Origin of the sequence: Sulfolobus sp. E5-1-F, from assembly GCF_009601705.1 — an archaeon.
GTDB lineage: Archaea > Thermoproteota > Thermoprotei_A > Sulfolobales > Sulfolobaceae > Saccharolobus.
The window spans coordinates 1-57,671 of record NZ_CP045687.1; the positions used below are offsets into that span (position 1 = coordinate 1).

The 57,671-nt window shown below is 35.9% G+C and carries 47 protein-coding genes, 1 tRNA gene and 9 pseudogenes (1 of these 57 running past the window's edge); 30 read left to right on the top strand and 27 right to left on the bottom strand.

All coding sequences use genetic code 11. The features are described from left to right. The first annotated feature begins 65 nt into the window (after positions 1-65). From GFS03_RS00005 to GFS03_RS00015, 3 pseudogenes are all read left to right on the top strand, one after another. Positions 66-1,817, top strand: a pseudogene (locus GFS03_RS00005) (AAA family ATPase). Positions 1,818-2,023: 206 nt separating this feature from the next. Continuing rightward, positions 2,024-3,651: pseudogene (locus tag GFS03_RS00010) on the top strand (hypothetical protein). A gap of 328 nt (positions 3,652-3,979) precedes the next feature. After that, a pseudogene (locus GFS03_RS00015) lies at positions 3,980-4,686 on the top strand (mechanosensitive ion channel domain-containing protein); the annotation flags it as partial. A gap of 21 nt (positions 4,687-4,707) precedes the next feature. On the opposite strand, the gene GFS03_RS00020 reads toward GFS03_RS00015, so the two are convergent. Further along, positions 4,708-5,760, bottom strand: a complete 1,053-nt coding sequence (locus tag GFS03_RS00020) for an ISNCY family transposase (protein ID WP_153421922.1) — start codon at positions 5,758-5,760, stop codon at positions 4,708-4,710. 76 nt (positions 5,761-5,836) lie between these two features. Between GFS03_RS00020 and GFS03_RS00025 the strand changes: the two are divergent. Next, a pseudogene (locus GFS03_RS00025) lies at positions 5,837-6,007 on the top strand (mechanosensitive ion channel family protein); the annotation flags it as partial. 100 nt (positions 6,008-6,107) lie between these two features. After that, positions 6,108-6,521, top strand: a complete 414-nt coding sequence (locus tag GFS03_RS00030; RefSeq protein ID WP_153421923.1) for an STK_08120 family protein — start codon at positions 6,108-6,110, stop codon at positions 6,519-6,521. A gap of 7 nt (positions 6,522-6,528) precedes the next feature. Here GFS03_RS00030 and GFS03_RS00035 read toward each other — a convergent pair whose 3' ends face one another. Together GFS03_RS00035 and GFS03_RS00040 are read right to left on the bottom strand one after the other, a co-directional pair. After that, positions 6,529-6,849: a DUF4364 family protein gene (locus GFS03_RS00035; protein WP_153421924.1), complete on the bottom strand. Its 321-nt coding sequence runs from the start codon at positions 6,847-6,849 to the stop codon at positions 6,529-6,531. 178 nt (positions 6,850-7,027) lie between these two features. Further along, positions 7,028-8,047 (bottom strand): annotated as a pseudogene (locus GFS03_RS00040) (potassium channel family protein). Positions 8,048-8,130: 83 nt separating this feature from the next. Here GFS03_RS00040 and GFS03_RS00045 point away from each other — a divergent pair. The 6 genes from GFS03_RS00045 to GFS03_RS00070 all read left to right on the top strand — a co-directional run bounded on the left by GFS03_RS00045 (position 8,131) and on the right by GFS03_RS00070 (position 14,506). Then, positions 8,131-8,760 (top strand): molybdopterin-dependent oxidoreductase, encoded by a 630-nt coding sequence (locus GFS03_RS00045; protein WP_153421925.1) that lies wholly within the window; start codon positions 8,131-8,133, stop codon positions 8,758-8,760. Further along, complete coding sequence (locus tag GFS03_RS00050) at positions 8,747-9,223, top strand: hypothetical protein (protein WP_153421926.1); 477 nt, start codon at positions 8,747-8,749, stop codon at positions 9,221-9,223. The genes GFS03_RS00045 and GFS03_RS00050 overlap by 14 nt, the downstream gene beginning before the upstream one ends. 283 nt (positions 9,224-9,506) lie before the next feature. Further along, positions 9,507-12,437: a formate dehydrogenase subunit alpha gene (gene fdhF, locus GFS03_RS00055; protein WP_153421927.1), complete on the top strand. Its 2,931-nt coding sequence runs from the start codon at positions 9,507-9,509 to the stop codon at positions 12,435-12,437. Next, entirely contained in the window at positions 12,401-12,757 is a 357-nt protein-coding gene (locus tag GFS03_RS00060) for a DUF1641 domain-containing protein (protein WP_153421928.1), read from the top strand. Before fdhF ends, GFS03_RS00060 begins: the two co-directional genes overlap by 37 nt. Beyond that, positions 12,738-13,505, top strand: coding sequence for a formate dehydrogenase accessory sulfurtransferase FdhD (gene fdhD, locus GFS03_RS00065; protein ID WP_153421929.1), 768 nt, complete (start codon positions 12,738-12,740; stop codon positions 13,503-13,505). The genes GFS03_RS00060 and fdhD overlap by 20 nt, the downstream gene beginning before the upstream one ends. A 62-nt stretch (positions 13,506-13,567) precedes the next feature. Further along, positions 13,568-14,506 (top strand): PEP/pyruvate-binding domain-containing protein, encoded by a 939-nt coding sequence (locus GFS03_RS00070; protein WP_153421930.1) that lies wholly within the window; start codon positions 13,568-13,570, stop codon positions 14,504-14,506. On the opposite strand, the gene GFS03_RS00075 is transcribed toward GFS03_RS00070, so the two are convergent. The 5 genes from GFS03_RS00075 to GFS03_RS00095 all read right to left on the bottom strand — a co-directional run bounded on the left by GFS03_RS00075 (position 14,503) and on the right by GFS03_RS00095 (position 20,780). Further along, positions 14,503-14,790: a ferredoxin family protein gene (locus tag GFS03_RS00075; protein ID WP_153421931.1), complete on the bottom strand. Its 288-nt coding sequence runs from the start codon at positions 14,788-14,790 to the stop codon at positions 14,503-14,505. The two genes, GFS03_RS00070 and GFS03_RS00075, sit on opposite strands and share 4 nt — an antisense overlap. Further along, positions 14,787-15,974 (bottom strand): NAD(P)/FAD-dependent oxidoreductase, encoded by a 1,188-nt coding sequence (locus GFS03_RS00080; protein ID WP_153421932.1) that lies wholly within the window; start codon positions 15,972-15,974, stop codon positions 14,787-14,789. Before GFS03_RS00080 ends, GFS03_RS00075 begins: the two co-directional genes overlap by 4 nt. A gap of 2 nt (positions 15,975-15,976) precedes the next feature. Continuing rightward, complete coding sequence (locus GFS03_RS00085; protein ID WP_153421933.1) at positions 15,977-17,809, bottom strand: FAD-binding protein; 1,833 nt, start codon at positions 17,807-17,809, stop codon at positions 15,977-15,979. 168 nt (positions 17,810-17,977) lie between these two features. Beyond that, on the bottom strand, positions 17,978-18,895 hold the full coding sequence (locus GFS03_RS00090; protein ID WP_153421934.1) for a 2-oxoacid:ferredoxin oxidoreductase subunit beta: 918 nt from the start codon (positions 18,893-18,895) through the stop codon (positions 17,978-17,980). Next, positions 18,882-20,780, bottom strand: coding sequence for a 2-oxoacid:ferredoxin oxidoreductase subunit alpha (locus tag GFS03_RS00095; RefSeq protein WP_153421935.1), 1,899 nt, complete (start codon positions 20,778-20,780; stop codon positions 18,882-18,884). The genes GFS03_RS00090 and GFS03_RS00095 overlap by 14 nt, the downstream gene beginning before the upstream one ends. 381 nt (positions 20,781-21,161) lie before the next feature. Here GFS03_RS00095 and GFS03_RS00100 point away from each other — a divergent pair, with 381 nt between their 5' ends. The 3 genes from GFS03_RS00100 (at position 21,162) to GFS03_RS00110 (ending at position 23,199) form a co-directional block, all read left to right on the top strand. Further along, on the top strand, positions 21,162-21,425 hold the full coding sequence (locus tag GFS03_RS00100) for a hypothetical protein (RefSeq protein ID WP_153421936.1): 264 nt from the start codon (positions 21,162-21,164) through the stop codon (positions 21,423-21,425). Between the two features lie 123 nt (positions 21,426-21,548). Further along, positions 21,549-22,031 (top strand): GNAT family N-acetyltransferase, encoded by a 483-nt coding sequence (locus GFS03_RS00105; RefSeq protein ID WP_153421937.1) that lies wholly within the window; start codon positions 21,549-21,551, stop codon positions 22,029-22,031. Between the two features lie 373 nt (positions 22,032-22,404). Then, positions 22,405-23,199, top strand: a complete 795-nt coding sequence (locus tag GFS03_RS00110) for a hypothetical protein (protein ID WP_153421938.1) — start codon at positions 22,405-22,407, stop codon at positions 23,197-23,199. Between the two features lie 21 nt (positions 23,200-23,220). On the opposite strand, the gene GFS03_RS00115 is transcribed toward GFS03_RS00110, so the two are convergent. The 3 genes and pseudogenes from GFS03_RS00115 to GFS03_RS00125 all read right to left on the bottom strand — a co-directional run bounded on the left by GFS03_RS00115 (position 23,221) and on the right by GFS03_RS00125 (position 27,166). Then, entirely contained in the window at positions 23,221-24,558 is a 1,338-nt protein-coding gene (locus GFS03_RS00115; RefSeq protein WP_153421939.1) for an APC family permease, read from the bottom strand. An 88-nt stretch (positions 24,559-24,646) separates the two neighbouring features. Next, positions 24,647-25,603 (bottom strand): annotated as a pseudogene (locus GFS03_RS00120) (acetamidase/formamidase family protein). Between the two features lie 39 nt (positions 25,604-25,642). Then, a complete protein-coding gene (locus GFS03_RS00125; RefSeq protein WP_153421940.1) occupies positions 25,643-27,166 on the bottom strand; it encodes a long-chain fatty acid--CoA ligase in 1,524 nt (507 codons plus the stop codon). 221 nt (positions 27,167-27,387) lie between these two features. Between GFS03_RS00125 and GFS03_RS00130 the strand changes: the two genes are divergently transcribed. Then, positions 27,388-27,813, top strand: a complete 426-nt coding sequence (locus tag GFS03_RS00130) for a hypothetical protein (RefSeq protein ID WP_238699135.1) — start codon at positions 27,388-27,390, stop codon at positions 27,811-27,813. Here the strand turns inward: GFS03_RS00130 and GFS03_RS00135 are convergent. The 6 genes from GFS03_RS00135 to cbsA form a co-directional block, all read right to left on the bottom strand. Continuing rightward, a complete protein-coding gene (locus tag GFS03_RS00135) occupies positions 27,786-28,064 on the bottom strand; it encodes a heavy-metal-associated domain-containing protein (protein ID WP_153421941.1) in 279 nt (92 codons plus the stop codon). The genes GFS03_RS00130 and GFS03_RS00135 overlap by 28 nt on opposite strands. Positions 28,065-28,179: 115 nt before the next feature. After that, complete coding sequence (locus GFS03_RS00140) at positions 28,180-28,473, bottom strand: antibiotic biosynthesis monooxygenase family protein (protein WP_153421942.1); 294 nt, start codon at positions 28,471-28,473, stop codon at positions 28,180-28,182. A 10-nt stretch (positions 28,474-28,483) separates the two neighbouring features. Next, the gene (gene soxC / locus GFS03_RS00145; RefSeq protein ID WP_153421943.1) at positions 28,484-30,094 is read right to left on the bottom strand and encodes a proton pump complex cytochrome B SoxC; all 1,611 of its coding nucleotides are present in this window, start codon (positions 30,092-30,094) and stop codon (positions 28,484-28,486) included. A gap of 48 nt (positions 30,095-30,142) precedes the next feature. Further along, positions 30,143-31,114 (bottom strand): Rieske iron-sulfur protein SoxL2, encoded by a 972-nt coding sequence (gene soxL2 / locus GFS03_RS00150; RefSeq protein ID WP_153421944.1) that lies wholly within the window; start codon positions 31,112-31,114, stop codon positions 30,143-30,145. Positions 31,115-31,150: 36 nt separating this feature from the next. Next, positions 31,151-32,095: a cytochrome b558/566 subunit B gene (gene cbsB / locus GFS03_RS00155; protein ID WP_153421945.1), complete on the bottom strand. Its 945-nt coding sequence runs from the start codon at positions 32,093-32,095 to the stop codon at positions 31,151-31,153. Next, positions 32,092-33,507 (bottom strand): cytochrome b558/566 subunit A, encoded by a 1,416-nt coding sequence (cbsA, locus tag GFS03_RS00160; RefSeq protein ID WP_153421946.1) that lies wholly within the window; start codon positions 33,505-33,507, stop codon positions 32,092-32,094. Before cbsA ends, cbsB begins: the two co-directional genes overlap by 4 nt. Before the next feature lie 164 nt (positions 33,508-33,671). On the opposite strand from cbsA, the gene GFS03_RS00165 reads away from it, so the two are divergent. The 5 genes and pseudogenes from GFS03_RS00165 to GFS03_RS00185 all read left to right on the top strand — a co-directional run bounded on the left by GFS03_RS00165 (position 33,672) and on the right by GFS03_RS00185 (position 38,412). Then, the gene (locus tag GFS03_RS00165; RefSeq protein WP_153421947.1) at positions 33,672-34,664 is read left to right on the top strand and encodes an alcohol dehydrogenase catalytic domain-containing protein; all 993 of its coding nucleotides are present in this window, start codon (positions 33,672-33,674) and stop codon (positions 34,662-34,664) included. Between the two features lie 110 nt (positions 34,665-34,774). Continuing rightward, positions 34,775-34,975, top strand: a pseudogene (locus tag GFS03_RS00170) (DUF2299 family protein); the annotation flags it as partial. A 123-nt stretch (positions 34,976-35,098) separates the two neighbouring features. Continuing rightward, complete coding sequence (locus GFS03_RS00175) at positions 35,099-36,151, top strand: ISNCY family transposase (protein ID WP_153421922.1); 1,053 nt, start codon at positions 35,099-35,101, stop codon at positions 36,149-36,151. Between the two features lie 66 nt (positions 36,152-36,217). Continuing rightward, complete coding sequence (locus tag GFS03_RS00180; protein WP_153421948.1) at positions 36,218-37,747, top strand: phospholipase C; 1,530 nt, start codon at positions 36,218-36,220, stop codon at positions 37,745-37,747. Positions 37,748-38,337: 590 nt separating this feature from the next. Next, positions 38,338-38,412, top strand: a tRNA-Thr gene (locus tag GFS03_RS00185). 129 nt (positions 38,413-38,541) lie between these two features. Here the strand turns inward: GFS03_RS00185 and GFS03_RS00190 are convergent. The 4 genes from GFS03_RS00190 to GFS03_RS00205 all read right to left on the bottom strand — a co-directional run bounded on the left by GFS03_RS00190 (position 38,542) and on the right by GFS03_RS00205 (position 42,606). Then, positions 38,542-39,159, bottom strand: a complete 618-nt coding sequence (locus GFS03_RS00190) for a mechanosensitive ion channel domain-containing protein (RefSeq protein WP_153421949.1) — start codon at positions 39,157-39,159, stop codon at positions 38,542-38,544. Positions 39,160-39,252: 93 nt separating this feature from the next. Continuing rightward, the gene (locus tag GFS03_RS00195; protein WP_153421950.1) at positions 39,253-39,834 is read right to left on the bottom strand and encodes a DedA family protein; all 582 of its coding nucleotides are present in this window, start codon (positions 39,832-39,834) and stop codon (positions 39,253-39,255) included. A gap of 733 nt (positions 39,835-40,567) precedes the next feature. Continuing rightward, a complete protein-coding gene (locus GFS03_RS00200) occupies positions 40,568-41,572 on the bottom strand; it encodes an alpha-ketoacid dehydrogenase subunit beta (protein WP_153421951.1) in 1,005 nt (334 codons plus the stop codon). After that, positions 41,569-42,606 carry a thiamine pyrophosphate-dependent dehydrogenase E1 component subunit alpha gene (locus GFS03_RS00205; protein ID WP_153421952.1) on the bottom strand — a complete coding sequence of 346 codons (1,038 nt, stop codon included), beginning with the start codon at positions 42,604-42,606 and terminating at the stop codon, positions 41,569-41,571. The genes GFS03_RS00200 and GFS03_RS00205 overlap by 4 nt, the downstream gene beginning before the upstream one ends. A gap of 102 nt (positions 42,607-42,708) precedes the next feature. On the opposite strand from GFS03_RS00205, the gene GFS03_RS00210 reads away from it, so the two are divergent. From GFS03_RS00210 to GFS03_RS00245, 8 genes and pseudogenes are all read left to right on the top strand, one after another. Beyond that, positions 42,709-43,581 (top strand): aldo/keto reductase, encoded by an 873-nt coding sequence (locus GFS03_RS00210; protein WP_153421953.1) that lies wholly within the window; start codon positions 42,709-42,711, stop codon positions 43,579-43,581. A 41-nt stretch (positions 43,582-43,622) separates the two neighbouring features. Then, positions 43,623-44,042 carry a universal stress protein gene (locus tag GFS03_RS00215; RefSeq protein ID WP_153421954.1) on the top strand — a complete coding sequence of 140 codons (420 nt, stop codon included), beginning with the start codon at positions 43,623-43,625 and terminating at the stop codon, positions 44,040-44,042. Positions 44,043-44,069: 27 nt separating this feature from the next. After that, the gene (locus GFS03_RS00220) at positions 44,070-44,426 is read left to right on the top strand and encodes a hypothetical protein (protein WP_153421955.1); all 357 of its coding nucleotides are present in this window, start codon (positions 44,070-44,072) and stop codon (positions 44,424-44,426) included. 20 nt (positions 44,427-44,446) lie between these two features. Then, positions 44,447-45,669, top strand: a pseudogene (locus tag GFS03_RS00225) (FAD-dependent oxidoreductase). Next, positions 45,666-45,935: a ferredoxin family protein gene (locus tag GFS03_RS00230; RefSeq protein ID WP_153421956.1), complete on the top strand. Its 270-nt coding sequence runs from the start codon at positions 45,666-45,668 to the stop codon at positions 45,933-45,935. The pseudogene GFS03_RS00225 and the gene GFS03_RS00230 overlap by 4 nt, the downstream one beginning before the upstream one ends. Positions 45,936-45,952: 17 nt before the next feature. Continuing rightward, positions 45,953-47,002 (top strand): glycosyltransferase family 4 protein, encoded by a 1,050-nt coding sequence (locus GFS03_RS00235; RefSeq protein WP_153421957.1) that lies wholly within the window; start codon positions 45,953-45,955, stop codon positions 47,000-47,002. Between the two features lie 25 nt (positions 47,003-47,027). After that, on the top strand, positions 47,028-48,626 hold the full coding sequence (locus GFS03_RS00240) for a thiamine pyrophosphate-binding protein (RefSeq protein ID WP_153421958.1): 1,599 nt from the start codon (positions 47,028-47,030) through the stop codon (positions 48,624-48,626). A 30-nt stretch (positions 48,627-48,656) separates the two neighbouring features. Continuing rightward, positions 48,657-49,571 (top strand): fumarylacetoacetate hydrolase family protein, encoded by a 915-nt coding sequence (locus GFS03_RS00245; protein ID WP_153421959.1) that lies wholly within the window; start codon positions 48,657-48,659, stop codon positions 49,569-49,571. A gap of 2 nt (positions 49,572-49,573) precedes the next feature. On the opposite strand, the gene GFS03_RS00250 is transcribed toward GFS03_RS00245, so the two are convergent. The 3 genes from GFS03_RS00250 to GFS03_RS00260 are packed head-to-tail and all read right to left on the bottom strand — an operon-like array spanning position 49,574 to position 52,424. Next, entirely contained in the window at positions 49,574-50,200 is a 627-nt protein-coding gene (locus GFS03_RS00250) for a hypothetical protein (protein WP_153421960.1), read from the bottom strand. A 38-nt stretch (positions 50,201-50,238) separates the two neighbouring features. Further along, the gene (locus GFS03_RS00255; RefSeq protein ID WP_153421961.1) at positions 50,239-51,471 is read right to left on the bottom strand and encodes an amidohydrolase family protein; all 1,233 of its coding nucleotides are present in this window, start codon (positions 51,469-51,471) and stop codon (positions 50,239-50,241) included. A gap of 26 nt (positions 51,472-51,497) precedes the next feature. Next, positions 51,498-52,424 (bottom strand): mechanosensitive ion channel family protein, encoded by a 927-nt coding sequence (locus GFS03_RS00260; protein ID WP_153421962.1) that lies wholly within the window; start codon positions 52,422-52,424, stop codon positions 51,498-51,500. A 261-nt stretch (positions 52,425-52,685) separates the two neighbouring features. Between GFS03_RS00260 and GFS03_RS00265 the strand changes: the two are divergent. Together GFS03_RS00265 and GFS03_RS00270 are read left to right on the top strand one after the other, a co-directional pair. Then, a pseudogene (locus tag GFS03_RS00265) lies at positions 52,686-53,610 on the top strand (IS1 family transposase). A gap of 240 nt (positions 53,611-53,850) precedes the next feature. Next, on the top strand, positions 53,851-54,447 hold the full coding sequence (locus GFS03_RS00270) for a hypothetical protein (RefSeq protein ID WP_153421963.1): 597 nt from the start codon (positions 53,851-53,853) through the stop codon (positions 54,445-54,447). Here GFS03_RS00270 and GFS03_RS00275 read toward each other — a convergent pair. From GFS03_RS00275 to GFS03_RS00285, 3 genes are all read right to left on the bottom strand, one after another. Next, the gene (locus tag GFS03_RS00275; RefSeq protein WP_153421964.1) at positions 54,438-55,793 is read right to left on the bottom strand and encodes a hypothetical protein; all 1,356 of its coding nucleotides are present in this window, start codon (positions 55,791-55,793) and stop codon (positions 54,438-54,440) included. The genes GFS03_RS00270 and GFS03_RS00275 overlap by 10 nt on opposite strands. A 30-nt stretch (positions 55,794-55,823) precedes the next feature. Beyond that, the gene (locus GFS03_RS00280; protein WP_153421965.1) at positions 55,824-56,801 is read right to left on the bottom strand and encodes an NAD(P)/FAD-dependent oxidoreductase; all 978 of its coding nucleotides are present in this window, start codon (positions 56,799-56,801) and stop codon (positions 55,824-55,826) included. A gap of 83 nt (positions 56,802-56,884) precedes the next feature. Further along, positions 56,885-57,671 carry the end of a 4Fe-4S binding protein gene (locus GFS03_RS00285; protein WP_153421966.1) on the bottom strand. 1,097 nt of this gene lie beyond the right edge of the window, so 787 of the gene's 1,884 nt are visible here — the last part of the coding sequence; the start codon falls outside the window, past its right edge; its stop codon occupies positions 56,885-56,887.

Consider the following 57,671-nt stretch of genomic DNA (forward strand, 5'->3'; position numbering starts at 1 on the left):
TTTTATAATGTGAGAAAATCTTGGATCATATAAAGATAAAAGGTTTGAGAGGAAAAAAAAAATGTATGTCGACAGTGTCTTCTAATAACTCTAGTATACTGATAGGATTGAGCAGTAATACTATTCAGTTGATCTTGGAGATAATACTAACAATACTATTTTTCCTTGTTCCACTAATTTTCTGGTTATTTCTCTAGGAGGATGATGATAGGAAATACTACTAAAAATAGAAGACCTAAAGTTTATATATTCCTAATATTAGATGGGATGAAATATATGATTTAAAAGATGTTAAAATAAGATTGGAAGAATTAGCTAAAATGGTTCAAGAGGGAAGGGCATACGGAGTAATACTCTTTGGTCCACCTGGAACTGGTAAAACAACAATTGCGAAGGCTCTAGCAAATAAATTAGGCTGGGCTTTCTTTGAGTTGAGACCAAGCAAAATATTAAGTAAGTGGTATGGTGAGAGTGAACTATTGTTAGATAGTTTCTTCGATCAAGTAGAAATGAACACACCAGCTGTTGTGTTTATAGACGAATTGGATAGCCTAGCTATGAGTAGGCAGAGTGATCTGCATGAAGTTACTCATAGGTTAGTAAATATAATGTTAATGAGACTTCAAGATTTACACGATAAGAGCTTAAGGGTGTTAATAATCGGAGCGACAAATGTACCTCAAGAAATTGATGAAGCGTTTTTAAGACCAGGGAGATTTGACGAAGTAATCTACGTGGCTTTACCAGATGAGAAAAGTAGAGAGGAAATATGGAGGGGTTACATAAAGAGGGAAGACGTAAATTATTCCCTATTGGCTAAAAAGAGTGAAAGATTTTCTCCTGCAGATATTAAGAACGTTGTTGATAAGGTTATGAGTAAGAATAATAGTCCAAAAACTGAAGACTTTCTAAGAGAAATTGAGAATTACAAACCATCTATTCAACTTTCAACTATAATTAAATTTGAAAATATTGCTAGAAAATATGAAAGGATAAAACTAATAATAAAGACGTATGGTGTTCCTAACATTTCTTGGAATGATTTAGGAGATTTAGAGGAGGTTAAGAGGATAATAAGGGAGTCAATAGTATTACCCATAACCAATAAGGAGTTTGCCGAGAAATGGAATATATCCGGTTAAAGGCATACTCCTATATGGCCCACCTGGGACTGGAAAACTAGTATTGCTAAGGCCCTAGCTAATGACTTGAGGTTTAATTTCATAGAACTGTCTGGAGAGGAGGTAAGTAGTGCTGGTCCTCTAGATGCCCCAAAGATTATAGCTGAGAAATTCTATATTGCCCTAGATAACGCACCGGCAATTATATTCATTGATGAGATAGATATGATAGCGAGGAATAGAATGGCTAATGAATGGAGAAATGCCTTAACGGAATTATTAAGGCAAATGGATGGTTTAAGGGAAATCCATAACGTAATAGTGGTTGGTGCTACTAACAGACCTTGGGACTTAGACCCAGCAATATTGAGGCTGGCAGATTCGATAAGATAATTTACATCCCTCCACCAAATAAGGAAGGAAGGGAAAAGTATTAGAGGTGCTTATAAGAGATCTAACTGTAAGTAGAGATGTTATTTCAAAGGTTGCTGAACTTACCGAGAATTATACTCCAGCAGATTTAAAACTAGTTGTGGAGGAAGTAAAGAGGAATTTACTAAGAGAGGCGTCAATTAACGGTAATTTAAGACTGAAGTAAAGTTAGAGGATTTCATGGATGTGTTAAAGAGAGTAAAGGCGAGCTTAGATAGACAGACATTAATGATGTATGAGAAGTTTGGATTTGAAAGAAGATAAGCTTGGGGAAAAAGTTTAATCCTAATGCGATTAAGATAATAGCGTGCAGAACTGGATCAAAGGACTTATTGGTTTCTCTCTATTTTTACTTATACTCGAGGCTATGCTTCTGTATAGTATTAAATTGGTCTCATATCCTTTTCTTCTCTACTCGTCCCTTGTATATTTCTTCGTTTTACTATTAGCTCTGTATCTCGGTGATTTCAATGCACCTAAAAGGACTAATAAAAAGAGATGATATAATTTACGTATCAGTTTTTGTAATAATATTTTTAATAGCGCTGAGGAATTATATACTATCTCCTCCTTACACACTGGGAGATACTACAATACTTCCACCTACAAATCCTGGTTATATACGCCATCAGCTACGATAGAATACTATTTATCCCTCTTGATGGGTAACAACAACCTCATAAAAACGTTGAACTTCCTCGCTTTCATAATAGGGCCAATTTCTATTTACTTTACGTTAGGAAAGAAAGGCGATTTATTTAAAAGACTAATCTTACCTTTGATCTTTACATTAAACCCTATTGCAATTTCAATATTTTATGCTGGAGATGGTGAAAGTATACTTTTAGTCTACTCGTTACAACCACTAGTGTACTATCTTACATACAAAATTCTAAACGACGCAAAGGATAGATTGAAATATTTCATTTATTTGAGTATTGTAGAGGTAATTGGCCAGATCTTCTTCTTTCAAATGTTTCTCTTCTCCTTCTTTTTTCAATTACCCTTTATCTTACTATCAATTAGAGAGAAAAAATATTCGTTTTTAATCTACCCTATTCTGGCTGATCTACTGGGATTTCTATCAGAACTATCTTGGGAAATTTACTTATACATAGGCGTTGTCCCTAGCGTATTAGTTTCCCCATCAAATACTCTAGTAAGATTAGGATTAGCCTATTATTCTACAATAGTGTCAGCTCTTCTATTCGCTATTGTAATAATTACCGCTTTTACATATAAAAATAAATACGCTTTGGCCACAATTTCCTCACTAGGATTTCTACTTGTAATTTATTCTATTTTGCAGAACTTTCAATTCAATATTCCAATCATTTCTGCATTGCTTGCTGCTATAACAACATTCCAAACTAAGGTATACCTACTAAGTTTCGGTCTTCTGGATATAAGTTTGTTTTATCTAAAAAGAACTAAGGAGCTCATAATACCTTTACTCTCGTTGATATTAATAGTTCTTCTTACAAATACTGGAGGTTTGCAAGCAACAACTTATTCGATCTTCTCCTTTAGCCCACAAGCAGTACCTACTTGGTATTATCAACTTTATGATTACTTAGCTCAAAATAATCCGAGTAATGTTTACTCTTTAGCAACTCAGTATCAATACTTACAATATTTGCCGGGATTTAGTGGCTTCGTTTATGATCCTAGCTTTATCCATAATCTAACTAGCCCGTTTTATGGAATGAAATATCTTCTTTCAACATCGCAGATAAATTACACCGGAATAAGACTGGTGAAAACATTTGGTCCAATTCTAGTATACTACAACGAGAATTATACCGGGTTAGTACATTACTTAAATGGAAGTCCAGTTAGCAATTACAGTATTTCCAGTGACGAGATCAGAATCTTTGGTGATAAGTCACCTTACGTAGTCTCATTACCGTATTCAAGATATTGGAGTAATGCTGAAAATTACAGTGGTTTTCTTGAACTTATTAGTAATATTTCCCAGAATTCTCTTATAACTTTAATACACAAATTGTTCTTTGTTAGCTTATTTTTCCTTATCTTACCTTTCATTCTGTTGATTTTTGAAAAAGGTCCCATGAAGAGTCTCATAGTCGGTCGCTGACACGACCTTCATTCTCAATCTTCATGGGATTCTATATATAGTATGGGGTTATGCTATTTTATTTTTGTCCTAAATCTATTGTTGTAGTCCTTACAAACTATATGCAGAAAACTTCATGTGGGTGAGGTTATCAATTCATTATGTTTTTCCTTTAATGTCCTATCTTTAGGTGCCTACTCATAAATAAAACGACTGCTTACTGTACTTGGCGAGATATGGGGCTGTGAAGCAAAACTCTCTATCCTCTGAGAGTAGTTAGCTCACGTTCAATAAATCAGTTAAAATAATTCTCGCAACGCTTATTACCCATGGTTTAAAGTTTTATAGTATGGATTATAGGCCCTTCATAAAAATTCTTCTCACTCTAGTAATTTTTGCCCTTGTGGACTATGTAGTCAGTGTAATTTTGAAAGCACTAACGTTTTACTTTCCTCAAATATCCACGTATACCTCTGATGCCTTTACAGCATTAACGGTTATTATAATAGCCATAGGTGGTTTTTACATTATAAGAATTTTACAAGGTGTAATTTACAATCAATTACTAATAAAATTAGAGAAAAGTACTGCATCTAGTATAAAAGTCGCCCTCGATATCATATTTTATACAATTTTAGTTCTTGTAATACTAGCAGCATTAAAAGTAAACTTAACTGGAGTATTAGTTGGTGGGGCCGTAGGTGGTATTATAATTGGTTTAGCAGTCCAAACTATTGCGCAAAATACTATCTGGAATATTAGTGACTTCTAGTAGAACCATAAGGCTGAACGATTCCGTTTCATTAATATCATGGATATGGGGAGGCCCAATTATCGGAGAAGTAAGTAAGTAAGATATCACTACTCTTTACAGAAATTAAGACAATTAATGGAAACACTATCAAGATACCTAATTCAGCGTTTCTAGTAAATACTGTATTTCAAAAATTGGAATCTGAACACTCCTTAATATATCCTTATCAATTATTGATTAATGCAGACGTTCCAGCTAACGATCTACTTAATTTAGCTAAGGCTTATATTAATGACTCTTTTCCTAATAGTACTTTATAGATTTTATCGTAGTCTGAATAGTTTCTTATAGTCAAGGAAGTATCCATAAACGTTTTTCAAGTACCTTGAGAGAGCCTTTACACCAAGGTGGGAACCGAGCTCATACTTCAAGATGTGGAGGAAGTTCACAACTAGGCCAACAAGCTTCATGTATCCGAGGATCTTGACTACGCTCTTGAACGAACTGCTCCTAAGGCCTAGGACCTTCAAATCCCTTATCACAGTTTCAACATCCCACCTATTCTCCCAAGTCGTTATTACCTCCTCAGAGGTCATGGTTAGGTCGGTCGTGAAGAAGTACCTCCTCCCGCAACCTTTATAATTATTAACTACAATTAATTTAATAGGAACGCCGAGGTACGTGACGGAGAACTCTCCCTCGGGGAACTCGGCGACCGGCACGGATCTACCTCCCTCGGTAACCCGCGCGCTCGCCTTAAGTTCCGAAACAACACCGGGCAGAAGAGTTCTCCTGTTCACGTACCACGAATCGAACGCTATTGAACTAACGTTAAGCCTCCTCCTCACTTTCTCTATCAGCTCAATTGCGATTTCGATCTTCGTTCTGAACTGGACTGGCTTCCCTTCTTGTTTCAAGATATTCACGACTTTTTGTGGTAGGTAGATCTCGAGGTGGATCAAGTAGACCTCGTTGGTTTCCAAGTCCCTTATTGTGGCTACAAGGATTTGGTGTGCTGGGATGTAGGTTTTATCCTTCCTGGAGTAGAAGAATTGGGTCATGTGAGCTGAGACCCACGCGGCTTCAGCGTAGTATTTCTCGTTTAGTGTGTCGTCTATTGAGAGCTGGACCTTGTGTTCCCCTACTAATTCCTTCACTACTTCGATTAGATCGACCTTAGCGACCTCCTCTAACTTCCTCAAGGCGTATTCGTAGTCAATTCCAGCCGTGGTGCACTTGGTCCTCATTGATCCATCTTCGATCAGAGATGCGCCCAGTAACTTCACTAGGGATTTACTGCCTAGCGTCTTCTTCACTTTCTCTAGGTACTTCCTTACCCTTGCAAATCGTCTGTTGAAGAGACTCGTTATTTTCATTGTTTAGTCTTGGTATTATCATCCTAAAAAGTTTTTAAGGTATTTCAAATTGACGTCATTTTCAGGAAACTACTATCCTAAAATGAAAATCAGATTACCAGAAATTTACTTCACGGGAAAAAATGGAGGTACAAACGCTTTTACTATTATTTTACATTTCGATGATATAAATCAACTCAATGACATATTAAGTTTAGTAAATGAGGCATTCGATAAGGTTTACTGGGAACTTAAGAAAAAGAGTTAAATTATAGATCAAGTCTAATACTAAAATAGAAATGTATTAAAAGATTATATTATATGTTATAGTTTAAACTTTATTATACACAAAGCCACACTAATATATAATGGAATGGACAAAGATAATAAAAACCAAGCACGATATCGATATAGTAGTCAAAATAATAGCTAATCCAGAATTTTTCATACCTTTAGTTTTGCCGGTTAGGAAATTTATTCTGAGTTCTGATAAATTATATAGATGTGAAGGGGATATAGGAGGATTACCCGTTATTTTCCATGGCAGAGAATATGTTGGATCTTATACAATTACTCACGTAATTGAATTTTATAAACAACCAAACATCTCTGGAAAAATAAATATTCAAGGTATCGAGGATAAAGTAAATATTACCGTATTACTTCAGAATTTATATATTATATATTTACCGTTAAGAGTATACATATCCAATAAATTAAATGAGCTAGAGAAAATATTTGATGAGAAAATTCGACTAGAGAGAATAAAGAGAAAACTTTGACTACTTATTATTGTTTATCCACGTTGGGTTTTAAAAGTTCGATGACTTTCTCCCTAGCATAATACAAATTCTCTCTTATCTTTATAAACTCCTCAATATGTGCCCTCAACAATTTACCCTTTTCAGTTATTTCATAGAGCCTCTTTCCATTTTCAGTTTTAATGCTTAAAGCACCTGTTTTTATTAATTGATCTAAATATTTCTGAGCTACTGCATAATTTATGCCAGCGCCATATATAACCCTTGTAACACCGCATTCAGGATCGCAACTTTTCAATATATCAAGTATTATTTCCATTTCTCCTCTTTTACGCCGTTGAAGTTGCATATGATAATATATAAGTAGAAGGTTATAAATATTATCGGAAAATTTAATAACAGCGAAAATATTATAGGAATAGATTGAAATTTAGAACTCAATATTAAAACCTAACAAGAAATTATCATGATAAAAATTTTTCCGATAAGTTAATGGTACTTCGATGTAAGTTTTTGGAGGAACTCTTTTAATCAGACAACTCTAGGAGTTCCCTAACCTTTTGAAAAGTCGATGGATTTCCTAGGACTATTAACTGATCTCCGGGGTTCAGTTCTGTATCCTTATTAAAATAAGGATCTATTTTGTGGTTTCTAATAATAGCTAACGGAATAACTTCATTAGGCAAATCACTAATTTTCTTCACCTTCCTAACTTCAAAGATTCCAATTATCATATCTCCAGTTCTTTCTGGAAATATTAAGCTTGCAATATTTGTTGAGAGAGCAGCACTAGCTGCTATTCTGCCTATAATGTCTTCACTCGGTATTACCAAATCTGCTCCAGCAGTCTTAAAGAGATCAGTTAATGAGTAATCATTAATTGCAACTATTACTTTTAGGGGAGGGTTAAGTTTTTGTAGCTTAAGTGTTATTAACAGAGCTTCCATATCGTTATCCATTATAACTATAGCATTTTTTGCATAACTGATACCAGCTGAAATTAAGTTATTATCGTCCTTAGGATCACCTAGGATTACTGCATCTCCTCTGATACCGTTAGCAATGTCTTTAGAACTGGTCAGCACAATGTAGTCTACACCAAATCTGTTTAGTCTCCTAACCGCGCTAAGTATTTCAGTACCGTTACCTATTAAAATAGGATGACCTTTCATATGTCTGCCTCTCCATCTGGCTTTTGCGTCATTCCATGTAGCTCTACTTATTAAGGTAGCTACAATATTCTGTATTATGCTAGTATATAACCCTACCGCAAGAATAATAGTTAACGTTAATGCTATCTTTTCGGTAGATGACATTTGGTAAATGTTAGGTGATTATAATCCTACTGTAGTTACTACATTCACTCCAGTGTATATAGCGGAAATCCAGTCTAAATGCTGATAGTTTACAAAAACTATTGCGTTAATGAGTACTGCTACACCTAACAATATAATTTGAATATAGATCCTCTTAAATACTGAATATGGTGCAACTAGATTTTCTAAGATCGGTATAACTATCCTATTCCAAACTTTATCCTTATTCACAAGTAGGATTTAATGTTATAATATTTTAAATAACCGCTTGGATTTGGGAAAATCCTTAATAGCATTGCCTCATTATTTCAGTCGTGAGGCTAACAAATAGAAGGAATTTCTTAAAATTACTCCTCATTTCCTCATCATTGTCGGTCTTGGGTAGGTTATCAATTAGTGAAATGCAACATGCTCAAAATGGTTTAACACCATTTGGTTCTTGGTATGTGGCTCAATATAGTCAAATTGTACCCGATATACTACTGAGTAACTACGTTTTAACAGTAGATGGTGAAGTCGAGAACCCAGTGCAATTAACTTATCAAGATCTACTTAACATGCCTTCAATTGAGGTTAAGGATACGCTTCAATGCGTTTCAGACCCCTACTTTCTCAGAGCAAATATCGTCTGGAAAGGAGTACCATTAAGTTATATAATCGACATGGTTAAACCTCACTCTAATGTGATAAAAATAGTTGGATATAGTGCTGATGGCTACACTGCAGATTTGCCTATAGTGAAGGCAAAGGAACCAAATGTACTAGTAGCTTACATGGCTGATGGTAAACCATTGCCACAAGTGCATGGATATCCAGTTAGGCTTGCAGTACCGGGATGGTGGGGATATACTTATATTAAATGGTTAGTTAGGCTTCACTTCACATCTAAAAACGTTTTAGGCTACTGGGAATCTCTGGGGTACCCCGATTATGCGAAAAAGTAACATTGGAATGATTATCTCGGCAATAATTCCGACATTTACGTTAATCTATCAACCAGTTTGGATATTAGGACTAATGACAACTTCTATATCTTCTACTAAGGCCTTTGATCCAACCTTTAAGGATTCAATTTATAGCTCTAATTTCAGAAAAGATACTTCAATAATCCTACTAGTCTTATCAATCTTAGAGGGTATTTCGGGATTCGGTGCAGGGCCTCAAACTTCGAATATAATTAGTACATTAACCTTTAACTTGTTAAATAGAGGAAACTCTTTAGAATTGCACCTAGTTCTAATAATTCCATTAGCGCTATTCTTCATCTTACATACTGTTTCTGGATTTGGGTCATTATTGCTTTCAAGAGGTATCAAAAATCCTATATTATTCAAATACATTATCCCTATAACTTGGATAATAATGTATCTCGCAGTAGTTTATTTAGATCTATACTACTTCTTATGAACTAAATGGTCATTTTAAATAAGAAAATATCCAAAATTAGTAATAAAGATTTATATATATGCATAAAGTAATGTAGATTATGTACTCTAAAAAGAGGAAATACTATACAATACGAAGGATATCAATCTGTAATTCGAGTTATGGAATATTCAAATGTGATGATAAGGAGAGATATACCCTAATAGCGTATACTTATGTAAGTAATCTAGCGAGCTCCTTATTTTTTAACTTTTGAAAATTTTAGTAACAAACTTTTTAAGAGCTCCACGAGAGATGATTTTTCGTGCCAGTAAAACTATCTATAGATAATAAAGAGAATATAGCTAATGAAGGAGAGACAATTTTATCAGTGCTAAAGAGGAATGGTATTTACATTCCACACATATGTTACAACCAAGGACTAGTTCCTATAGAAAGCTGTGATTCTTGTTTAGTTGAGGTTAACGGGAAGCTAGCTAGAGCTTGTTCAACAATAGTCGAAGATGGAATGAGAATTTCAGTCAACTCTAAAAGAGCTATGGAAGCAAGAAAAACCGCAATCTCCAGAATACTAAGGTATCATAAGCTTTACTGTAGTATTTGTGAAAACAATAATGGTGATTGTGTTCTTCACGAAGCAGTAATAAAATTGAATATTAACTCTCAAAAGTATATAGAAAAGCCTTATCAAGTTGACGATAGTGGCCCCTTCTATGTATATGATCCATCTCAATGTATACTATGCGGAAGATGTGTTGAGGCTTGTCAAGACTTTGCGGTAAACGAGGTAATATGGATTAATTGGGATCTCAATCCCCCTAGGGTTGTTTGGGATAATGGCAATCCAATAGGTAACTCCTCTTGTGTAAATTGTGGTACATGCGTTACAGTTTGTCCAGTTAATGCGTTGATGGAGAAGTCAATGTTGGGAGAGGCTGGATATCTCACCTGGATTAATAAGGATTTAAAGAAAAAGGCAATAGAAGCCATAGGGAAGGCTGAGGACAACTTCAGTTTATTAATGACTTTCAGCGAGATTGAGGCTAGGGCTAGAGACTCACAAATAAAGAAGACTAAAACTGTGTGTATATATTGTGGTGTTGGATGTTCGTTTGAGATTTGGACTAAGGGTAGAAAGATAGTAAAAGTTGAGCCGAAACCGGAATCACCAGCTAATGGTATTCTAACTTGCGTGAAAGGTAAGTTTGGATGGGACTTCGTAAATAGTCCAGAGAGGATCACTAAACCATTAATAAGAGAAGGGGACAAGTTCAGGGAAGCTAGTTGGGATGAGGCTATTTCATACATAGCTAAGAGGTTAAAGGAAATTAAGGAAAGATATGGTCCAGATTCCATTGGTTTCATAGCCTCAGATAAGATGAGCAATGAAGAGGCTTATCTATTGCAGAAATTGGCAAGGGCTATAATAGGCACCAATAATGTAGATAACTCAGCAAGATACTGTCAAGCTCCGGCAACAGTTGGCTTGTGGAGAACAGTGGGAATAGGTGCTGATTCTGGTACAATTAAGGATATTGAAAAAGCAGACCTAATTATAATTGTTGGACACAATACCACTGAGAGCCATCCCGTGATAGGAAGTAAGGTAAAAAGGGCTAAGAAGGTTAAGGGTTCAAGGATTGTGGTAATCGATGTTAGGAAACATGAGATTGCTGAAAGGGCTGACTTATTTATCAAACCTAAACCTGGAACTGATGCAGCAGTTTTGGCTGGTGTTGCAAAATACCTTATTGATCAGGGATGGATTGATAAGGAATTTATAAATAAGAGGGTTAATGGCTTTGAGGAGTTCAAGGAATCCATAAAGGGATTCACGCTAGATTATGTGGAAAGTGTAACTAATGTTCCTAAAGAGCAAATAATTAAACTTGCTGAAATGATCCACAATGCTAATAGTGTAGCGGTATTATGGGGAATGGGGGTAACTCAACATTTGGGTGGGGCTGATACTTCAACGATAATTTCAGACCTATTACTCATAACTGGGAATTATGGGAAACCTGGTAGTGGAGCTTTTCCAATGAGAGGTCATAATAACGTTCAAGGAGTTAGCGATTTCGGTTGTTTACCTAATTATTTACCCGGATATCAAAAGCTAGAGGATGAAAATGTAATAAGAAAATTCGAGGAAGCTTGGGGTGTAAAGCTAAACAGAATGCCTGGATTACAGATACCTCAAATGATAGAGGGCGTGTTGGAAGGGAAAATTCACGCGTTATATATAGTTGGTGAGGATACTGTTATGGTTGATTGTGGAACTCCTTTAACTAAACAAGCTTTAGAAAAAGTAGACTTCCTAGTGGTACAAGATATGTTCATGACTGAGACTGCAAAGTTAGCCGATGTAATATTGCCAGCATCTGCTAGCCTAGAGAAAGATGGCACTTTTGTCAACACCGAAAGAAGAATACAAAGGTTTTACAAGGCTATGGAACCGCTAGGTGATTCTAAACCCGACTGGGAAATAATTCAGATGGTTGCTAATGAGTTAGGAGCTAATTGGAACTATAAACATCCGGCAGAGATAATGGATGAGATAGCTAAATTATGCCCTATATTTGCCGGAGTTAGTTATTCAAGATTGGAGGGATTTAATAGCCTGCTGTGGCCAGTTAATGAGGATGGAAGCGATACCCCACTACTTTACACAAACGCCTTTACTACTAAAGATGGTAAGGCTATACTTTATCCATTAACTTGGAAGCCACCAGAACTTAAGGATGAAGTTCATAAGGTGACTGTAAATACTGGAAGGGTATTAGAGCATTTCCATGTAGGCAATATGACCAGAAGAGTTGAAGGTTTAAGGAGAAAAGTTCCCGAGACTTTTGTAGAGGTCTCTAAAGAGTTAGCCTCTAAGTACTCAATCAAAAACGGTGATCTTGTACTTGTCAAGTCCAAATTCGGTGGAGAAATTAAAGCAAGGGCTATAGTTAGTGATAGGGTAGAGGGCGAAGAAATCTTTATACCTCTTTACGCATCGGATCCTTCCAAGGGTGTAAATAACTTAACTGGATTAGTGATAGATAAAGCCAGTGGAACTCCAGGTTATAAGGATACACCGGTCGTTATCGAGAAAATAGAGGAGGGCAAAGGTGAAAGTCCCTTACCTTTAGACAATTGGAGATTTCATGTTAATGAAAGGAGAAGACAAATTGGTATAGAGGTGGAGAAGAAATGGAAGAGGGAGGAGTTCAGGCCATTGACAGATTAATTGAACAATTCATTGACAGTAGGGAGGCTATAGAGAACTTTTTGAAACTAATTAACGCTCTACAAAAGACTGGCATCTTGCCTTTGCTAGTAGGAATTGTGAATAATCTTGACTATAATTTGACCTTCTTAGCTGAGCAGAATGCAATGTTGATAAGAAATGTTAATGTAATATATGGTGTATTAAGTGGGAAAGAGGAAGCTAGGGATGTTAGTTTAACTGAGTTAATTAAACAGCTGAATGACCCGGACGTAAAAAGAGGATTATATTTACTACTAAAGATACTTAAGGCGATTGGAAATGCAAGTAAAGAGGTTTAGCTTAGTAAGGGTTAAGGAGAATGATAAATACGCAGATAGTGATTTCGTTGCAGTGGAGGAACCATTAAATATAAAAATTTGCTTTGAAAAGTGTGAAGACTTTGCTATAATAATGAGAACGCCAGGAAATGATAAGGAGCTTTCCTTGGGTTTTCTATACTCCGAAGGTGTAATAAACTCTATTAATGACGTTAAGAGTATTGAGCAGGTGGAGGATAACGTTATCGAGATTAGATTGAATAACCCAGTTAAAGTAAAAATAAGGGACTTAATTGTAAATTCAAGTTGTGGAGTTTGTGGTAGAGCCTTTTTATACACGTTAAATATACTCAAGTCGGATCTGAAAGTCAAAAAAGAGCTTATTTTCTCGTTTCCGGAAAAATTGAGAGAAAAACAAAGTGTGTTTAACATTAGCGGGGGTCTTCACGCTACAGCGCTATTTGATCCTCAAGGGGAATTATTACTTATATATGAGGATGTAGGAAGACATAACGCTGTAGACAAGGTTGTTGGTAAACTTCTATTAGAGAATAAGGTTCCAGCAAGTAATTACATTATGCAAGTTAGTGGAAGGTTAGGATATGAAATCGTTAGTAAAGGGATAAAAGCTGGAATACCGATAATATGTGGAATTTCAGCTCCTACTAGCCTAGCTATTGAAATTGCTGAAGAAGCTGGACTGACCCTCATAGGTTTTCTAAGGGGAAAAAGTTTCAACATTTACACTCATGATGAAAGAATATACTAGATGATAACTTTTTAACATTATTAATAGGTAGTATTTTAAACCTATCTAACTAGATGTAATTTATGAATTATACATACCTCCTAGAGGAAGTTAGTTTATCAATGGTTTCTATTGTAGGTAGAAAAAGCGCTTACTTAGGTGAATTATATAAGATGGGATTTAATATCCCTAGAGGATTTATAGTATCAGCCAGAGGAGTAAATGAGGCAATTAAGGATCTAGATGACGAAATACGAGAAATACTGTCTTCTGTCAATTTAAACGATACAACAGATCTTGAAAAGAAAAGTGAAATGGTCAAAAACATGATCATTATGTCAAAATTGCCTGAGGAAATGGAAAAAGAAATATATGAAAGATTCTCCCAACTAGGCTCAAAATACGTTGCGGTAAGGGCTACAGCTACATCTTCCTTAAGTGGTGCAAGTTTCGCTGGTGAGTATGAAACTGACCTATTCGTTACTAAGGAGAATCTCATTCCGAGTATTAAGAGAGTTATTGCGTCGTATTTTAATCCAAGAGCAATAGCTTATAGGATTCTGACTCGTAATGAGGCCGGGATGGCAATTCTTGTTCAAACAATGATAAACCCATCTAGTGCAGGGACTGCATTTTCAATACATCCCTTAACTGAAGAACCAGATTACGTATTTATAGAGTCATCTTTTGGTCTTGGTGAAAGTGTAACTAAAGGTATGGTTACTCCAGATCAATACATAGTAAGTAAAGCTTCCAGATCGCTGGTAAGTAAGAGGATTTCTGAGAAAGTTATGAAATTAACTTATGATTTTAACGAAAGAAAAATAAAAACCGTTGAACTAAGCAAAGAGGAAGCTTTAGCTGAAAGCTTAAATGATATTGATGCAATAAGGATTGCAAACATGGTTATAGCTGTAGAAAATATATTTAAGAGAAGTATCAATATTGAATGGGCAATGGAAGATAAAAAAATCTACTTGTTAGAAGTTAGGGGAATTAGACGCTTGTACCCTGAATTTTAACCATATCTTAATGCTATACCTAGTCCATATCTTGGATACTTCCAAGAGATGTTAGAATAGGGACAAGCGATTCTACAAGCGCCACATTCCACACAATTCTCATAAGATATTACAATTCTTTGATTTATCCACGAATAGACATTTGCAGGGCAGACCGAAATACAAGGTTGAGGAACTCCGTTAACTTCTTCACATTTAAGACATTTGTTAGGATCGATTATGGCCAAATGAGGTTGTTCGTCCTTCTTATACCTTAAAGTGTAAAGTTTTTCCTCTACTCTCATGATTTAAACACCCCTATACCTAATAATAAGTGTTTAAGTAGTTTAGACGTGTCTAATTTAACTTTAGAAAAGTCGCTATAAACCCAACCGTGTAGAAGATCATTTATAGTTTTCACATAATATTTGAAGTTCTCCTCCTCTACCAATTCCTTCACTAGTGGTCTACCATTTACAACTCTTCTAACTTCCCTATTTTTCATTAATTCACTCTCGTATTTACTGCACTCATAAGATTCTAGTGATGCCTTCCCTGCAACTACTCCAGAAGCCACTGCGGGACCTATACCATTAAATGTTAATGGATCCACCAGACCTATTGCATCTCCAGCCAAATAAACCTTACCAGAACAAGCTTTCCAAGATGGAAATCCATATTCTGGTATGACCTTTGCAGAATACTCTCTCAATGACGCTCCTTTGACTAAATCATTTAAGCCCAATCTCTCCTTAACCTCGTCTAAGACTGTATAAGGTGTTATTTTTCTCTTTATAAGTATTTTCATTGGAATTCCAGCACCTATTGCTATGGCATCCTTATATACATAAAGAAAGCCCGCATATGGAACTGGGTCTGTTCCTAATATTCTCCAACTCACACCCTCATCATCAGCTTTGAATCCAAATCGTTTATTAACTTCATCCTTGTTTAAACTATAAACCTCCTTAACTGTTTGTACTGCATTATCTGGAGTTAGGTCTGGTCTTATGTTAGCTTTCATTGAAACTAGTGCGTTCACGCCCTCAGCTAGTACTACCCTATCTGCCCTTACTTCTCCTCTATCAGTTTCTACTTTATACTCATTTCCTTCTCTTTCAACTCCTAATACAGTAGTTTTTGTTATTAGTATTGCTCCAGCTTTCTCTGCTTGTTGAGCCATCCACTTATCTAATTTTAACCTTGCAGCAGTTGCCAAATTTGATTCAACATTTACGCTGATTCTTGTTCTATTTGAGTCACTAAGTAAGATCAAATCCACATTCTTTACTTTTCTCTCTATTGGTATAGAAGATACATCATAAACTGAAGAGAAATCATCTAGCCTTATCATTGCTCCAGAGACGTTTTTAGAACCTGGTTCTGGACCTCTTTCTAGTAATAAGACTTTGGCTCCTCCTTTAGCTGCTGTTATTGCAGCTGATGAACCAGCTGGTCCAGCTCCAACTACAACTATATCGAATTTCATTCTTAGCTCACCTCTTTTTTCTTAAGCAATTCGATCATTTTAGGTACTATCTCGAAGATATCACCTACTACTCCAAAATCACAATTCTCGAAAATTGGGGAACTTGGATCTAAGTTTATCGCCCCTATTCTTCTAGAAGATAATATACCAACTAAGTGTTGTACTGCACCAGAAATTCCTAACGCTATATAAACTTTAGGTCTAATTGTTGTACCAGTTTGACCAACTTGTCTATCCTTGGGATACCAACCCATATCTGCCAATGGCTTAGAAACTCCTACTACACCACCTAATAACGAGGCTAATTCCTCAGCCATCTTTATATTTTCTGGACTTCTAATACCCCTACCTACACCAACCACTATATCTGCTTCCGCTAATACATTCCTCTTCTCTATAACTCTATAATCTAATACCTTAAGTCTGGTGAATAGATCATCAATTTCCTCTCTCACTAATTCTCCTTTTCTACCCGGAACTCTTGGTAATGGCATAAATACACCAGCTCTAACGGTAACCATTACTGGTCTATGTCTAGGACATATTATAGTAGACATCTCTTTACCTCCGAAGTCTGGTCTTGTTGAAAGTAAAACTCCTTTGTCATCTACATCGAAGCTAGTACAATCAGCAATTAATCCAGTATCTACTTCAATTGCAGTAGTTGACGCGAGTTCCCTAGCGTTTCTAGTTCCTGGGAAAAATACTGCCTCTGGCTTATACTTCTTTATAAGCTTGGCTAATGCCCTAGTATACACTTCGTTATCATATCTATCGAATCCCTTAGTTTCGACAAAATATACCTTGTCTGCACCATATTCAAAAGTCTCCTCTATTAAGGATTTAGTAGCCTCACCACCTACTATTACCGCAGAAAGACTAGTATCCATTAGATCGGAAATTCTTCTTGCCTCTCCCATAATCTCAAAAGACGCCCTATTTGGTTTCTCTCCAATATGATCAATATATACCCAAATTTCACCATTCACCTTAACCTTAGGTTTAGGCTTTACATACTCCTTTAATGTACTTTCATCCTCTTTTAACGATTCGAAAATCTTATCTAAAAACCATTTCGCTGCTTTTTCGACATCTTTCTTACCATCTATTATCTCAGCCTTTCTAGTCTTGGGTGGAGGTTGAACTTTTATTACCTTAGTCGGAGAACCAGCTAAACCGATTTTGTTTGGTTCAGCCTTTATATCATCCTTGTTCCACACTGTAACTTTGGCCGTTTTAGCTTTAATTAAGCTTAATATATCAGGTTGCCTCGGTTTGTTTGCGATTTCCAATATGGTCAGTACTGCGGGGATGGGAGCTTCAATAACTTCTTCGTCAAATTCAGTGGTCCTAGTTACTACTATTTTATCCTTTTCTAACTTCTTTATTTCGCTTACATAACCTATAACTGGGACCCCAAGCCATTTCCCTGTCTGAGGTCCTACTTGTTCAGTCTCTCCATCAACTGCTCTTCTACCGAAGAGTATTAGATCTGCTCCACCCAACTTTTGAATCGCCTTAGATATAGTATAGGAGGTTGCCCAAGTATCAGCTCCAGCCATTGCCCTATCACTTATCAAATAAGCTTCATCAATTCCCATTGCTAGGGCTTCTCTAAGTGCAGAATCAGCTTGTGGAGGACCCATAGTTATGACAATAGTTTTTGCTCCATATCTTTCCTTTAATCTAACAGCCTCTTCTATTGCATGTAAATCTGGAGGATTAATAACAGCTGGTACTCCTTCCCTTACCAAATTATTAGTTACAGGGTCAATCCTTAGCTCATCCACATCTGGAACTTGCTTTATTGAAACAACAACTTTGAGTTCCGGCAATTTTACCTCTATAATGAGTACTCTTGATAGTTTTTAAGATTTCACAAAAAAGGATGTAATCTAAGGTTCTCGGGTAGGTGTATGAACCTAGTCCCCTTATTTCAAGGATTTCATTGAATCAAAATAAAAATTGTAAAAGAGATAAAAAGAAAAAAGAAATATTATATCTTAGACTACTCTTCTTTCTTTCAAAATATCTTCAATATCAGTAGTCGGTTTTCCTTCAAATTCTATTAAATCATTTGCTGGCGGATTATCTAAATATGACGGAGATCTTTCAGCAATTCTTTGCTCGTAAGTTGATACTAATTCATTTTGATAAAATACACCAATTGGTATTCTGTCTCCCCACTCCATACTTTTCAATATAGCCTTACTCATCTTATCTTCTGCCTCTTCTGGCTTCCTAACTATTGGATCCCAAGTTGGGTCGTCATCTAACTTGTAAACCCTCTTATCATAATACTCCTTAGTATGGATATCGTTATAAGTTGGGCAAGGTTGCAATACATCAATCATTGCTAATCCCTTATGCTTAATAGCCTTCTTTATTATCTCCTTCAAATGTTTCACATCATATGCGTAACCCCTAGCTACGAAAGTATATCCAGAACTTATTGCAAGAGCTATTGGATTAATATCGGAATTGATATTTGGTTTTGGTAAACTCTTAGTCTTAACACCCAACTTCAACGTGGGTGAAGCTTGACCTTTAGTTAATCCATAAACACCATTGTTATGAACTATTACAGTTAAATCCACATTCCTCCTCCCTGCACTTACGAAATGCCCTACACCAATACCTAATTGGTCACCGTCTCCACCATTTACAATAACTTCCAACGATGGGTTAGCTAGTTTTATTCCAATAGCGAAAGTTAATGCTCTGCCATGCAACGTATGTACTCCACTTGCTGGTAACCTAATAAAGTGAGGAATTTTTCCAGAACAACCTATACCACTTACTAGCACTACCTTTTTGGGATCTAAGCCAAGTTCTTGGATTGCTTGTTGCTCTGCACTCAATATACCGAAATTACCGCAACCAGGGCACCAATCGTTCCACTCTACCTTAAGCGCCGCCATGTAACACCACCCTCTTTTCTCCTTTTTGAATAACTGCTTTTATACCTTCCTTTACCTCATCTCTCATCATAGGTCTACCATTCCATTTTAATATATAATGTGTAGGTTCGATACCTGTGTTCAATTTCAACACCTCACCAGCTTGTCCAAAGTAATTACTCTCCACATCAATTATTAACTCTTTCCCACTTAGTAACTTCTTCATTAGGTTCTTGGGGAATGGGCTAAACATCCTTATCTGAATTAACATTGGTCTGATTCCTTCACTCTCCAGCTCTTCCATAGCATCCAATATTGCTCCCTTAGGAGATCCCCATGTTATTATTGCTATCTTTGAATCAGTGTTCCCATAAATATTAACCCTGCTCTCCTCTGGAATTTCCTTGTCTGCTGTAAACAGCTTCTTTATCCTCTTTTCATACATCTTCTCTCTATTCTCACTAGCTTCTGCTATGAACCCGTATTCGTCATGTTCGTCACCAGTATAGTGAATCCTAGTAGTACCTAATGGAGCAAATGGGGATATACCATCTTCAGTTATTTCAAATCTCTTTAATTCAGGGATATTCGAATTAATTACAATCTTACCTTTTTCTATCCTTATATTCTCCATTCCTAACATTTTCTTAGGAATAATTGAATAGGAGTTAGCTAGTGCTTTATCTACCAAGTGTATTACTGGGGTTTGATATTTTTGAGCTAGGTTAAGTGCCCAAGTACCATCATGGAAAGCCTCAACGTGGTCACCGGAGGCTATAACTATTCTCGGAAATTCACCATGCCCTGCATTTAAAGCGAACATTAGATCGGCTTGAGAGGTCCTAGTTGGCTGACCAGTCGAGGGACCTCCTCTGATATAGTAGGTGATTACAACCGGTGCCTCGTTCATTCCAGCCCATCCCATTCCCTCAACCATTAAGGAAAATCCTGGACCTGAAGTAGCTGTAGCTGCTCTTACCCCAGTTAAGGCAGCTCCAGAAGCCATATTTATTGCCGCTAATTCATCCTCAGCTTGAACAACCACTATCGTAGATTTCCTTTTTTCTCCAGTCTTGGGATCTACAGTAAATACAGTTTGATGTGCCTCTATGAAAACGCTCTCATCACTTGCTGGGGTTATTGGATAGTATGACTGGAACCTTAATCCACCATAAATCTTACCAATTGCTGCTGCCGTATTACCATCTAAGTTTATTTTCTCTTCATTGTTAGGTAATTCAGGTAGATCGTACATTGGTTGGATTTGCTGCATTGTTAATTGCGCTGCAATAGTATTTATCTTAGCGAAAACCTCTTGTCTAAAGGTTCTGGTTATAGAGTTTAATAGATATTGCTCTTTTAACCCTAATAGTTTGTAAGAAGCCGCAATAGCTATGGTATTCCTTGCTCTATCTGCAACGCTTAACTGCACCTTAGCCTGATCAGCGACCTTCTTTAAGATCTCCATGTAATCGATTGGTATTACCTTAACTCCTCTCTCCTTCTTTAAATAATTTATTACGTCCTTTACTGTAGTCCCATACCCTTTTTCCTTCAAGAATTTAACTACGTGTTCAGTTATTTCTGTTTCCATACTCTGGATTTGTTCAGCCTTAGTATTTTCAACCTCTGTACTATATATTAATACTTCTTTTACTTCATTGAAATGCTGAAATATTGTTTCTGCGTCGAAACTGGTTAAAATCTCAACTTGCTGGGCTATACTTCTTGGTGGTTTATCACTAATGGTTAGGTTAAAATAGGAATGTCTACCTTTGATATTGGAGTAATACTCTCTGTTTCCATATATGTAATAACCGCTAGCAGCTACGGCATTGCCAAAAATATTAGCGGAAGTGTCTACACCCGAACCTTGAGCTCCTCCTATCATCCAGCTTATTCGCATGAGTTATCAGTATATAATTATAGATATAATGGTAAATAAGAGTATCCCTACTAAAAATATGAACTTACTTCCTAATGTTTAAAAACATTGGTAAGGTGGTTTATTATATTATGTAAATCTAATAATAACTTAAGAATTCACAAACTAGATTTTTCCCTAAGTACAAACTTTTCAAGCATTACACGAGAGTACCTAAGGGAGGTTTAAATTAGATACATAGATTATGCTACTATATAATATCGGTAATTATAATTTTTGTGAAAGTTTTCACTTATTTAAAAGTTTCTAGTAATTATAAAGCAACACAAAATTTAACTAACTAAGAGATTAGTGTAATTCTTTGCACTATCTTTATTAAGGTATTACTACACAATTATTTTAATGAGTAGAGAGGTAACTGTGAAATTTGAAGATGATAATGAAACTTTCTACTTAATAAGTGATGATGGGTTAATAGCTAAGCAAAATACTACCCCAAAGAAAATCGATATTCTAATAGTTAAAGCGGCTGATCGAAACAAAATCCTTGAAGCAATTAAAATGAATTATAAACTGTTTGAGTGTAAAGATAAAAATAAAGAAGAATGTTTAACTAAAGTATTAAACAGCGTATTTCCATACTGCAAAATATGTCGATTCATGTAGAGGATAAAAAGTATTCATTTTAGGTATTATTATTAATAAAATACTTCGTAGGTATAAGCTTTAGTTTCTACGTTTAAACATTACAGTAACATATTTAAACCTAGATTTTAAAGTATAAATAAGATGAATGAACAGATAAAGATAAGGAAAGCTACTAAGGAAGATTGGGAGAGAATTTACCATTTATATAACTCTTTGAGTGACGAAGATCTGTATTTAAGATTCTTCCATCTTTATAGAATAACTGAAGAAGATGCAAAGAAGATAGCTTCTAATGAAGATCATGTTACGTTCTTAGCAGAAGTGGACGGAAAAGTAGTTGGAGAAGCGTCACTACATAAGGATGGAGAGTTCTCATTAGTTGTTGACAGAAATTACAGAACATTAGGAATAGGAACTTTACTAGTTAAAACCCTAATTGAAGAGGCTAGAAAATCTGGTTTAAGCACAATAAAATTCTACACCTTACCAGAAAATACTCCGATGATAAAAATTGGGAGAAAACTTGGTTTTAAACTAAGGTTTTACGAAGATGAAGTTTATGGAGAAATGAAACTAACAGAAAAAGAGTTAAACGTTAATATAGCAACATCCTCTGCTCCATAAGGAATCTGGATTTCATCGCAGTTTAACAATTTTTGAGACAAATCTTTGAAATTTGGTATTTTCTATAAAGTTTAGTAGGCTTATTACCTACCCTATGATAACACTTGATATGCCTTTCGGACGTTAGGAGACCAACATCTCTTCATTAGTATTAGAGGACTTAACGAAGAGAGTACTAGAAGAAATGGTAAGACGTATTAAGGATGAAAGCTATGTTGAATGGCATTATTCGGTATCGTTTTCTGGTGATTGTGAGTTTAATACCTTATTATTATCAAAATTATTATTAATTACATAGCATAGCAGAAACTACTTGCTACACTGGAACTAGTATAAAAAATAGCTTTATTATACTCAGCATCGACTAGATAGCATGAAGTTATATTTAGTTTTGGTCATTGTAATCGTTGCTGTCATATTAATTGCATCTGGTGTTGTTATCCTACTTCACAACGTTTCACAGCAGACCAATTTGACAAAAGTTGTATTTCCTACTCAAACCAAAATTTCTTCAATCTTAGGGAATGGGTGGAACATAACTGGTTTATTTGAAGAGAATTACAGCAGTGCAGTTAACCAGCAATATCCCGGAGGTACAGCTTTATATCAAGAATATATCCAAAATGGAAATCAAACAATTACGCTCAGTGTAATTCAATTGAACTCTTCAACAACTACATTAAAAGGGGTTAAGATTGGAAAGTATTTGGTTTCGGCAAACATATCTGGTAATTCGAGTAAGTTTGACTTAAGTGGTATAGAGAACCTAGAAATAGAGACCTTGAAGAGCGGAAATGGTTTAACACCAGAACTTAACCCACTATTATTTCCCGCCAATGAGACAATTTCGCTCTTGGAATTTGGCAACGCTATAACGAAAAACTATACCCTTTATTTTGAGACCATAATGTACAACAACTCATTTATATCGATAGATATAGCAAACTCATCAAACATATCATCATTATTTACCTATTTATTGAAAAGTACTGGACAGAACATCACAGTATCGACTATTAACGGTATGCATTACTTTAATTTGAGCTTCGTCAGTCAGTATGGTAGTGTTTACTACTTTGTAGGAATTAAAGATAATTATCTGATATTCATGCAATCTCAAACTCCACAAGCTTTTCAATTCTTTGTAGGGATATCGAAAAAAGTTTAGATTTTAAACTTTTAGATTTCTTTATTTTCTTAGTACTTTATAAATGACGCCTGCTATCATCCATACTATAAATGACGCTACTCCTATTAATACATACGCATTAACTGATGTAGTTACAATATTAGCGAATACCACAAATAATAATATTACATTTATTGCTGCGGTAAGAAGAACATTCCATAAGCCTAGACTATTATTTTTCCTTAAGATAAATAGTAAACTTAGATTAGCAGTAAATAGCGCTATTAGGAATCCAAATGTAGTCGTTATTCCTACCGATAAGAAAACATTTTCTGGACCAATTAACAGTGAAAAGATAATAGTATACGCTAAGGAAAATATAAGCGAGAACAGTATAGCCTTATGCGGAGTCTTATTAGTTTGATGAACGTCATATAGTCTCTTATCTAATACACCATCCCTTGCCATAGCATATACTACTCTAGATACCGTATTAAAGAAAGTTACGGAATCCGTTAATCCACTATTTATGAGAAGAATTGTCAATACTATACCTAAAGCTACACCCCCATATTTTACTCCTAGGATTATCCCAGGGACAAGTTCCGTAAAGAAAGAAGACATGTTATTCACGCCCCATCCTACTACAAACGCTTCACTTGCGATTATATATGTTATACCAACTAGTAGCGCTGCAACAAATACTCCCTTAGATATTGTATTCTTAGGATCCTTAGCCTCTTCTCCCAAAACTGATGTCGTCTCATATCCCGCAAAAGCCAGAAATACAAACGCCATTCCTACACCAACATTAAATGGAGAGGAATACTTAAACGTAAACGTACTTGGATCTGGAGAAACTTTGGTAAATATTAGAAGAGAAGTAGCTACTATAAAAACTATTTCAAGGATACTCATCGTTAAAGTGAACTTTAAAGAAGGTCTTACTCCCAAATAAGATAAGACACCTCCAAATAAGGCTACTACTATGACCAATGGAATCCACAACCACGATGGAGTAGAAACACCTAAGACTTGTAGTGCACCAGGTAGAAAGACTCCGATTGACAAGTAGATGAACACTAATGCAGTTAAAGCGTATAGTACGTAAGCCCATCCTATAAGATAACCTATAGCTCTTCCTAATCCAGCAGAAATAAAGGCATATATCCCACCAGCGCTCTGAACATATCTACTTGTAATGGATAATCTAGTCGCATCTAATAGAACTCCTAAAGTTGCAATTAGAACTGCTAAAGGAAGTGAGGCATAAGCATAAGCAGCAGCTCCAGTTAATGTTACTAGACTAGCCATCGCAGGAGCTGCACCACCAATACCTTGAGCTATAACTTCTCTCAATGAAACGATTCCCCTAGCTAACTCCTTGTTTTCCTTCATAATTCTAACATCAAACGATTATCTTAAATATTTTTCTTAGAAATGCATAAATATAAGATTTAAAAATATTTAAAATATTTAAACTTGATCAGAACACTTCCACACTTTTATCGAAAATGTTCCTTGGCAAATACGCCGTAACTATCCAGTTGGGAACATCAACAACCTCACTAACCCTAAGGTTTACTGCAACACTAGCCAATATGTAAGCCTCTACCGGAGTCATGTATTTGGATAAGATAGATATTATTCCCTTAATGGCCTTTTTTGCTGCAATCCACAAGTTAGGATCTATACCAGGCTACGCTATATATTCGTCGTATTCCATCTCCTTTACTTTCTTAGCCACGAAAAGTGGTTGAGTTAAACCAACATTTTTAATTAACCTAACTTTCATTGTAACCTCCATGGGTGCCTCTATTGCAGTTCCACATACCTCGCCATCCCCTTGGGCTAAATGAGTATCGCCTATGGAAAGTAGCGCTCCATTTACAAATACCGGGAGATATAACTTTGTGCCTATAGTTAAGTGTTTTATATCCATATTCCCTCCGTTTTCCCTTGGAGGTATTGTACTCAGCTTTCCCCTATATGGTAATCCAGTACCTATTACTCCAGGGAAAGGATATATGGGGACTTTAACGTTTAAATCGCCAAATTTCGCATAAGCGTATTTCTCATCAACTTTCCAAATCTTGAGAGCGGGACCTTGAAGATCTATAGGTGCGGTATATTGCTCATCAGCCAGAAATCCAAATCCAGGAAGTACTCCAGTCCATCCCCATCCCTTATGCCTAAATTCTAAGAACTCAACCTCTAATGCGTCTCCAGGCTCAGCACCCTTTACCTCTATGGGACCGGTTAATGGGTGGATTTTTGAGAAGTCTAGTTTTATGAGATCTTTTTCTGTTGATGAAGGCGTGACTTGGCCATCAGAAGCTTCTTTGGTTTCTACTGTTATTATATCCCCATCACTTATCGTCATAATTGGAGGTATAGAGTTATCCCATTTGTTGTGGGTTATTGCATGAATAGTATATTGCATAATATTAATTCCCTTTCTTTACTTATAAGCGTTGAAAGTTCATTTGTTACTTTCTTCTAGCAATGATCTCAACTGATCTCTTACCAATTTTTTGTCAAGTTTACCTGTACTAGTTTTAGGTATTGAATCCACGAATATTATCTTATCTGGTAACCACCATTTTGGAAACTTATTTAGTGACTTCAAATACTCTATAATTTCACTTTCGCTAACTTCTCTCCCCGGTTTCTTCACGACTAGAGCAATTGGTCTCTCTCCCCATTTCTCATCTTTAACACCAACAACGACTGCTTCTAACACCTTCTCATATGACATGATGGCGTTCTCCAGATCAACACTACTTATCCACTCTCCACCACTTTTAATTAAATCCTTTAGCCTGTCTACAACTTTCACACTTCCGTCAAGGTTTATCTTTGCTACATCACCAGTCCTAAACCACCTAATTTGAGTATCGGATTTATCATTAAGGTATTTTTTGGTTACAAACGCCCCTCTTGCCACTAATTCACCTATAGATTTGCCATCCCAAGGTAACTCCTTTCCTTCTGGATCCATCAATGCGATCTCAAACGCTGGAATTGGATAGCCTTGTTCTGACATCCTCTCTATATTATCGCTCTTATTTATCGTAGCTATTGCCTCAGTCTCAGTCATTCCCCAAGCGTGATAAGTTTTAACTCCAAGCTCCTTCAGTTTCTTAATCAATCCTAACGGTGGCTCAGCTCCACCAGTAACTACAACTTTTAATGGTAAATCTAGATTCTCCCTTTCTACATAATTTACAACATCAATCCATACAGTGGGAGCTCCAACTCCCACCGTGACCTTAAATTCTTTTATCATTTTTACTATATCCTCTGCCTTAGGCCTAGGACCAGGTAAAACTAATTTTGCCCCAGTCATTAATGATGCAAATGGTAAGTCCCATGCTGATATGTGAAACATGGGAACTATGGGCATTACTGTATCAGAAGAGGAAATACCTAGTACATCAGCTGTCAATAATGATAGTGAATGAATAAATATGCTCCTATGGCTGTATACAACTCCCTTTGGCTTCCCAGTTGTACCTGAAGTAAAACAAGCTATTGCACCTTGCTTTTCATCTACGTCAGGAAAATCTCTAATAGGTTCTTGCGAATTTATCTCTTCATCATATTTCTCATCAAAGATGAAAGTAGGCAAAGTGGAATTCCTATAAGTTATATCCTTGTCCATGAATATAGCTTTGTCCTCCATTGCCCTAATTACATAATCCATTTCAGATTCGTGAAACCTTACATTAACCGTATGCAAGACTCCACCTAGTAAAGGAACTGCGAAGTACAACTCTAAATGTCTCTGAGTATTCCATGCTATTGACGCAACTGTTTTCTCTGATATGCCGTTAGTCTTCAAGAAGGTGGCTAGTTTTCTGACCCTTAATGCAAAATCTGAATATGTGTAACGGACTATTCCTTCATGAGTTCTAGATATAATCTCTCTGTCCCTATACAACTTTTCTATTCTCCAGAAAATGGATTTAATATTGAGATTGTAGTCCATTATTGTTGAATCCATAAGTATTTATCGCATTTTATTCTAATAAGTTTTTTAATTTATTGATCTCGCGTCACCATTAGCGATTAGTAGCTGACATTATTCATATTGAGATTATTATCATTAAACCTAGTTTGTCTAATTATCTTTGATATAAACCGATGCACCTAGTATAAGACATTTTAATCTATCATAAAATGTCTCCTTAACTTATTTAGTGGACTTATTCCACTTTTTATTATATGATAACTGACTTTAAATGCCCAATATGCCATAGAAGGAATACTGCCTTAGTGATTAAGACTCGACCAATTCTATATCTTTACCCAGAAGAGCATTTATCTTTTCATATATGCGAAAAGATGAGATTAGATATATGCGATGAATTCATTAAAGTTGCCAGCAGATATGGAACATATTCTAAAGAGGGAATAAATAAACTTAGGGAAGTTGTTAATACAATAAAAGGATTAATAGCATTAAAGAATGTGGCATTAGGTAATTTAATACATGAGGGGGAGGAAATCATGAGAAGAGCTGAAAATTTGTGTAGTGATGAAAAAGAACACTATTATAAATGTCTGGAAGAAAAAGGAATTGAGAAAGGTAGGCAAAAAATTGTAGAAGCGATGATAAGTTTCTACTCCCAAATTGGCTTATACTCATGATAAGGAGTCTCATCTGAAGCTTCTGAGAGTACTTCCTCGATGTCCTTTTTACTTACTTCTCCCTTAAATTTCAGTATTACAAGAGCCCTAAGTTCCTTAAAATCTGGTTTAATTTCGACATTCTCTACACCGCTTATGGTCTTTAAAGCTCTATGAATTCTGCTAACGCAATTATTACAATATACGCCGCTAACCCAAAACCTTAACTCCCCCGTGCTAAGATTTTTCAATATTTTGTCTATTTCTGCCATATGTTAATATGTGTTATTTATATTAATAAACTTTTTATAAGGACTCTCTATGCTTAAACAGTTATATTAAATAAAGCTTCTTTTAACATAGAATGTAAGAACAAAAATTCTTCTATTATTCGTTTACTTCTTGTAGTATTCTGTGTATTGGTCTACTCTCAATAATACTCTTACCGTAATTTATAGTACTCCTATATGCATTGCTGGAAATGAATTTCTTGAATGACTCTAAATCCTTCCAAACACTATAAATCAAATACTCTGAAGGATCATCAACATTCTTGTAAAGTTTAGCGTCAATGAAACCATCAGCATTAGCTTTTAAATAACTCAAAACCTCCCTAAACTTATTTTCAAAATCCTTCTCGAAACCCCTTTTCACTTCATAATAAAAACCAACATTAATCATAATTAACACCTTATTTTCTATATATCACATAATGATATAGGGAGATACCCTCACCTAGCATTAGAAAGATCAGCCCTAAATCTATACCAAATAAATTAGAGAAATATCCAGTAGCTGGTATCGTCCATATTTGTGCTGCCAATATTATAGCGTAAATGAAGAGTAGAGCTACTATGCCTTCAGCTAGTTTCTTCTTCCACTCTGGCACTTTTTCTTCACTTATTGTAGCATTCTCGCTTCTTTGTTCCGCCTTTAATGCTATAGGTGCAATCTTTTTGGTAGTTAGTATAAATACTCCAGCAAGAGGGATAAATACTCCAACCGTTAAAATTGTAGGATTAGCCAGTAATTCGATCCCAGCTATTACAAACAGAGATGAAGCTAGGACAAATATCAATACTGTTATAGGACTTATTGTCCCTTTTATATTTCCTTTGTTATCTGTTCTTGGTCTGATCGCAGTAAGTCCTAAAGCTACTATTATGGCTGGTGGTAAATATACTAAAACTTGCTGACTAACTGGAATTTGTACGCCAGGAGTTAGGTCACCCCATATGGTTGTTTGTATTAAGTACGTTATCATTAGAATGCCTATCCCTATAAACACTTTCCTCTTTAACGGGTGGAGGTATTCTGTCCTATCGAGGAAAGGCACTAAGATAAGGTATATTAATGGAATAATTACGCCAATAAATAAGAATGCTAATACGTCACTAGTGAAGTCGGCTATTTTATACAAGAACAAGAAGAACCATGGTGGATAAGTTGTTATATGAGCTGCAGCAGGGCTGTTTGGTGGAGGGGCCGGTTTCGGATTTAAAAATGGATTTAGTTGTTGTGGGAGTCCATTAAGGTATGCTAGGGCATTTGGTATTATGAGAATAAATCCCCAAGTTAAGAATACTAAAGACATCATATAAACGAAATTTCTAGGCCACCACGGATTGAATTTCTGCCATTCTTCTTTAGTGTATACCGCTGGTATTTTATCCTTAACTTTCCTTGAAGGCATCATTCCGTAATGTTCAGCTAAAAAGAAGTGGAAAATGAATAGTAAGCCTATCAATGCGGTAAATATAATATGCCATGCTAGTACTCTACCGTAATCTCCAGCATCATAATTTCCAAATAGAAATGGAATGAAGATGGAAAGGCCTGGTATACTACTTATTATACCCTCCCCAACATCTACAGCACTAGTTGCCAACGCATCCCCTATCAAACTATAACCCAAGAATGCAGTACCTAAAGTTAGGACTAACATTATTACACCAATTATCCACAATAATTCTCTAGGTTTCTTATATGCCCCAGCAAAGTAATTCCTGAACATGTGAACATAGGCTAAAATTATCATAGCATACGCTCCATATAAGTGACTGTAAAGCACAACTGAACCATATGGCACACTATTTATCACGAACTCCGTCGAATTGTATCCAGCTTGGGCATTATAATATAGCAAAAGGATAAGTCCGGTTATTACGGTGTAAATGAACGCAGAAGCCACTAACGCACCTAACCAATAGTCTACTTTGTACATGTAATCTGGAGTTCTAAAGAAGGGTAAGTCATCTAATCCAAGTCTTTCTTTAAACCAATCCGATAATTTAGAGCTCATAAGAGTAAATTTAGGAAAAAAGGTAAAAAGTATTAAACGTTGGACTTATTACGAGAAAGGATTCTCAGATTCTTGCACCGTTGTCTTATCACCAACAAGGCTACCATAACTGGAGCTTAAATCTTCAGTAGGGTCATTTGCAGGTACACCATTATTTCCATTAGGATAAGTCGCAACTCCAACAGCACCTATAGCGTATAAGTAATCACTAGATGAGTCCCATTCTAAAACTACTGATGGCAATGGTCTAACCGTTGGTCCCGTAAGTACTGCGCCTCCGTGATATGGGTCATAAGTTGAACCATGACAATCACAATGTATTAATGCTGGAATCTTAGCTTGCTTTGCTGCTAGTAATGCAGCAGCCGTTAATTGGTCTGGTTCGGATGCAGTCAATTGAGCCGAACTTACATATTGCGGAGGGAAAAAGTGAATGTAGGGTGGAGTACATCCTAAGTGTTGGCATATTGCAGAATAAGCTACTATTGACTTATTAGGTCCAACACCTCCCGGGAATGTATAGGTTTTCCCAGTCTGAGGAACTACTACAGTTGTTGAAGGTATTTCTACCGGTTTTCCAGATGAGTCCCCTAGATTTATTAGAAAGTTTGGTTCACCCGTCATCGGATATTCAAATATAACTATAAATGGGCTATTAACTGGAATTTGCGATGCCTTAATCGGATTTCCGGACGAGTCCACTAATAATGACTTAGGAAAACCACTGGTAACAGTAACTGTTGATGGTACAAATACTTTAAGTCCGGGTATAATACCAACTACTGCAGCAGCTGCTATCCCAAAGATTAAGGATTTGAGGAACCTTCTTCTCTTTTCATCTACACTTCCAACGTTCTTATTTGTATAGTTAAATAAGTAATCTTCACCTTTATTTACAAATTCTTTTGGATCAAATTTTGTCTTAGGGTCTCTCATTTTACTAGTTAATTTCCTAATAAACATTAAATCTGAGTAGTCTAAGATAGGTCTATCATTTTTACCTGTCTTAAACCTTATCATTTCGAGTCACAAAATATGAATAGTAAGACATACCTTTTATCCATTTCTCGTTGGACTTATGATATCAATTATACGTTTTTTACTTTCAATTTCACCGGATGTAATTACTAAAAAACCTATTATCGGAGTTAGCATGTATATTAATAACGAGAAACCATCAATTCCAAGAAATACAGTAGAAATAATTAGAAAGTATCCAACCCCTGCACTAATATTACCCTTTATTAGAGCTATGAGAATTCCCCCTATACTTAAACCTAATACGATTACTAAGAGGGTAATATGATAAGGATTGTACAAGTTTATCCCTAACATCGATGGTAATATCATATTCATTAAAATTTCTAGGTACCTATTCTGACTTATAATATTTTCAAAAAGTATAAACGGTATAATGGAAAGGAGTCCAACTGATATTGCTACATAATTTCTTAGGGATTTAATTTTGCCCCATAATATTACATATGCCAAATATCCAGCAATCGAGATAAAGTATAATGTGAGGTAGCTTATAAATAACGCGTGATGAAAAATGTTAAGAAGTATTGATGCATATACTCCGAGATTTACTAAGATTAATGTAGGAATTAAAAGAATGGATAATGGTGAGGATTTAATTAGGCCTTCAATAGTGCTTGCTAATCCTAAAACAAGAATTGCAATTTCAAGAGAATATAACCAAAAAGAGTTCTCATAGTTAGGTATTAACGTAATAAATGGTGAGAGAAAGAGAATGACTGTAAGGGGTATTAACGATTTGTAACTAAAGGATAAGATTATACTGACTATCAATATAAATATGAAGAAGAAGTAGAACGATATATTCCCTATTAGAAGTAGTAAATTTGTATTAGAGATATTAAGAGGGAGTATTGAGGGAAACATGAATGCTTGTTTAAATGAAAACTGTAAAAAGCTGAAAATGCCAAGTAGAATTAAAAAAAGGTTTAAATTTCCTTTTAATTCATCTATCATTTTCATCTTCTAAACACCACATAAAGTATTATTAGTGCTACTATAGCTATTACAATACCGACTACTGTCACATATATTGTTGCAGAAGATATACTTGTAATTGTAGTAACAGTGGTCGTGCTAGAAACTGATGTAACTGATGTTGTGCTAGTAGTTGTGCTAGTAGGTGGAGTAGTAACTAACTCTAATGTAAGGAAGTTAGGCGTGATAGACTTATCAAATAATGTCTCACCAAGCCTTCCTTGCCATACTGCAAACGCTACGTAATAGGTTTTGCCAACTGTTATATTAGGCATCCAATTAGCATAAGCTGAAGGAACTGCAAGGGGTCTAGCGAACTCTACTGTCCAATAACCATCTTGATACGTTGCTCCAGTCCATATAAAGAATAGAGATCCGTTTAACCCACTTGTTGCTACTGGTGCATACCATATTCCAGCAGTATCTACTTCGTACATATTAGTATTATTAGTATATAATGGAACTGCAAATCCATGATTGCCAGGGTCTACATAAGGTAATCCGGTTAATGATGTATTCTGCCATAGGTTCACTTTAAATGCTGGGTCATAAGTTATATTATTCCACGTAGCTCCAGATACCCACATCCATATATTAGCAGCTCCACCGGGTTGTGCTAAAGAACCTCCAGCATCTTTAAAAGTTACACCATCAAATGTTTGATTAGGATACTCACCACCCATATTCATATCATCTTTAGTTGGCGGTACTACGTTACCCATATACCACATTATAGCAGCTCTATCTGGATAATACCAAGTTGAATTAACATAATAACCGTAGAACATACCATCAGTGTACAAGAGATCCTCCATTGGATCTGGAGAGTGCCATAATATTATTGTACCATTAGACGTTATAGTGATTTGCGTATTGTTTGGAGTTGGTAACAAGATTCCAGAGTAGTTTAGTACTAATCTCCCTTGTATTGTTTCTCCATTAACTATAGCGAAACAATTAGTATAGTTCTTTTCTATCGTATAAGTAGTACCAGGTGTAAGCATTATTAGTCTAAATAAACTTGGACCAGATGCCAGAGGATAAAGTCCTGCAGCAGCCGCTGACCAAGCACCGAAAGCGGGTTCTGGGGCGTACCATCTTTCTAATATTATTATCCAAGAGCCGTTCCACACTGCCTTAACTAAGAGATAATGAGTAAGTCCAGAAGTGGGTGCCATTGGTATATTAGCAGTCAATGATATGTTAATCCATGGTATTTGGCTCCAATAACTTGCAGAACCAGGATTCGACAAATCTGCACTACCAGCAACCTTATAAACGGGAATTTGGGGGGAAGTTTGAGCCATTGGAATATTCGCTAATCCCATTATAATACCTAAAAATAAAGCGAGCAAAAGAACGCTTAATGTATATTTTGACCTTCTCTTAATGCTCATCCTCTCACAAAAATCGCTTATGTAGTTGTTGCTATTAAACATAAATCGTTGGACTTATGAGTAATCTAACGTGATGTGTTTAAGATAATTTTTCTCCTAACTTTGCTTATTATCTTTACCAATCTAAAGTTAACTTATTAGCCTTTAAGCTTAAATTAAAGGTGATGAAAGCTCTCGCATTCGATAAAAACGGAATAGAAAACCTAAAGTTTACAGATTACAAAGACCCAGAAATAGGCAATCATGAAGTATTAATAAGAGTAAAACTAGCTGGTGTAAATCCAGTTGATTATTATACTGTGGAGAGGCTAAAAGTGAATCCATTACCACATATACCGGGAGTTGAATTTAGCGGAGAAGTAGCTAAGGTTGGAGATCATGTTAAAAGTGTAAGTGTTGGAGATAGAGTTACGATTTATGGTAGAATATTTGACGGAACTTGTGACATGTGTATGGCTGGATATGAAACAGTTTGCAGAAATGGTGGAAGAATTGGAGTTGACGCTAATGGTGGATGGGCTGAATATATCGCAGTTGAAGAAAAATACGTGTTTAAGTTACCGAATGAGTATACGTGGGAAATGGGATCAAGTTTGACTGTAGCTGCTTTGACAGCTTACCACGCGTTAAAAGAAGCACAATTGAGGCCATCACAAACACTAGTTATATTTGGGGCATCTGGAAATACTGGGATGTTTCTGGTGCAATTAGGTAAGAGGTTTGGGGCAAAAGTAATAGCTGTATCAAGAAAAAGTTGGTTAAGGGAATATGGAGCTGATTTCGTAGTTGATTATAATGAAGTAGAGGAAAAGGTGAAGGAAATTACAAATGGTAAGATGGCTGACGTAGTTGTGAATTCCTTAGGAGAGCAACTTTGGGATAAGAGCTTCTCAGTTGTAGGTGTTAGGGGTAAGTTAGTTACCTTTGGAACGTTGCTAGGTGCAAATGTTAAAGTTGATATAGGCCAGTTATACAGTAAGCATATCAGCATTTTAGGTGTTAATAGGGGTAATAGGAAGGACTTTGTAGAGCTATTAGAAATATGTAAGGATTGTAAGGTAAAGACGTGGAAGGTAGTTAGGTTAGAGGAGGGAAAAGAGGCTTTAAAAGAGCTCTTCTCTAAAGATAGAGACGGCAGAATTTTCCTATCTCCTTAACACTTTGCCAACTAAGAAAGATGGGAATCCTTGTTTTTCCGCCTCTTGAAGGGCATCTTCTACTTCCTTTTTTTCACCTATTATGAGAACTAACAACTCTGACTGCAATAAGACTAGTTGAACAAATTAAGAAAGAGTTACTGAGAATGAATGTAGAATTCTTCTTCACTCCTAATGATAAGGAACCAAAGTCAATTCAAGTGGCTAGGTTAATGTTCACAGATGGGTTAACAAAAAACGAAGCACTGAATAACGTAACTCTAGTTAAGAACTCTGCCTTATTAGTATTACAACTTTTAAATGAAAGTTGAAAAATTCTTTAGTTTCTTATTACGTTTTAAGCCTAAATAGATTATGTATAGTAGTTTCCTGAAAATGACGTCAATTTGAAATACCTTAAAAACTTTTTAGGATGATAATACCAAGACTAAACAATGAAAATAACGAGTCTCTTCAACAGACGATTTGCAAGGGTAAGGAAGTACCTAGAGAAAGTGAAGAAGACGCTAGGCAGTAAATCCCTAGTGAAGTTACTGGGCGCATCTCTGATCGAAGATGGATCAATGAGGACCAAGTGCACCACGGCTGGAATTGACTACGAATACGCCTTGAGGAAGTTAGAGGAGGTCGCTAAGGTCGATCTAATCGAAGTAGTGAAGGAATTAGTAGGGGAACACAAGGTCCAGCTCTCAATAGACGACACACTAAACGAGAAATACTACGCTGAAGCCGCGTGGGTCTCAGCTCACATGACCCAATTCTTCTACTCCAGGAAGGATAAAACCTACATCCCAGCACACCAAATCCTTGTAGCCACAATAAGGGACTTGGAAACCAACGAGGTCTACTTGATCCACCTCGAGATCTACCTACCACAAAAAGTCGTGAATATCTTGAAACAAGAAGGGAAGCCAGTCCAGTTCAGAACGAAGATCGAAATCGCAATTGAGCTGATAGAGAAAGTGAGGAGGAGGCTTAACGTTAGTTCAATAGCGTTCGATTCGTGGTACGTGAACAGGAGAACTCTTCTGCCCGGTGTTGTTTCGGAACTTAAGGCGAGCGCGCGGGTTACCGAGGGAGGTAGATCCGTGCCGGTCGCCGAGTTCCCCGAGGGAGAGTTCTCCGTCACGTACCTCGGCGTTCCTATTAAATTAATTGTAGTTAATAATTATAAAGGTTGCGGGAGGAGGTACTTCTTCACGACCGACCTAACCATGACCTCTGAGGAGGTAATAACGACTTGGGAGAATAGGTGGGATGTTGAAACTGTGATAAGGGATTTGAAGGTCCTAGGCCTTAGGAGCAGTTCGTTCAAGAGCGTAGTCAAGATCCTCGGATACATGAAGCTTGTTGGCCTAGTTGTGAACTTCCTCCACATCTTGAAGTATGAGCTCGGTTCCCACCTTGGTGTAAAGGCTCTCTCAAGGTACTTGAAAAACGTTTATGGATACTTCCTTGACTATAAGAAACTATTCAGACTACGATAAAATCTATAAAGTACTATATGTACTCTATATAGCAATGCTTAAAATCTATATATTACATTTTAATATATGAAAAGATTGTTAATTCTAATACTAATTTCAATTTTATTGATGAGCATTAATACCTTCCATGCAAATACTGTAACGCCAATAAAACACGTTATTATAATAATAGAAGAGAATCATTCCTTCGATAATTTATTTGGGACATACCCGTTTGGTTATCCCCCAATAATAAACAATATTACGCTCTCTGTAATGTGGCCAGACGGATTATACAACAACTACACACAACTTGAAGGTACTAAGAATGGTGTGCTTAGCTGGATATCAGTACCCACAATTCCTTGGTTTCCATTATCGTACTCCCATCCATATTATGCTAACGCTTATGATACAACAGATCCTTCAGAAGGTTGGACCGAGTATCATGGTGACTATTGGTTTGGAAAACCAATTGGTTTTATATTTTACTCTGGCCCTCAGTCAATGGCGTATTTCTCTTATCAACAGACTGGTATACTTTGGGACTACGCTGAGGAATACGCACTAGCAGACGCTTACTTCTCGCCAGTATTAGGATTAACTGAGCCAAATAGAGTAGCTTACTTGACTGGATTTTCACCTAACTTCTATAGCGATGAAGCGTACAATGTATTACCCTTCAACGAAACCATAATGTATCAACTGGAGAAGTACAATATAAGCTGGGGCTATTTCGTATATAATCTTAATGGGACCCCATGGCCTCTAAACGCGTTTACGGGAATTAATATGGTACATATCTACGATTTGTCAGAGTTCTTTAAGGATTTAAAGAATAATAGCCTTCCGAGTGTTAGTTGGGTCATGTTTTTAGGGGGTAGTAGTGACGCATACGATATGCACCCGCCCTATAATATTACGGCTGGTGAAATCGAACTTGCTAAAGTAATTAATGCAATAATGGAGAGTGATTATTGGAACTCTTCGGTAATATTTATAACCTTTGACGAGGGTGGGGGATATTATGATCACATAACTCCCCCTGCAATTAACTATTATGGTTTAGGGCAGAGAATTCCTTTACTTATAATTTCGCCCTATGCTAAGGAGGGCTATGTGGATAATTACACTATTTCAGGCTATACGTTACTAGCATTTATTGATTATAATTGGCACCTACCGTGGTTAACTAATTACGTTAAGAATAGTGACATACAAGGATTACTAAACGCGTTTAATTTCTCATCTAAACCTAGACCTCCTATTATTCTTTCGCCAAGTAATTGGACTTATCCAATTCCATTACAATATCCTATCCACTATGGTTATATTGCAGTCGTTAATAGCGATTATAAGAGTTATGCGGAAGTATATCCGGTACCTTCACTTCAGTATCTATTGCCCTTCGAAATAATCGGAATTGCGTTAATAGTCGTAAAAAAGAAGTTATTAAGGCCAATAGGTATTCTACTGTTATTGATTGTACTGGGAATATCGATATATTATTACAATTTCTATAATTTGTACAGTTTTATTGCGGAGTATTACGTTTATTCATCACTGATAGGAGTACTCGGAGGAACAGCATTACTAGTTAAGGGGAGAAAGAGATGATCCATCTAGCGTTCCTTATTACATTTTTACCTTAATGATAGTTTTTAAGAGCTTGAGATGAGTTTCTTTTCTCATTTACCATCAAGGTTTAAATACGGAATATTTGGTACGATTTTAGGATGATAAGTATGATTATTCTAACCTTCTATGCTTATTTATCATTACGACTTTTAATCTTGTATACGGTATAATGAGTTTTGAAGTCCGTATTAGAAATAGTGCTTTTAGTTATGGGTAACTATACTCTTATTAATCGAATACCCAAAAACCAAATTAGGTTTATTATTAATTTTTTACCGATTGCAGGTAAGCTGAGAGAGATTGGTATCTTTATTGCTAGTTAGTGGATCTCGAAAATTTCATTAGCCCAGATTCAGTGGAATAATAGGTCTTTAATTGACTCTTAAACTATCTAGAATCTTACGTGTTAAAGTCACAAAAAATTTAATGAGAGGAATAGCTACAATAATTCCGTATATTATGAGATTCGTCATATTAACTAGTAAAATATTCAAATTCCCATTTGAGATGTAATGACAAAGTAGATAACTAGAAGACTTTTTAACCCTTTGCAAATTAAACATTATGATGCCGCGGTAGCTCAGCCTGGCCAGAGCGCTGCCCTGGTAAGGCAGAGGTCCCGGGTTCAAATCCCGGCCGCGGCTCCTTTTAAAGGCTAAGTTTTATTGAATTGTCATATAGTCTGTTCCATTATTATATGAAAACTATACTATATTGCACTTTCAAGAGTATATAGATTTAGAACTTTAAAAGAGTCATATTCCAATTTTGTATTAAGAACTCTTTTGGTGTTGTTGAACTGGTTTCAAATAAATCTTATTCCCTATTATGGCGTTATTGGGTATAAGTACTTTAGTCCCATCTGATTTTATCACAGTTGTAAATAACGTACTAACATCCTCAACTATTCCGTCCTCTCCAACTAGATTAACATTATCATTTATCTTAAATGGTCTGGCTATTAATAGGAACATTCCGGCAACCGCTTGACCCAATACTTGTTGTGACGCAAAGCCAATTACTATACCTATGAAACCACCTAATGCAACACCAGCCGCTCCACCGGCTACTGCACCTGCTATTGCTGCAACTAATGCACCGATTCCAATAATTCTCACAACATTCCTCACTGCAGCAGCTGCTGGGTGACCGTATTTCGATAACAGTGAATAATAGAATATTAGAGAAATTCCAGAAACAATTAAGTAACCAAATGCAAGTGCCAATAATATCTGTATGTATGATTCATAACTTATAGCGTTAATATGAACTGATGGTAATAACACCTCAATTAGGAACTTAATTACTGCACTCACAATAACATAAAGAATTATATAAATTATTGTTCTTCCTATTGCACTTCCGACCTTTGGGGCACTAGATTTCGACATGTTTATTCACCAATAACTAATCTAGGAACCTATATAAAAACACACACATAGAATATTAATTTGCTCTCCTATAAATAAAATATTTTGTATTTATTATCTCTTCCGTAATACTCTCATTATAATATAAATTACAATTACTATAACTACAAAGATTAGTATATAGTTCCCAAATTTCTCAGCTAGAGTTATGACAAAATTAATCTGGTTAGCTAGCTCATAACCTATAAGGGAAAGTATAATATCCCAAATAATATGCCCCAAGAAAGTAAATCCTAAAAACTTAGGAATTTTCATTTGTCCTATCCCTGCAGGATATGATATAAGAGCCCTTAACCCTGGTATGAACCTAAATCCAAATACCGCAATATCGCCATATCTTAAAAACCAATTATGTAGTGCTTCTATCTTACCTTCATCTATTAAGATGTATTTCCCATATCTCTTAAGGAAGGGTAATCCTAGCTTATAACCTATTACGTATGCTATTATAGAACCAACTAGACTACCTAAAGTACCTACTATTATACCTAGATATAATGATATACTACCCAAGTATGAATAATAACCTACTAGTGGCATTATAACCTCACTAGGCAAAGGCAGTCCTAATCCCTCACCTATCATGAGAATAAAAAGGATAATATAACCCGATAAGCCTTTAAATACGTAAATCATTTAGTCTTAGCGTGAATTCAGACTTAAATTATTTTTCACGATTACTAGAATCTACCGCCACTTCTTTGAATATCCATGTCATAACTTATTAAATCACCAACGTTTTACGATAAAAAGAAATTTATGTAGCCTCCAAAGTCTAATTGAAACTTCTCTTACTTCCACCACCTATAGCTACTATATGAACTAAATCTGCTTTAGCACGCATCTCTGAAGAAAAAGATAACACATTCAATATTTCCTCGTCCTTTTATTCATTAACTTCCTCACTACTACAATTTAGTTATTATATAGTAATTTCAGCGGTATAGATTTCATCTATATTTTAAAACCATTCTTTTTAGCCCTTTAAAAATAACACTAAGATGATTGGGTAAAAATATACAAAACGTTTACGTCAAAATATCTCTTGACACCAATTTTCAATCCTCTCTTTTAATGCCACGTTAAGTATTTCATGACATTCATTCCTGCAAGAACTCTAATCAACTCTGAAATATCCTGCTTGCTTCTCTATATTCCTTTTCACCTTTTTATAATAGTTTCATTGCTTTTAGTTACAATTAATTAAAGCGAATTAGAAATCTTTACTTTATTAATTATCTCTTTTGTAATCAATTCTTTCCTTTTTATTTACTTTAAACATATGCTCGTTTGAACCCACTTACTTTCCCCATTACTATTTGTACTAAACTTAATACTATAGATTTTTTAAAAAAAAGAATGATAAGCATTAACTTCCTTGAAATAACTTCTTCGCCTCATTATATATTCTCTCAACACTAGGTATAACAGTGTTTTCTAACGGCTCTGAGAAAGGTATTGGCACATCCGGAACTGCTAACCTACCAATTGGTACCTTAAGATCCTTTAATGCTCTAGCCTGAATTCTAAACGCTACTTCCCCAGTCATTCCATAACTCATGTAATCCTCATCCACAATCAAAACCCTTCCAGTTTTCTTAGCGGACCTAACTATAGTCTCCTCATCTAAGGGTACTAATGTCCTTAAATCAATTACCTCAGCCGAGATTCCATCTCGTTGAAGCATTTCAGCTGCCCTCAAACTCCTTTGAACCATTAATCCAGCTGAAATTATCGTTAAATCCGTCCCTTCTCTTCTAAGTGCCGCCTTACCAAACTCAATCTCGTAAGGCTCATCTGGAACTTCCTCCTCAATACCCTCAAAGGGTAAGAACGGTAAACCAGTTAATAGTTTATGTCCAAACACTACGACGGGATTTGGATCCCTTAATGCTTTAGTTACTAAACCTTTAGCATCGTATGGCGTTGATGGTACTACAACTTTAAACCCGGGTAAGTGGGCAAACAAGCCGTATAATACTTGAGAGTGCTGGGAGGAATCCCCATATCCTCCACCTATTGCAGTTATTACTGTTACTGGCATTGGAAATTGACCTCCACTCATATAGTGGTTTTTGGCCATATGGTTGTACATCTGATCGAAACCAGCTCCTAGGAAATCAACGAACATTAGAGAGACTACCGGATGTAAGCCCACAGAAGCCGCACCTACTGCCATTCCCATAAAAGTTTGTTCTGTTATCGGCGTGTCGAAAACTCTCTTCCTACCGAATTTCTCAAATAAACCCATTGTAAATCCAAATACTGCTCCCCAATATGTTACATCTTCTCCTAACACTACAATTTTATCATTTCTCTCCATTTCCTGCTTTATCGCTTCTGCAATTGCTTGTGCAATTCCCTTTATCTTCATGCGAAGACACCCCTTAAAGCTTCATTAGGATCTGGATAGGGACTTTTAAGGGCAAAATCTATTGCATCTTGAACTTGCCTTCTAGCCTCTTCTCTTAATTTAGCTAGGATTTCGTTATCTGCATAATTTAAACGTAATATTCTATTCTCTAATCTCCTTATTGGATCTAACGAACTCCATAGTTCAACTTCTTCTTTAGTTCTGTATTCCTCACCATCTCCCTCAAAATGTCCTACATATCTATACGTTAGAGCTTCTATTAGCGTAGGCCCAAACCCTTTTCTTGCCCTCTCTATTGCTTTCTTTGCTGTAGAATATACGTCTATTACGTCCATTCCATCAACTAGATAAGATGGAACGTTATACGCTAACCCCCTTTGATAGTGAAAGGCAGTTGGCATTACTAAGGATTTAGGTGTAGAATCAGCATACTTGTTATCTTCTATAACTATTATCAATGGTAATTGCCACGCACTTGCTACGTTTAATGTTTCAGTGAAAGTGCCGTGATTTGCTGCTCCTTCACCAGCAAACGCTATAGCTACGTTATCCTTTCCCGAATATTTAAATGCGAAAGCAGCACCAGCAGCTTGAGGAAAAGATGCTCCCACAATACCACTACAAGCGAAGTTTTTAGTTTTATCGAATAAGTGCATATGTCCTCCTTTTCCCCTACAAAGTCCAGTTACCCTACCAAGAATTTCCGCAGCTAATCCATTTACATCTACTCCTTTCGCAATAGCATGATGATGAGGTCTGTGAGTACTCACTACGACATCTTCATCCCTAACTTCATACAACGTACCTACAGCGACTGCTTCTTGTCCTATGGATAAATGCATTTCTCCTCTAATTATACCTGAAGCCATGTTGAAGGGATTCTTCCCTTCATGGTATATTTTCCTTATCGTTTCCTCAAAATACCTTATCGTTAACATTCTCTTATACATATTAAGTAGATCGCTTGCTTTCAACCCTGAACTTTCTATTAGATATGATAAGTCCTTTAGAGAGGGTTCTGGTTTTATTATCATATTTAATAAGTTAAATTACGTACTTATATCCTTTTCTTCCAATATTAGATATCATGTATATCATGAAGCAATTTTTAAAAGGAACAAATTTAAGGTATATTTATGGAGGACGTTAAGAAATTTAAATACTTTACCGTGTCGTCACTTGCTTTTGGAACCTGGAGAATTGGAGGAGGTTATTGGTACGCTTCTCATGACAGAGATAATGAATGGATAAGTGCGATTCGTAAGGCAATTGAGTTAGGAATAAGAGTCATCGATACTGCTGAAATGTATGGTAATGGTCACGCTGAGGAATTAGTAGGTGAGGCAATTAAGGGATTTAATAGAGATACGCTTTTTATAGTCTCCAAGGTTTGGCCTAGTCATGCAGATTATGATAATGTGATAAAGTCAGCTAAAAATAGTTCTAAAAGGCTAGGCACATATATTGACCTTTATTTACTTCACTCACCTTCAAGAGTACCCATTTGCAAAACTATTCGCGCATTTGAGAAGTTAGTTGATGATGGTGTAATAAGGTTTTTCGGGCTTAGTAATTTCGATGTAGATAAAATTGAAAGAGCTAGAGAGTGCGTTAGTAAATATGAGATTGTAGCTATCCAGAATCACTATAGTCTACTAGATAGGGACGATGAGAGGAAGGTCTTAGCTTATGCGGAGAAAAATGGATTGATGTACATGGCATATACTCCATTGGAAAATGGAATATTGGCAAGAAATGAGTTCTTAGCAAGTATAGGTAAGAAGTATAATAAGACTGCTGCCCAAGTAGCCTTAAACTGGTATATCACTGGTAGAAATAGTTTAGTACCAATAGTCAAGGCTTCAAAAATATCGCACGTGGAGGAAAACGCTGGTGCAATGGGTTGGAGGTTATCTGAAGAAGATTGGAGGGAAATAGATGAGCACTTCAGAGAAAAGAGTTACTTTCTAGATAAGTTTGTTTCGTCTTTGAAATCGATAAGACCTTGATCTTAGTTAATTTTAAAACCATATTAGTGGAATTGATATCTATGAAGAGAATTCTAGTAGGTTACGATGGGTCGGAAAATGCCGAGAGAGCATTAGATTTTGCCATAGAATTAGCCAGTAAATTTTCAGCTAAACTATTTATAGTGGAAGTTATTGACCTTACACTATTTTACAATTCGGGGGTATTACCTCCATTAGAAGCCACTAAAAGCTTAGAGGAAAAAGCTAAGAAAGATGTTAAGAAGGCAATAGAAAAGGCTAGGAGCAAAAGTATTGATGCTGAGGGTATTACTTTAGAGGGAGATCCAGCTAACACTATTCTAGAGTTTGCTAAGGATAATCAGATCGATGTAATAGTAATTGGGAGCAGAGGTTTATCAAAGGTTCAACGTATATTCCTAGGGAGTGTATCGAATAAAATTGTCCAAGAGTCTAAGATTCCCGTAATTGTAGTTAAGTAAATAAGGAGCGAATTCAAGATATTTTTTATGTTTGGAAAGCTAGTAGCGGTTATTGATAAGCTTAATGAAGGTAATGTGATTGAAGCTGGTAATGAGTTACTATCAATAGCAAAGGATTATGAAGATCAAGATAAGATAATGGACTTGCTAGCCGAAATAGAGAAGGAGATAAAGGAATTCAGAAGTAGCAGTGATTTTTTGCATAGAGATGACTCCCCTTTTATAGAAATGGTAAAGAAAAGTATGGAAGAGATGAAAGTATGTAGAGAGAACAAATTGAAAGCGTTAATACTCCATACGCTCTACATAATTAGTAATGGAAATGAGATATTATTAAATATGATAAAAAAAGCAGACATAGGAAAACCAAATACATATATATGACCTTTTAAAAATATAATAGTGTGAGTTTTGACGCCGATGTTATAGTTGTAGGGGAGGATTAGCTGGGCTCTCTGCTGCAATTACAGCTACCAGAGAAGGATTATCAACAATTATATTAGAGAGGGGAGAATATTCAGGAAGTAAGAACGTTTCTGGAGGAAGAATGTATGTCCACGCATTATTAAAATTATTTCCAGACGCGTTAGAAAGAGCACCCTTAGAGAGACCTGTAACTAAAGAAACATATGAGATCTATTGTGAGGAAGGAAAGAAGATCACTTTTTCATTCCAACATAAAACTAAAAATAGTTATACTGTCTTAAGGGCTAAATTCGATCAATGGTTAGCTAAAGAGGCTGAAAATGAGGGAGTATTGATCTCCTATTCTACACTTGTGACAAACGCCAGACGAGAAAAAGACTACGTGATAATAGAGACAAACAGAGGTGAGCTTAAGGCACCATTGGTTATAGACGCTGGTGGAATAACCGCACCAGTTTCAAGATTTCTGGGAATTAAAAAATTAGAAGCCAAAACGTTAATGCTTGGAGTTAAAGAGGTATTAGATATTAAATCAGATATGCCAGAGGATGAGGGTGAAGCTAAAACTATAATGGGATTAATAGGAAATTTGAAAGGAGGGGGTTTCGTTTACACAAATAAGGATACACTATCTGTAGGTGTTACGATAAAAGTTGAATCGTTATATAACTCTAGTTTACCATCAAATGAAATTGTGGAAAGATTTAGGGAATCTCTAGGGTTAAAAGGGAATATCCTAGAATACTCCGCCCACTTAATTCCATATTACGGTTACGATAAGATAGGTAAAATTTATGATAAAAATCTAATCTTAGTGGGCGATGCTGCAGGATTTTTAATAAATGATGGATTCAACATTAGAGGAATGGATTTAGCAATAGGTTCTGGAATTATTGCTGGAAAGGCTGCCAAGAAGATCAAGGAGCTTAACGATTATAGTAGGACTGATATCTATTACGAGATGCTCAAGGAATCATTTGTACTAAAGGATATGAAAACTGCTTTAAGATCTTTTAGTGTATTAAATGAGGAGGATGTTTTCATTAAGTATCCTAAGGTTATTTGCAATGTTCTAGGCAAGTTATTTACAGTAACTGGGGATGGAAAGGAGAGACCAATAAACGTTTTAATTGAAGAAAGTAAAAACGAAAACGTAAATACTACGAAGATGTTAACTGATCTCATGAGGTTGTTTATATGATGGACCTCCTAAAGAGATTATCATTAAATAAGTATAATGTGGATAAGACCTCCCATATAGAGGTAAATACTGATATCTGTCTAACTTGTAAAGATAAACCTTGCACTAAAGTTTGTCCTGCTGGAACTTATGAACCATCACCAGATGGGAGAATTACAGTGCATTATGAGAGATGTTTAGAATGCGGAGCAGCATTAGTAGCATGCCCCTATGGTGCCATAAAGTTCCACTTCCCTGAAGGAGGTATAAGCTATAAATATGGATAGGTTTTTCATTTCCAATTGTGGATTTGTTAATAATTAATCATAGGGACTTAAGACACAATAAGGCTGGAGGAGCTGAACAAGTAATTTACGAGGTATCTAGAAGACTAGTAAAGAAAGGAGTTAACATAACGTGGCTTTCTGAAGAAGTAAAAGGTTTACCTAGTGAAGAAGAGATTGAAGACATTAGGATAATAAGGAGGGGAAATCCACTTACCTTGCACCTATATGCACCAGTAGAAGCAAGGAAACATGAGATTGTTATTGACAGTGTAGCCCACGCCGTACCATTCTACTCCTATCTAGTAAATAAAAACGCAATTGCATTAGTACATCACGTTCATCAGGAGGTAGTGAAATACGAACTAAACCCAATAATGGCTAGGATTGTAGCCTTTTCTGAGAGAAGTGTAAGTAACTATAAGAACATTATTGCAGTTTCTAATACTACCAAAAGGGATTTAGTGGAGAGATTGAAAGCTAGGGAGGATAGGATAGAGGTTATTCGTAATGGAATTGACCATAATTTTTACAAACCTGGCAAGAAGGCAAGCGAACCAGTAATTCTTTGGATAGGAAGATTAAAAAAATACAAGAATCCATTGGATGCTATAGAGGTTGCTAAGAGAATTAAGGCTAAATTAATTATGGCAGGTGGAGGAGATCTGGAAAAGGAGGTAATGGAGAAAATAAAGAGTGTAAATGGAGAATATCTTGGTAGAGTTAGTGAGGAAGAAAAGATAAGACTATACCAGTCTGCTTGGATTGTAATAGTAACTTCCTTTATAGAGGGTTGGAGTATGGTTACAGTTGAGGCTAACGCATGCGGAACCCCAGTAATCGCATATAATAAGGGGTCTTTGCCAGAAATCATAAAGAACGGTGTAAATGGATATATAGTAGAGTATAAGGATATCGAGAGTATAAGCAAGATAATAAACAGCTTAATAGAGGATGAGAAGAGAATTAAGGAATTATGGAGAAGCAGTTATCAAGAGTCTTTAAACTATGATTGGGATAAGAGTTCTGAAAAATATTACAACTACTTGATTCGTAAAGCATTAGATTAATTTATGAGGACGATAATAGTAATTTGTGGGCAAAACAACATCTGAGCTTATAATTGATACAATTTCTTCCCAAGTGACTGATTTATTTGGAATACCAGGGACCCATGGTTTATCACTATATGAGGAACTCAGAAAGAGAGTAAGTAAGGGAGAGTTAAGATATTACATGCCTAGATTAGAGTACGGAGGAGCTATAATGGCAGATTATTACGCTAGACTAAAGGGAAATGTTGGAGTTTTCATGTCGGTAAATGGTCCGGGTTTTACTAATTCCTTAACTGGTCTAGTTGAGGCCTATTCTGAAGGATCACCACTTGTACTAATCTCTCTCAATAAAGAATTTAAATATAGGCATAGAAAGCAACTCCACGATTCTGGATATTATGACTTACAATTTGAAATGGCAAGACAGGCTACTAAAGCTTCTTTTAGAATCTATTCTCCAGAAGACGTTATAACTGTAATGGAAAGAGCGTTTAGAATTGCTCTTGAGGACAAGATGGGGCCAGTCTATGTTGAAGTTCCGGTTGACGTTCTAGAAGAGAAGAGTAATATTGAAGATTATGAAAAAACTAATAATAAGAAGATCAATAGGACATTAGTTTACCCTACAAAAGAGGAAATAAGGGAAGCATTAAATTTCCTAAGTGAGTGCTCGAAACCAATTCTACTTTTAGGTTACGGTGCATCCAGATCAAACATAATAAGCTACATTGAAAAATTGGGAATTCCAGTATTGACTACCATTAGAGGAAAAGGGAGTATTCCAGAGAATCATCCTTTATATGCTGGAACGATATTCAACCTTCGTGAAATCCCTGGAGATTGCCTCATAGCCATAGGGACGTCATTTAACGATCTCGAAACTGGTAGATGGAGTATTAGAATGCCGAGAAGAATACTCCATGTGGATCCGGACGTCAATGTATTTAATACTTCCTTTAATGCAGAAGTTACCATAAAAGCTAGTGCTGAAGCGTTTCTAGAAGAGATAGTTGAGAAGGTTAATTTGCCTAAATGGGCTTACAAAGTGGATGAAAAAACCAATATAGGAAATAGTAACGAAATAACTCATGACTATTTAGCCAAGGTTTTAGATGAAACGTTAAGTGAGGACAGAGTTATAATTGCGGACGCAGGCACAAATCAGGTTATGGCAATGGATATAAAAGTATATAGGCCAAATTCTTACTTTAATTCACTTATCTTTAACGCAATGGGATCAGCAATTCCAGCTGGAATAGGAGCTAAAATTGCGTCTCCAGAGAGGCAAATAGTAAGTATTATAGGAGATCTAGGATTTCAAGGGTGTTTAAATGAATTAATTACTGCAGTTGAATATAAGATAAATTTCTTAATGGTATTAGTAGAGGATGGTGTACAGCACTTCCTAAGATTAAATCAGAAAATGAGATATGGGAATACTTTCGCAACTGATGTATTTCAGATTGATTACACTAAGGTTATGGAGGGAATTGGGGTTAACGTAATTGAGGTAAAGAGTAAGGAGGATCTTAGGAAAAGTGTAGAAGAAGCAGTTGGGTTATCTCTTAAGAATCCAACGGTTTTGAGAGTTCATGTTAGTCCTAATAGTATACCTTCTAGATTGTTAATGAAAAGATAGTTATTTATATTAAAATAAGGTATTTTACTTATGGTTAAGATACTGCTATTCTCTCCAACTCCTAATGATTTTAAGAGAGTTGGCGTTTATGATAACGGTAAGGTTATTGACCTTGTAAAGGCTTATGAACTATTGTATGGTGCTAAACCCCCGAATTGGTTTTACGATACTAAGGATTTAATTGAGGGGGGAGAGGGTTCAATACTACTGATAAAGACTGTTTTAGAAGGTTTGAGGGGTAATGAGGACAAAGTATCTTATGATCCAGAGAAGATTTTCTATTACCCACCAATTACTAATCCAGAGAAGATTTTTCTCTTAGCTGTTAATTACAAGGCTCATGGTAAAGAGACTAACAACGAGCCACCCAAAGAGCCTTACATATTTACTAAGTTTTCAAATGCGTTAATTGGTCATAATCAACCAATACTGTATCCAAAGGCGTCAAATAAGGTTGACTACGAGGTGGAGCTCGCAGTTATAATTGGGAAAAAGGGCAAGTATATAAGAAAAGAAAAAGCTTTTGACTACGTATTTGGTTATACAGTGTTCAATGATATTAGTTATAGAGATAAACAACTTCCTTCAGAGATGCCTTATGGTATGAGGTGGGTTCACGGGAAAGGTATGGATACTGGAGCCCCAATGGGTCCATGGATAGTTACCAAGGATGAGATCCCAAACCCTTACGAATTGAAATTGACTTTAAAAGTTAACGGTGAGGTTAGACAAGATGCCTACGCTGAGGACATGATATTCAAGATCGATCAGATAATTGAGTACTTATCAAACGGTATAACATTAAAGCCTGGAGATGTAATATCGACAGGGACTCCCCCTGGAGTTGGATTAGCTACGGGCAAATTTTTGAAGCCTGGAGATGTAATTGAAGCTGAGATAAGTAAGATAGGTATCTTAAGGAATTATTTAGTAAAAGAGGAATAAAATTAAATCTTTATTATAACGTAATTTATTCCCAAATATACTAAGAAGAACAATGGTAATATAAGGTCTGGTGTATCTAAAATAACTTCTCCAATCCATAAGGTACCTAGGCTAAAGAGTAATGCTGAAAGAACAAATTTTAAATGAGGCAATCTAATTTTAGCCACTTGAGATTTTAGTATTGCTGTTAGAATCACTACTATTAATGAAGCTAATATGGCACCCATTAACGCTGACGAAAAGCTTTGAGGTATAAGGGCCAGTATTACTAGTGCAGCTTCAAATCCTTCAATTGCTGAAACTGTAAACACTACTGATAATCCTTCTTCTTTTTCTTCTCCTCCTTTCTTTTTAATCCCTTTGAACGATCTCCTAGCACTCCTTATTAATCTGTAACCGAAGTAGAATAGAATTACTGCTGATGCCAAAAGTATATAATTTAACGGAACCAAGTAAATTAACCTACCTACGGTAAAGGTTGGTATGAGGACTACTGCAACACCTAATATCGCGTATATAAAGGGTAAATTGTTTTTGTAAATATTATGATATATTGCAGCTATTGCTCCAGCTTCAGTTAGTTCAAGAAGGGAAATTCCTAGTGCAGCCAAAAATACACTAACATCCATAAATTGGGTTCATGAAAATAAGTTAATAAAATTATAATTCATCCTTTGACCCTTTCCCATTTACCTTTAAACAAAACGAACTTACCCTCCTTAGCTACCAACTTTCCTTTCCTTATAACAAATTTTGGAGGCGACATGAAACGAATCAAATCTATAACGTCATCAGCATCAGTTACTAGCAAATTCGCCTCATTTCCAATTTCAATCCCATAATTTTTAATTCTCCATGCCTTAGCTCCATTAAAAGTTATTAAATTAATTGATGAAATCAATTCTTCAAAGCCAGTCATTTGATCCAAATGGATAGCCATAAAGAGAACTTGCAACATATTACCTATTCCTAAAGGATACCATGGATCCATAATACAATCATGACCCAAGGCTACATTAACATTAGCTTTTAACATCTCCTTAATAGGAGCCATTCCTCTCCTTTTAGGATACCCATCAAACCTACCTTGAAGAACGACATTTATTAAAGGATTTGGTATAACAGTTATCCCAGCTTTAGCTACGTATGGCAAAATTCTAAACCTATATGCTGAATCCCAACTGTGCATTGCAGTAACATGGCCAGCAGTAACTCTCCATTCCCATTTATTCTCGATAGTCTCCTTTACCAAAACTTCCAAATACCTCGAATTTGGGTCATCAGTTTCATCGATATGCCCATCAACATCCTTGTTATACTCTCTAGCTAATTCAAACGCAAACTTAATAGACCTAAACCCATCCTCTCTGGTAATCTCGTTATGAGGAATTAACCCAACATTATCTGCACCATTATCTAAAGCTCTCCTAAGAAGTTCGTCATTCCCCTTCTCGGTAAATATCCCATCTTGAGGAAATGCGGTAATCTGAATATCTGCTATTTCACTACTTTCCTCCCTAACCCTTTTAATTGCATTTAATAATTTGAATGATCTTTCAGTAATATCAACGTGTGTTCTTATCCAAAGTGTACCATATGCTACAAATAGCTTTACTGCAGTTAGCGCATTTCGAATTATTTCTTCTTCACCTATTTTATTCCTTATATCTTGCCAAATCCTTATTCCTTCCCACAATGTACCACTTTTGTTCACAGCCCTGGTAAAAGCACTGTCCAAATGGAAGTGCATGTTAAAGTACGGTGGTATTACTAGTTTCTTTTCAGCGTCTATTACTTCATCATTACCTTTACATTCTCCTATACAATTAATCTTCTCACCATCTATCCCAATATCTACGATCCTTCCGTCTAACAGTTTTGCATTCCTTATCGTAATCATTTGGTAAAATCTTAAATCGTGAGTTTTTATCTATTATTACCGCTAGTAGTCGCAGCCTTAGCCTGAAGCTCTCTTACTGTTCTCATAGTAATTTTTAATATTTCACTTCTTGGAGGTTCTTCATGTATAGTTTTGCAGATTGTATCGATTCCTAGTATGTAGGTATTTAACGTAGTTTCCAGAATTTTAATTGAAGGTTCCTCAATTACGAAATCCAGTTTCTTTATCTTTTCCTTAAGAACGCTTATTAAGACATCAGGATCTATGTCCTTGGAAACCTCATACTTAGTTCTAACCTTTCTTCTTTCTTCTCTGTCATGAATAAAGATTGCAGCTTGAATTATTATACTATTTGGTATCTTCACTGGAACTTGATCATCAGTGAATATTGTAGTATACAACAAGGATATGTCTGTTACTGTACCGGTATACCCTGGAATCAAGAAATCGTTAGAGAAGAACTTCGGAGGATAAGTCGGAGCTATTAGACCGTATTGCCACGTCGATATCGTTACTCTATCTCCTACCTTATAAGGTCTAGAGATTACTACCATTATCCCTCCGAATATATTACCAAGTACAGTTTGCGCAGCTAAACCTACCACTAATCCGGCGAAACCACCTGCTGCTAATGCAGCACCTAAACTTACTCTCACTAGTACAAAGAATCCTACGAAAGCTATGACATACCCAATCAGTCTAATTAAAAATGAAACACTACCAGCGTTATCGTACCCTATCACATTTCCTAATCTATTCCTTATAAGAGACCCTATGAAGTATGAAACAATAATTGCAACTATAAACCAAATTGCAGCGTAAATATAGAGCAGATAATCACCAGAGATTATCTTAAATACGCTTGATAATATGAAAAATCCTCCACCAATTGCTACACCAGTTAATATCGCAGTTAAGATGAGTGCTATTATTCTTCTTTCGTTTAAAGCCATATTATTACCTATTGAGAAAACGTTTATATTATTTATGGCTAGTTTAGGAAAAATTAGTATTACATACTATACTAACTAATCCTTTTGGGAGTGTTCTCATGCAGTCATCTTATTCGATATTTAATTGTAAAATTATATCAGATTAGAAATTTTTATAATTAGTCACCTTAATCTAGAGGTAACGACGAAACTAGAATGTACAAAATAGCTTGATAAGCTTTATGTGCGAGAACTGCGAGTTTTTTTGAGCGGGCGAATAGCATGCAGCTCGCAGCTCTCGCACAACTAATACTTTTGATTTTAAGAAATTTAAATCTTAAAAGAAAGTACAAGCTAAAGGAGATTGCACTAGCGTTAGCAGCATACTCCTTGGGAGTTCAGATCACGAAAATAGGAATCCCACCATCAACACTACTTGAGGAAAGTGGGAATAAGGAGGAGAAGGGAGAAAAGGTCAACATGTCCATCATGTAACTCGAATAGGGTAGTCAAGAACGGCTCATCCAGAGGGAAAGAAAAATACAAGTGTAAAGTGTGTGGAAGAACGTTTTACAACACGCTGAAGCACAGAATGGATAGAAAACAAAGGGAGAGAATCTTAAAGGAGTACTTGAACAGGATGAGCATGAGGGCAATATCAAGAGTTGAGGGAAAGCCATTAACTACAGCCTAGTGAAGAGGATCGGAGCTAAGGCCTTCACGAGCTTAATAATATTGAAGAGTCAACTCAAGAGTTTCGTGGCCAAGTCTACAGTGTTTGACGAGTTCTGGACTTATCTTCGTGTTAGGCATGGGAAGGTTAGAGCGGATCTCTGGATTTGGACTGCTCTTTCTGATGGGGTACCTTTTTACGAGTCTGGGGACAGAAGTTATGGAACTTTCCGTCTCCTCTTGAGCTGGCTACCTAGGAGTGGGGTAAACTATACTGATCACTACTGTGTTTATCAAGTTCTTGATAAACGCGTGGCGAGCAAGAGGTACACTTACATTGTGGAGAGTCATAATTCTTGGTGTAGGTCTTGCTAGGTTAGCTAGGGATACTAAGGTTAATAGGAGTCAGAGGATGGTGGAATATAGCTTGGCCTTGTTGAACGTTATGTATCTTCACGTGTTCTCAAGGGAGATAACGCCCTTAAACGAGACTTACTTGAGGACAGTACAGTATATTAGAGACTGTCTGATATAATTTTACTAATAGTTCTCGAATAAGATGACTGCATGAGAACACTCTCATCCTTATTATCCTTAAATGCTATTTTATTACATGGGTTATAGATCTCGTCTTTACCATATTAGGTTACCGAGAGTTTACAGGGGTTATTACTTTTATCTAAAAAGTAGAAAGTATTTATTGTCTAGAAAATACGCCCTAAATTATGCAAAGAAGAGAAGAAAGCTAATATTCTGGTATATCTAGTAGACTTTAATGATATTTAGATATTCTAATGGTACTATAAGCTCAGAAGGTTTAACGTTGTGTAGCGTAAAGGTTGAAAGAAATCAAATCATTGTTGAGGGTAGCTATAATTTGTTGCTAAAACGAAAAGGGTTTAATAGTTATGATGTTTACCAATATAATTCTAAAATTGGTGAAATTAAAAATTTCAATCTACAATATAGTATGTTTAACTTCATTGTGAGTAGACCGCAGTTAGTTGCATTCATGAGAGGATATGAGAATAGCGTAAAAATCTTCACTAGCGCGAATACCGAAGTCGGAGAAATAAAGAGAATTCAAGATGGTTTAGAGGGATATCTAAATGACGCATATGATCCATATATCATCATAATCTACTTATTACTACTTTCGAATTTCTCTAACGCAATGCCATATCCTAGATACAGAAGTTCGAGGATTTCGAAATATAGGGGACTAATTTATTTTATTCCACTATTGTTAATAGTGGTTTATCTTATTCCCCTACCTTACTATATAGATCTTGCCATCTACATAACGTTGTTGATAATATTTTATTACTTCTTTGTAATGAGACGCGTCTATCAGCCACCACGTCAAGTGTAGAGCTCCTCTAATGAATCAATACTCTTCCATCCTTCATCCTTGATTTCCTTAAATGCGCTGTTTATTTGCATAGAATGTATCTTAACATTATCAGTAATATCAATAGTTTTTAGATACTCACTAAATATTTGAAGATCAATCAATGGCTCAGATAGATCTGACTTCTTGAAAACCTTCCCTAGAATACCCTTAGCCCTTCCCTTATAAACTTGAGGCTGCACTACTAGAGTGTTTCCAGTAGTTGTTTTAGCTATTAGGAATGGTACGACTAAAGTGATATCCTCAACTAAATCAAGACTAGTATTATAAAATGATTCCAAATACTTAATGAAGTTCTCAATATCTTCCTTGACCTTACTAGCCCTATTCTTAAAATCATTGGTTATATTATCAAGATCCTTAATTGCTTTGTTTATGTTCTCTATCTCAGAATTTTTACTTGAATATAAAGAATCTAGTTCCTTTCTTAAATTTCTAATCCGCTCCACGTGTTTTCCGATAATTGAATCCTTTACTTGTCTTAATTCATTTAACAGATTTTCAAATTCATTCTTAGAGTTTTCAAATTCATCTCTTCCTACAATTCCCCCTTCATACTTCAAACTTGCAATAATGTGTCTAGTTGTTGTATCGGTGAGTCTGGAGACTTTGGAATTAATCTCATTATTTGTTTCATTATATATCTCGTTATAGACTTTCTGAATCTCGTTATCGATCTCTTTTTTCTTGTTTTCAATTAACTCATTATATTTTTTATTAATCTCATCTAGTTTCCCAGCGTATTCCCTTTTTATCCTCAATCTAGCATCATCGACCTCTTTTAATAGGTTTTCTAACGATGTTATTGTAGATGAAGCTTCAGCCTTTAGGTTAATCAAAGTATCATTAATTACCTTTACATCATGGTCACTAAGTTTGGAATCTAGCATGGATAATTGATAATTTATGTTTGAAGTAGTCTTTGCAACTCTAAGTAACTTACCAATCTCAACATTTAGTAAACCAACTAGCGTTATCTCACTTGAGCTTACACGCTCTAAATTTATCTTCTTCAAACTAGAAACGAACGTTGCATAATCATTTATTGAAGAAAATTGTGAAGCTATATCATTGAATTTTGGGTAGATATACTTTAGTATTCTTGAGGAAGTTCTTAAAGTGCAATCTAAAACTAAAAACCCTTGTTCAGTCTTTTTTATTAGCAATGGCCATCCTATTATTGATGCTCTTGCAACTTTCTCTTTCTTCTCGAGGTCTAAATTCAACAAAGAGATTGCGATTTGTTTATGAAAATTTAACTCATTATAATTCTGATCTACAGCTAAAGGAACAAAATACGTTTGCATCAATAATATTTAAAAGATAAAGATAAAAAGTTAGAGCCTAAAGCTAACCTTCTTCTTTTCAGCTTTCCAATCAACGTTAACTGGTGGGAGACCTTTCTTACTTCTAATGTAATTATAGGCTGACAACGCAGCCTTAACTCCCTCAGCTGCAGCTACAACTGCTTGCTTATATGGAGTTTGAGTAACATCTCCCGCTGCAAATATTCCCTCTCTACTTGTTCTTCCTAACTCATCGATAACTATCTCGCCTTTTTCATTTAACTCAATAAACCCTTTTAGAAACTCAGTTTTCAAGACATAACCCATCTCAATTATTACACCATCAACTCTCAACGGTATTATCTCATCCCCCTTCTTTAACACAATCTCCTCGACCTTATTGTTGCCTCTTATTTCTAAAACTTTTGAAGATGTAAATATTTTAACGTTAGGCTTATTTAATATATTCTTTACTATCTCTTCCTCACCAGCCAGATAAGAAGATGAGGTAATATAATATGCTGGGTTTGCGTAATTTGACAATAATTCTATAGCTTCTATTCCAGGCTCGCCTTCACCTACCACTGCTGCTGGTCTACCTTTAAAGAACGCAGCATCACATATTGCACAGTATGATACTCCCTTTCCTTTAAACTCCTGCTCTCCAGGAACATTAATTTCTCTTGGAGTTTTACCAAAAGCTAAAATTACAGTCCTTCCAGCATATTCACCTTTAATTCCCTTTATTATGAATAAATCAGACTCTTGTATAATCTCCTTAACTTCTTCTCCATAAATGAATTCTGCTCCAAACTTCTTAGCTTGCTTCTCAATTTTTTGTGCTAAGCTCAATCCTCCAGTTGATTCCACTCCGGGATAGTTTTCTATTAAATCTGTTAATGTTAATTGGCCTCCAAGATCTTTTGAAAGTACTAGCGTTGATAGTTTTTGTCTAGAAGAGTATAATGCTGCACTTAACCCAGCAATTCCTGCTCCAACTATTATTGTATCATATATCTTTAACGGCATACTATATCTCTTTTATACTTTATATAATAAAAAGTTATCTTTTGATAGTCTGTAAATAAGTTAAGTATGAATAAAAAATGTTCTTAGTGTTTAAATCTCTCCTTTATCCACTGCCTTACATCGTAAAAATAAATGTTGTCGTATGGGCATGCGTTAACACATTCACCTATTCCAACGCACTTAAATGACTTAAACTCACCTTTCTTTATAAACCATCCTCTCATATCTGTAATTCCAACTGGACAAGCAAATGCACAGTCGACTGTCTTGCAGTTGACGCAGATCATCGGATCCTTAACTTTTAGCCTAAATAAACCTACACTACTAACGGCCTGATTAAAAACACCCCAATAACAATATCCAGTAGTAACACATGCGAATGTACCTAGGAATGGTATAGAAATAAATAAGAGATACCAAATTACATCGAACCATACGAAATAAATTAGAAACGTAATATCAGTACTAAATATTGTAAAACTAATTATACCTAAGGAATTAAGGTAGGATATAATTGCAGCTATTAATACTACTATCGAAACACTGAGTGTTATCACTTTAACCCAATCTGGTCTTCTTGACGTCATTAGCTTCCTCCCTACCTTCGAGGTTCTATTATAAACCTTGAGTGAATCATAAAAAGTACCTTGATACATTAGGGGGGCAGTGCAGGTTATGGCACATAAATTTCTAGACCCAAATAAGAAAGAGAGAACTGCGTAAATCACATAAGTTCCTATAAGCCCTAAGAGTACGGAATTTGAAACTCCTCCCAAAGTTCCTATACCCATTGACCACATATATGGTATGTAGGGTAAATGGTCTGAAAGGGGGCTGAACATCGGAATGTAGATAGTATATAACGCATAA

What these genes read in the sequence shown, in the direction of transcription:
- GFS03_RS00075 (WP_153421931.1), bottom strand. Translation starts at nt 14,790, where the DNA reads ATGAGAGTAGAGGAAAAACTTTACACTTTAAGGTATAAGAAGGACGAA.
- GFS03_RS00135 (WP_153421941.1), bottom strand. Translation starts at nt 28,064, where the DNA reads ATGGCAGAAATAGACAAAATATTGAAAAATCTTAGCACGGGGGAGTTA.
- GFS03_RS00190 (WP_153421949.1), bottom strand. Translation starts at nt 39,159, where the DNA reads ATGTCGAAATCTAGTGCCCCAAAGGTCGGAAGTGCAATAGGAAGAACA.
- GFS03_RS00110 (WP_153421938.1), top strand. Translation starts at nt 22,405, where the DNA reads ATGAAGTTATATTTAGTTTTGGTCATTGTAATCGTTGCTGTCATATTA.
- GFS03_RS00175 (WP_153421922.1), top strand. Translation starts at nt 35,099, where the DNA reads ATGAAAATAACGAGTCTCTTCAACAGACGATTTGCAAGGGTAAGGAAG.
- GFS03_RS00260 (WP_153421962.1), bottom strand. Translation starts at nt 52,424, where the DNA reads ATGGCTTTAAACGAAAGAAGAATAATAGCACTCATCTTAACTGCGATA.
- GFS03_RS00140 (WP_153421942.1), bottom strand. Translation starts at nt 28,473, where the DNA reads ATGATTAATGTTGGTTTTTATTATGAAGTGAAAAGGGGTTTCGAGAAG.
- GFS03_RS00100 (WP_153421936.1), top strand. Translation starts at nt 21,162, where the DNA reads ATGAGTAGAGAGGTAACTGTGAAATTTGAAGATGATAATGAAACTTTC.
- GFS03_RS00275 (WP_153421964.1), bottom strand. Translation starts at nt 55,793, where the DNA reads ATGCAAACGTATTTTGTTCCTTTAGCTGTAGATCAGAATTATAATGAG.
- GFS03_RS00050 (WP_153421926.1), top strand. Translation starts at nt 8,747, where the DNA reads ATGCGAAAAAGTAACATTGGAATGATTATCTCGGCAATAATTCCGACA.
- GFS03_RS00255 (WP_153421961.1), bottom strand. Translation starts at nt 51,471, where the DNA reads ATGATTACGATAAGGAATGCAAAACTGTTAGACGGAAGGATCGTAGAT.
- GFS03_RS00130 (WP_238699135.1), top strand. Translation starts at nt 27,388, where the DNA reads ATGATAACTGACTTTAAATGCCCAATATGCCATAGAAGGAATACTGCC.
- GFS03_RS00245 (WP_153421959.1), top strand. Translation starts at nt 48,657, where the DNA reads ATGGTTAAGATACTGCTATTCTCTCCAACTCCTAATGATTTTAAGAGA.
- soxL2 (WP_153421944.1), bottom strand. Translation starts at nt 31,114, where the DNA reads ATGATAAGGTTTAAGACAGGTAAAAATGATAGACCTATCTTAGACTAC.
- GFS03_RS00180 (WP_153421948.1), top strand. Translation starts at nt 36,218, where the DNA reads ATGAAAAGATTGTTAATTCTAATACTAATTTCAATTTTATTGATGAGC.
- GFS03_RS00020 (WP_153421922.1), bottom strand. Translation starts at nt 5,760, where the DNA reads ATGAAAATAACGAGTCTCTTCAACAGACGATTTGCAAGGGTAAGGAAG.
- GFS03_RS00280 (WP_153421965.1), bottom strand. Translation starts at nt 56,801, where the DNA reads ATGCCGTTAAAGATATATGATACAATAATAGTTGGAGCAGGAATTGCT.
- GFS03_RS00115 (WP_153421939.1), bottom strand. Translation starts at nt 24,558, where the DNA reads ATGAAGGAAAACAAGGAGTTAGCTAGGGGAATCGTTTCATTGAGAGAA.
- GFS03_RS00095 (WP_153421935.1), bottom strand. Translation starts at nt 20,780, where the DNA reads ATGCGAATAAGCTGGATGATAGGAGGAGCTCAAGGTTCGGGTGTAGAC.
- GFS03_RS00105 (WP_153421937.1), top strand. Translation starts at nt 21,549, where the DNA reads ATGAATGAACAGATAAAGATAAGGAAAGCTACTAAGGAAGATTGGGAG.
- GFS03_RS00035 (WP_153421924.1), bottom strand. Translation starts at nt 6,849, where the DNA reads ATGCAACTTCAACGGCGTAAAAGAGGAGAAATGGAAATAATACTTGAT.
- GFS03_RS00205 (WP_153421952.1), bottom strand. Translation starts at nt 42,606, where the DNA reads ATGATAATAAAACCAGAACCCTCTCTAAAGGACTTATCATATCTAATA.
- GFS03_RS00070 (WP_153421930.1), top strand. Translation starts at nt 13,568, where the DNA reads ATGAATTATACATACCTCCTAGAGGAAGTTAGTTTATCAATGGTTTCT.
- fdhD (WP_153421929.1), top strand. Translation starts at nt 12,738, where the DNA reads ATGCAAGTAAAGAGGTTTAGCTTAGTAAGGGTTAAGGAGAATGATAAA.
- GFS03_RS00220 (WP_153421955.1), top strand. Translation starts at nt 44,070, where the DNA reads ATGTTTGGAAAGCTAGTAGCGGTTATTGATAAGCTTAATGAAGGTAAT.
- cbsB (WP_153421945.1), bottom strand. Translation starts at nt 32,095, where the DNA reads ATGAAAATGATAGATGAATTAAAAGGAAATTTAAACCTTTTTTTAATT.
- GFS03_RS00215 (WP_153421954.1), top strand. Translation starts at nt 43,623, where the DNA reads ATGAAGAGAATTCTAGTAGGTTACGATGGGTCGGAAAATGCCGAGAGA.
- GFS03_RS00165 (WP_153421947.1), top strand. Translation starts at nt 33,672, where the DNA reads ATGAAAGCTCTCGCATTCGATAAAAACGGAATAGAAAACCTAAAGTTT.
- GFS03_RS00270 (WP_153421963.1), top strand. Translation starts at nt 53,851, where the DNA reads ATGATATTTAGATATTCTAATGGTACTATAAGCTCAGAAGGTTTAACG.
- GFS03_RS00080 (WP_153421932.1), bottom strand. Translation starts at nt 15,974, where the DNA reads ATGAAATTCGATATAGTTGTAGTTGGAGCTGGACCAGCTGGTTCATCA.
- GFS03_RS00210 (WP_153421953.1), top strand. Translation starts at nt 42,709, where the DNA reads ATGGAGGACGTTAAGAAATTTAAATACTTTACCGTGTCGTCACTTGCT.
- soxC (WP_153421943.1), bottom strand. Translation starts at nt 30,094, where the DNA reads ATGAGCTCTAAATTATCGGATTGGTTTAAAGAAAGACTTGGATTAGAT.
- GFS03_RS00250 (WP_153421960.1), bottom strand. Translation starts at nt 50,200, where the DNA reads ATGGATGTTAGTGTATTTTTGGCTGCACTAGGAATTTCCCTTCTTGAA.
- GFS03_RS00230 (WP_153421956.1), top strand. Translation starts at nt 45,666, where the DNA reads ATGATGGACCTCCTAAAGAGATTATCATTAAATAAGTATAATGTGGAT.
- cbsA (WP_153421946.1), bottom strand. Translation starts at nt 33,507, where the DNA reads ATGAGCATTAAGAGAAGGTCAAAATATACATTAAGCGTTCTTTTGCTC.
- GFS03_RS00030 (WP_153421923.1), top strand. Translation starts at nt 6,108, where the DNA reads ATGGAATGGACAAAGATAATAAAAACCAAGCACGATATCGATATAGTA.
- GFS03_RS00125 (WP_153421940.1), bottom strand. Translation starts at nt 27,166, where the DNA reads ATGGATTCAACAATAATGGACTACAATCTCAATATTAAATCCATTTTC.
- GFS03_RS00195 (WP_153421950.1), bottom strand. Translation starts at nt 39,834, where the DNA reads ATGATTTACGTATTTAAAGGCTTATCGGGTTATATTATCCTTTTTATT.
- GFS03_RS00200 (WP_153421951.1), bottom strand. Translation starts at nt 41,572, where the DNA reads ATGAAGATAAAGGGAATTGCACAAGCAATTGCAGAAGCGATAAAGCAG.
- GFS03_RS00090 (WP_153421934.1), bottom strand. Translation starts at nt 18,895, where the DNA reads ATGGCGGCGCTTAAGGTAGAGTGGAACGATTGGTGCCCTGGTTGCGGT.
- GFS03_RS00060 (WP_153421928.1), top strand. Translation starts at nt 12,401, where the DNA reads ATGGAAGAGGGAGGAGTTCAGGCCATTGACAGATTAATTGAACAATTC.